50 protein-coding genes and 1 tRNA gene are annotated in these 49008 nt (G+C 70.0%); 26 read left to right on the top strand and 25 right to left on the bottom strand.

Annotated features, from left to right (window positions below; translation table 11 throughout):
- The 3 genes from ABTZ43_RS06780 to ABTZ43_RS06770 form a co-directional block, all read left to right on the top strand.
- The coding region (locus ABTZ43_RS06780) for an ADP-dependent NAD(P)H-hydrate dehydratase (protein WP_350538273.1) at nt 1-515 on the top strand (515 nt) is incomplete at its 5' end.
- On the top strand, nt 512-1750 hold the full coding sequence (locus ABTZ43_RS06775; RefSeq protein ID WP_350538272.1) for a glycosyltransferase 87 family protein: 1239 nt from the start codon (nt 512-514) through the stop codon (nt 1748-1750). The genes ABTZ43_RS06780 and ABTZ43_RS06775, both read left to right, overlap by 4 nt.
- 6 nt (nt 1751-1756) lie before the next feature.
- Nucleotides 1757-2083: a thiamine-binding protein gene (locus tag ABTZ43_RS06770; RefSeq protein WP_350538271.1), complete on the top strand. Its 327-nt coding sequence runs from the start codon at nt 1757-1759 to the stop codon at nt 2081-2083.
- Between the two features lie 17 nt (nt 2084-2100).
- Here ABTZ43_RS06770 and ABTZ43_RS06765 read toward each other — a convergent pair whose 3' ends face one another.
- Complete coding sequence (locus ABTZ43_RS06765) at nt 2101-2559, bottom strand: DUF2000 family protein (protein ID WP_350538270.1); 459 nt, start codon at nt 2557-2559, stop codon at nt 2101-2103.
- A gap of 48 nt (nt 2560-2607) precedes the next feature.
- Here ABTZ43_RS06765 and ABTZ43_RS06760 point away from each other — a divergent pair, with 48 nt between their 5' ends.
- Genes ABTZ43_RS06760 through ABTZ43_RS06750 form a run of 3 tightly spaced genes read left to right on the top strand, consistent with a single transcriptional unit; the run spans nt 2608 to nt 5262 of the window.
- On the top strand, nt 2608-3384 hold the full coding sequence (locus ABTZ43_RS06760) for an AraC family transcriptional regulator (protein ID WP_350538269.1): 777 nt from the start codon (nt 2608-2610) through the stop codon (nt 3382-3384).
- Nucleotides 3385-3393: 9 nt separating this feature from the next.
- Complete coding sequence (locus tag ABTZ43_RS06755) at nt 3394-4614, top strand: MFS transporter (protein WP_350538268.1); 1221 nt, start codon at nt 3394-3396, stop codon at nt 4612-4614.
- A 39-nt stretch (nt 4615-4653) separates the two neighbouring features.
- A complete protein-coding gene (locus ABTZ43_RS06750) occupies nt 4654-5262 on the top strand; it encodes an NUDIX hydrolase (protein WP_350538267.1) in 609 nt (202 codons plus the stop codon).
- On the opposite strand, the gene metX is transcribed toward ABTZ43_RS06750, so the two are convergent.
- From metX to ABTZ43_RS06730, 4 genes are all read right to left on the bottom strand, one after another.
- Nucleotides 5259-6467, bottom strand: a complete 1209-nt coding sequence (gene metX, locus ABTZ43_RS06745) for a homoserine O-acetyltransferase MetX (RefSeq protein WP_350538266.1) — start codon at nt 6465-6467, stop codon at nt 5259-5261. The genes ABTZ43_RS06750 and metX overlap by 4 nt on opposite strands.
- A gap of 120 nt (nt 6468-6587) precedes the next feature.
- On the bottom strand, nt 6588-7481 hold the full coding sequence (locus tag ABTZ43_RS06740) for an endonuclease/exonuclease/phosphatase family protein (protein ID WP_350538265.1): 894 nt from the start codon (nt 7479-7481) through the stop codon (nt 6588-6590).
- 200 nt (nt 7482-7681) lie between these two features.
- The gene (locus ABTZ43_RS06735; protein ID WP_056416531.1) at nt 7682-9004 is read right to left on the bottom strand and encodes a bifunctional o-acetylhomoserine/o-acetylserine sulfhydrylase; all 1323 of its coding nucleotides are present in this window, start codon (nt 9002-9004) and stop codon (nt 7682-7684) included.
- Nucleotides 9005-9106: 102 nt separating this feature from the next.
- On the bottom strand, nt 9107-9706 hold the full coding sequence (locus ABTZ43_RS06730; protein ID WP_253385874.1) for a TetR/AcrR family transcriptional regulator: 600 nt from the start codon (nt 9704-9706) through the stop codon (nt 9107-9109).
- Between the two features lie 33 nt (nt 9707-9739).
- On the opposite strand from ABTZ43_RS06730, the gene ABTZ43_RS06725 reads away from it, so the two are divergent.
- The gene (locus ABTZ43_RS06725) at nt 9740-10660 is read left to right on the top strand and encodes a DMT family transporter (protein ID WP_350538264.1); all 921 of its coding nucleotides are present in this window, start codon (nt 9740-9742) and stop codon (nt 10658-10660) included.
- 117 nt (nt 10661-10777) lie between these two features.
- Here ABTZ43_RS06725 and ABTZ43_RS06720 read toward each other — a convergent pair whose 3' ends face one another.
- Complete coding sequence (locus tag ABTZ43_RS06720) at nt 10778-12832, bottom strand: acyltransferase family protein (RefSeq protein WP_350538263.1); 2055 nt, start codon at nt 12830-12832, stop codon at nt 10778-10780.
- Between the two features lie 236 nt (nt 12833-13068).
- On the opposite strand from ABTZ43_RS06720, the gene ABTZ43_RS06715 reads away from it, so the two are divergent.
- Genes ABTZ43_RS06715 through ABTZ43_RS06705 form a run of 3 tightly spaced genes read left to right on the top strand, consistent with a single transcriptional unit; the run spans nt 13069 to nt 15187 of the window.
- Nucleotides 13069-13851 carry an SDR family oxidoreductase gene (locus ABTZ43_RS06715; protein WP_056416544.1) on the top strand — a complete coding sequence of 261 codons (783 nt, stop codon included), beginning with the start codon at nt 13069-13071 and terminating at the stop codon, nt 13849-13851.
- Between the two features lie 3 nt (nt 13852-13854).
- A complete protein-coding gene (locus tag ABTZ43_RS06710; protein WP_350538262.1) occupies nt 13855-14565 on the top strand; it encodes a uracil-DNA glycosylase in 711 nt (236 codons plus the stop codon).
- Nucleotides 14566-14569: 4 nt separating this feature from the next.
- Nucleotides 14570-15187 carry a GNAT family N-acetyltransferase gene (locus ABTZ43_RS06705; protein ID WP_350538261.1) on the top strand — a complete coding sequence of 206 codons (618 nt, stop codon included), beginning with the start codon at nt 14570-14572 and terminating at the stop codon, nt 15185-15187.
- 8 nt (nt 15188-15195) lie between these two features.
- On the opposite strand, the gene ABTZ43_RS06700 is transcribed toward ABTZ43_RS06705, so the two are convergent.
- From ABTZ43_RS06700 to ABTZ43_RS06675, 6 genes are all read right to left on the bottom strand, one after another.
- The gene (locus tag ABTZ43_RS06700; protein WP_350538260.1) at nt 15196-15990 is read right to left on the bottom strand and encodes an ABC transporter ATP-binding protein; all 795 of its coding nucleotides are present in this window, start codon (nt 15988-15990) and stop codon (nt 15196-15198) included.
- Nucleotides 15987-16778 carry an ATP-binding cassette domain-containing protein gene (locus ABTZ43_RS06695; RefSeq protein ID WP_350538259.1) on the bottom strand — a complete coding sequence of 264 codons (792 nt, stop codon included), beginning with the start codon at nt 16776-16778 and terminating at the stop codon, nt 15987-15989. The genes ABTZ43_RS06700 and ABTZ43_RS06695 overlap by 4 nt, the downstream gene beginning before the upstream one ends.
- Nucleotides 16775-17641, bottom strand: coding sequence for an ABC transporter permease (locus tag ABTZ43_RS06690; RefSeq protein WP_350538258.1), 867 nt, complete (start codon nt 17639-17641; stop codon nt 16775-16777). The genes ABTZ43_RS06695 and ABTZ43_RS06690 overlap by 4 nt, the downstream gene beginning before the upstream one ends.
- Entirely contained in the window at nt 17641-18588 is a 948-nt protein-coding gene (locus ABTZ43_RS06685) for an ABC transporter permease (protein WP_350538257.1), read from the bottom strand. Before ABTZ43_RS06685 ends, ABTZ43_RS06690 begins: the two co-directional genes overlap by 1 nt.
- A gap of 13 nt (nt 18589-18601) precedes the next feature.
- Nucleotides 18602-20122, bottom strand: a complete 1521-nt coding sequence (locus ABTZ43_RS06680) for an ABC transporter substrate-binding protein (RefSeq protein ID WP_056416564.1) — start codon at nt 20120-20122, stop codon at nt 18602-18604.
- 94 nt (nt 20123-20216) lie between these two features.
- Nucleotides 20217-21143 (bottom strand): alpha/beta fold hydrolase, encoded by a 927-nt coding sequence (locus ABTZ43_RS06675; protein WP_350538256.1) that lies wholly within the window; start codon nt 21141-21143, stop codon nt 20217-20219.
- Between the two features lie 171 nt (nt 21144-21314).
- On the opposite strand from ABTZ43_RS06675, the gene ABTZ43_RS06670 reads away from it, so the two are divergent.
- From ABTZ43_RS06670 to ABTZ43_RS06660, 3 genes are read left to right on the top strand one after another with little or no spacing between them, the layout of a single operon-like run.
- Nucleotides 21315-21845, top strand: a complete 531-nt coding sequence (locus tag ABTZ43_RS06670; RefSeq protein ID WP_314096094.1) for a carboxymuconolactone decarboxylase family protein — start codon at nt 21315-21317, stop codon at nt 21843-21845.
- Nucleotides 21842-22564, top strand: a complete 723-nt coding sequence (locus tag ABTZ43_RS06665; RefSeq protein ID WP_350538255.1) for a tyrosine-protein phosphatase — start codon at nt 21842-21844, stop codon at nt 22562-22564. Before ABTZ43_RS06670 ends, ABTZ43_RS06665 begins: the two co-directional genes overlap by 4 nt.
- Before the next feature lie 33 nt (nt 22565-22597).
- Nucleotides 22598-23068: an SIP domain-containing protein gene (locus tag ABTZ43_RS06660; RefSeq protein ID WP_350538254.1), complete on the top strand. Its 471-nt coding sequence runs from the start codon at nt 22598-22600 to the stop codon at nt 23066-23068.
- Here the strand turns inward: ABTZ43_RS06660 and ABTZ43_RS06655 are convergent.
- The 4 genes from ABTZ43_RS06655 to ABTZ43_RS06640 all read right to left on the bottom strand — a co-directional run bounded on the left by ABTZ43_RS06655 (nt 23026) and on the right by ABTZ43_RS06640 (nt 27207).
- A complete protein-coding gene (locus tag ABTZ43_RS06655; RefSeq protein WP_056416583.1) occupies nt 23026-23505 on the bottom strand; it encodes a hypothetical protein in 480 nt (159 codons plus the stop codon). The two genes, ABTZ43_RS06660 and ABTZ43_RS06655, sit on opposite strands and share 43 nt — an antisense overlap.
- Nucleotides 23502-24305, bottom strand: coding sequence for an arginase family protein (locus tag ABTZ43_RS06650; protein ID WP_350538274.1), 804 nt, complete (start codon nt 24303-24305; stop codon nt 23502-23504). The genes ABTZ43_RS06655 and ABTZ43_RS06650 overlap by 4 nt, the downstream gene beginning before the upstream one ends.
- Before the next feature lie 61 nt (nt 24306-24366).
- The gene (locus ABTZ43_RS06645) at nt 24367-25110 is read right to left on the bottom strand and encodes a PspA/IM30 family protein (RefSeq protein ID WP_045255408.1); all 744 of its coding nucleotides are present in this window, start codon (nt 25108-25110) and stop codon (nt 24367-24369) included.
- Nucleotides 25111-25164: 54 nt separating this feature from the next.
- A complete protein-coding gene (locus ABTZ43_RS06640) occupies nt 25165-27207 on the bottom strand; it encodes a TPM domain-containing protein (protein ID WP_350538253.1) in 2043 nt (680 codons plus the stop codon).
- A gap of 123 nt (nt 27208-27330) precedes the next feature.
- Between ABTZ43_RS06640 and ABTZ43_RS06635 the strand changes: the two genes are divergently transcribed.
- Genes ABTZ43_RS06635 through ABTZ43_RS06615 form a run of 5 tightly spaced genes read left to right on the top strand, consistent with a single transcriptional unit; the run spans nt 27331 to nt 31385 of the window.
- Nucleotides 27331-28170 (top strand): DUF3097 domain-containing protein, encoded by an 840-nt coding sequence (locus tag ABTZ43_RS06635; RefSeq protein WP_056416591.1) that lies wholly within the window; start codon nt 27331-27333, stop codon nt 28168-28170.
- Nucleotides 28171-28213: 43 nt separating this feature from the next.
- Nucleotides 28214-28939 (top strand): tRNA (guanosine(46)-N7)-methyltransferase TrmB, encoded by a 726-nt coding sequence (gene trmB, locus ABTZ43_RS06630; protein WP_314098025.1) that lies wholly within the window; start codon nt 28214-28216, stop codon nt 28937-28939.
- Nucleotides 28936-29829: a CPBP family intramembrane glutamic endopeptidase gene (locus tag ABTZ43_RS06625; protein WP_350538252.1), complete on the top strand. Its 894-nt coding sequence runs from the start codon at nt 28936-28938 to the stop codon at nt 29827-29829. Before trmB ends, ABTZ43_RS06625 begins: the two co-directional genes overlap by 4 nt.
- A gap of 27 nt (nt 29830-29856) precedes the next feature.
- Nucleotides 29857-30249, top strand: a complete 393-nt coding sequence (locus tag ABTZ43_RS06620; RefSeq protein WP_350538251.1) for a DUF1304 domain-containing protein — start codon at nt 29857-29859, stop codon at nt 30247-30249.
- 59 nt (nt 30250-30308) lie between these two features.
- Nucleotides 30309-31385, top strand: a complete 1077-nt coding sequence (locus ABTZ43_RS06615) for a DNA polymerase IV (RefSeq protein WP_350538250.1) — start codon at nt 30309-30311, stop codon at nt 31383-31385.
- 18 nt (nt 31386-31403) lie between these two features.
- Here the strand turns inward: ABTZ43_RS06615 and ABTZ43_RS06610 are convergent, their stop codons facing one another.
- The 4 genes from ABTZ43_RS06610 to ABTZ43_RS06595 form a co-directional block, all read right to left on the bottom strand.
- Nucleotides 31404-31805 carry a RidA family protein gene (locus tag ABTZ43_RS06610; protein ID WP_350538249.1) on the bottom strand — a complete coding sequence of 134 codons (402 nt, stop codon included), beginning with the start codon at nt 31803-31805 and terminating at the stop codon, nt 31404-31406.
- A gap of 176 nt (nt 31806-31981) precedes the next feature.
- Nucleotides 31982-32959, bottom strand: a complete 978-nt coding sequence (locus ABTZ43_RS06605; RefSeq protein ID WP_149423265.1) for a zinc-binding dehydrogenase — start codon at nt 32957-32959, stop codon at nt 31982-31984.
- 45 nt (nt 32960-33004) lie between these two features.
- Entirely contained in the window at nt 33005-33427 is a 423-nt protein-coding gene (locus tag ABTZ43_RS06600) for an organic hydroperoxide resistance protein (RefSeq protein ID WP_149423264.1), read from the bottom strand.
- A gap of 58 nt (nt 33428-33485) precedes the next feature.
- A complete protein-coding gene (locus ABTZ43_RS06595) occupies nt 33486-33914 on the bottom strand; it encodes a MarR family winged helix-turn-helix transcriptional regulator (RefSeq protein WP_350538248.1) in 429 nt (142 codons plus the stop codon).
- Between the two features lie 104 nt (nt 33915-34018).
- On the opposite strand from ABTZ43_RS06595, the gene ABTZ43_RS06590 reads away from it, so the two are divergent.
- Nucleotides 34019-35662, top strand: coding sequence for a DHA2 family efflux MFS transporter permease subunit (locus tag ABTZ43_RS06590; RefSeq protein WP_350538247.1), 1644 nt, complete (start codon nt 34019-34021; stop codon nt 35660-35662).
- Nucleotides 35663-35751: 89 nt separating this feature from the next.
- Here the strand turns inward: ABTZ43_RS06590 and ABTZ43_RS06585 are convergent.
- Both ABTZ43_RS06585 and ABTZ43_RS06580 read right to left on the bottom strand, forming a co-directional pair.
- Nucleotides 35752-35824: transfer RNA gene (locus ABTZ43_RS06585), tRNA-Arg, on the bottom strand.
- A gap of 16 nt (nt 35825-35840) precedes the next feature.
- Nucleotides 35841-36647 carry an SGNH/GDSL hydrolase family protein gene (locus ABTZ43_RS06580; RefSeq protein ID WP_350538246.1) on the bottom strand — a complete coding sequence of 269 codons (807 nt, stop codon included), beginning with the start codon at nt 36645-36647 and terminating at the stop codon, nt 35841-35843.
- Between the two features lie 70 nt (nt 36648-36717).
- On the opposite strand from ABTZ43_RS06580, the gene argS reads away from it, so the two are divergent.
- Both argS and ABTZ43_RS06570 read left to right on the top strand, forming a co-directional pair.
- Nucleotides 36718-38382 (top strand): arginine--tRNA ligase, encoded by a 1665-nt coding sequence (gene argS, locus ABTZ43_RS06575; RefSeq protein WP_350538245.1) that lies wholly within the window; start codon nt 36718-36720, stop codon nt 38380-38382.
- Between the two features lie 34 nt (nt 38383-38416).
- The gene (locus ABTZ43_RS06570) at nt 38417-39277 is read left to right on the top strand and encodes a DUF2993 domain-containing protein (RefSeq protein WP_350538244.1); all 861 of its coding nucleotides are present in this window, start codon (nt 38417-38419) and stop codon (nt 39275-39277) included.
- 28 nt (nt 39278-39305) lie between these two features.
- Here the strand turns inward: ABTZ43_RS06570 and ABTZ43_RS06565 are convergent, their stop codons facing one another.
- Complete coding sequence (locus ABTZ43_RS06565; RefSeq protein ID WP_350538243.1) at nt 39306-40373, bottom strand: YihY/virulence factor BrkB family protein; 1068 nt, start codon at nt 40371-40373, stop codon at nt 39306-39308.
- A 150-nt stretch (nt 40374-40523) separates the two neighbouring features.
- Here ABTZ43_RS06565 and lysA point away from each other — a divergent pair, with 150 nt between their 5' ends.
- The 5 genes from lysA (at nt 40524) to prfA (ending at nt 47478) form a co-directional block, all read left to right on the top strand.
- Nucleotides 40524-41933, top strand: a complete 1410-nt coding sequence (gene lysA / locus ABTZ43_RS06560) for a diaminopimelate decarboxylase (protein WP_350538242.1) — start codon at nt 40524-40526, stop codon at nt 41931-41933.
- A gap of 64 nt (nt 41934-41997) precedes the next feature.
- Nucleotides 41998-43305, top strand: a complete 1308-nt coding sequence (locus ABTZ43_RS06555) for a homoserine dehydrogenase (RefSeq protein ID WP_056416636.1) — start codon at nt 41998-42000, stop codon at nt 43303-43305.
- On the top strand, nt 43302-44246 hold the full coding sequence (gene thrB / locus ABTZ43_RS06550; protein WP_056416638.1) for a homoserine kinase: 945 nt from the start codon (nt 43302-43304) through the stop codon (nt 44244-44246). The genes ABTZ43_RS06555 and thrB overlap by 4 nt, the downstream gene beginning before the upstream one ends.
- Nucleotides 44247-44434: 188 nt before the next feature.
- A complete protein-coding gene (rho, locus tag ABTZ43_RS06545) occupies nt 44435-46387 on the top strand; it encodes a transcription termination factor Rho (RefSeq protein ID WP_350538241.1) in 1953 nt (650 codons plus the stop codon).
- A gap of 11 nt (nt 46388-46398) precedes the next feature.
- Nucleotides 46399-47478, top strand: a complete 1080-nt coding sequence (gene prfA, locus ABTZ43_RS06540) for a peptide chain release factor 1 (protein WP_056416644.1) — start codon at nt 46399-46401, stop codon at nt 47476-47478.
- Between the two features lie 54 nt (nt 47479-47532).
- On the opposite strand, the gene ABTZ43_RS06535 is transcribed toward prfA, so the two are convergent.
- The gene (locus tag ABTZ43_RS06535) at nt 47533-48186 is read right to left on the bottom strand and encodes a response regulator (protein ID WP_056416647.1); all 654 of its coding nucleotides are present in this window, start codon (nt 48184-48186) and stop codon (nt 47533-47535) included.
- Nucleotides 48183-49008: sensor histidine kinase (locus ABTZ43_RS06530; protein ID WP_350538240.1), on the bottom strand; the 826-nt coding region annotated here is incomplete at its 5' end. The genes ABTZ43_RS06530 and ABTZ43_RS06535, both read right to left, overlap by 4 nt.

Here is a 49008-nt window from a genome sequence, read left to right as displayed (position 1 = left end):
AGCTGCGTGCGCTGCTCGACGGGTCGGTGCCCGTGGTCGTCGACGCCGGCGCTCTGGACCTCGCACCCGGACGGCGCGCACCGCTGCTCCTGACCCCCCACGGCGGGGAATTCGCCCGTCTCGCACGCCAGCTCGGCGCGGAACCGGGCGACGACCGTGCCGTCGGCGCCCGCCGGGTCGCGCAGGAACTCGGCGCGACCGTTCTGCTCAAGGGGGCGCGTACGATCATCGCCGACCCCGACGGAACGTTGATCACCGTCGAGGCCGGCACGGGGTGGTTGGCGACGGCCGGTACCGGTGACGTGCTCGGTGGGGTGCTCGGCACGCTCCTCGCCGCGAACTCGGGCACGGATGCGTCCATCGCCGAGATCGCGGCGGCGGGCGCGTGGCTGCACGGTCACGCCGGCCGGCTCGCAGCCGGGGTCGGGGCGGACGGCGAGGCGCACGGGCATCCGATCGTCGCGCTGGATGTGGCGGAGGCGCTGCCGCGCGCGATCGTGGACGTCCTCGCGTGAGTCGTCGCTCGGCCATGGGCATCGTCGCGTCCTGGTGCGCGTTCCTGCTCGTGCATGTGATCGTCGCGGTGTCGGGCTGGGTGCTCCCGAGCCAGCCGATGGGCGATGTGGTGCTCGTCTACGAGCCGTGGTCGACAGCCGCGCTCTCCGGCGGACCGATCGTCGGCGTCACCGAGACCTGGGTGTACCCGCAGCTCGCTCTGGTGCCGATGCTCGTCGCCAAGATCCTCTCCGTCCCCCTGATCGCCGCGACGGGGGTCTCCGGCGCCTATCTGATCGCCTGGGCCGTGATGGTCACGGTGCTCGACGCGATCGCGTTCGCCGTGCTGCTCGGTCGTTCGCCCTCGCGTCCGCGCCGCATCGCCGCCTGGTTCTGGGTGGCCGCGGTGCTGTTGCTCGGCCCCATAGCGATGTATCGGATCGACGCCGTCACGGTGCCGCTCGCCGTGATCGGCGGACTCTGGCTCACGCGTCGCCCCGCCCTCGCGGCCGCGCTGCTGACGATCGGGGCCTGGATCAAGATCTGGCCGGGCGCGCTGCTGCTCGCCGCCCTCGTCGCGGCGCGCAGCAGGATGCGGATGCTGCTCACCGCGGCCGCGGTGACCGCCGGCGTGGTCGTGCTCCTGCTCGCACTCGGCGCCGATTCCGAGATACTCGGGTTCCTCACCGAGCAGACCGGCCGCGGCCTGCAGATCGAGGCGGTCGCCGCGACGCCCTTCCTCTGGCTCGCGGTCGCCGGCTCGGCGCGCATCGAGTACAGCTACGACATCCTCACTTTCCAGATCGCGGCGCCGGGAGCGGATGCCGTCAGCGCGGCTCTGACGCCTGTGATGGCGGTGCTGGTCGTCGTCATCACGATCCTCGGCGCCGTCAAGGCGACGCGGGGAGCGTCCTTCGCCCGTCTCTTCCCTCCGCTCGCGCTGTCGCTCGGCGCCGCCCTGATCGTGCTGAACAAGGTCGGCTCGCCGCAGTTCCAGACGTGGCTGATCGCACCCGTCGTGCTCTGGCTGGTGCTCGACCGCACGCGCGCCGCCGTGCCTGCGGCGCTGGTGCTCGTGCTGTGCGCTCTCACCTGCCTCATCTACCCGCTGACCTACGACGCACTGCTGCGCGCCGAGCTGCTTCCCGTGCTGACGCTGACGCTGCGCAACGCGCTGCTCGTCGTGATCCTGATCGTCGGCATCCGCGCCCTCGTACGGGTCCCCGCCCACCTCCACACCACGAACCGGGAGTGAAGAACCATGCTGATCGCCTTCTCCGTCGCCCCGAGCGGCACACCCTCCGATGGGTCGGAGCGCTCCGGCGCCTCCGTGCACGACGCGGTGGCCGCTGCGGTCCGCGTCGTGCGCGAGTCCGGTCTGCCGCATCGCACGACGAGCATGTTCACCGAGATCGAAGGCCCGGACTGGGACACGGTGATGGACGTCGTCAAGCGCGCCACCGAGGCCGTGATGCCGTTCGGCTCGCGGGTGTCGCTCGTGCTCAAGGCCGACATCAGGCCCGGATACTCGGGAGAGCTCGACGCGAAGATCGAGCGTCTCGAGGCGGCCATCGACGAGTACGAATAGGGGTTCGCCGCGTCGCGTCAGTCGTGAAGCCGTGCTCCCTTGATCATGCGGTCGATCGCATTGCGTGGCCCGCGGAGTGCGACCCCGACGAGATCGAGGTCGCGAGCCGCGACCGCTGCGACAGCCGCGCGATTGGCATCGTCATGCCCGGTCGCGAACAGCTCCCGCGTGTATACGGCGATCGCCACGTCGGCGCGGGTCGTGGCCTTGCCGCGCGCGGCGCCGAGCAGCGCGGCATCCGCCGTCATCACCAGCACAGGCTGGCGGAGCATCGGGAGGTAGACGTTGCCGTCGCCGTCGCGGTACGGCTCACCGGTGAGCCCCGGGGTGCTCACGGCGATGCCCGACATCAGGAAGGACGTGACGTTCAGCTCCTGCCATGCGGTGAGTCCTTCGCTCAGGAGGACGACGACCTTCGTGTCGCAACGGGGAGATGCGGCGGGCGGCGGATCGGTCGGCAGTGAGGCAGAGGTCATGGTTCCATGGTCGCCCGGCCGCACAGGATCGTCTTGTACGTTTCTTGCATGCCGGAACTCCTGCGAGCGTGGCACCCTGCGGTGCCGTCGGTGCGCGAGGTCTATCACGCGTCGTTCGACCACGCCTATCCACCGCACGCCCATGACGGGTGGACGGTGATGCTCGTGGACGAGGGCGCCGTCTCCTACGAGCTGGGGCGATCGGCGCACATCGCGGCACCGGGCGCCGTGACCGTCCTGCCGCCGGGGATCTCGCACGACGGGCGGTCTGCGGTCGACGGCAGGATCTATCGCAAGCGCGTGGTGTATCTGGACAGCGCGTGGCTGCCCGGGCATGCCTCGGATCGGTCGGTCTCGAGGCCGACCCTCATGAGCACCGCGGCGCTGAGGGCGGCGCGACGGGTTCATGCCGCGCTCGACGAGCCCGGCGACCTGCTCGCGGCCGAGCACTGGACGCTTGCACTGCAGCGGCTGATCCTCACCCATCTCGGATCCGCGTCGAGCAGTCGCGACGACGCCCCGCTCGCCCGCCGCGTGCACGCGCTGCTCGACGAGCGGTTCGCGGAGTCGTTCACCATCTCCGATGTGGCATCGGAGCTCGGGGTGCACCCCAGCCACCTCACGAGGTCGTTCACTCAGAGGTACGGGCTGGCTCCGCATCAGTACGTCCTCAGCAGGCGGATCGACCTGGCGCGCCGGATGCTCGTCGCCGGCGCTTCGCCCGCATCGGCCGCGGCGCACGCGGGGTTCTTCGACCAGGCTCACCTCACCCGTCACTTCCGACGGGTGCTGGGCGCGACGCCGGGCACCTTCGCCAGCCGGTAGCATTGACGGGTGAATCCCTCGACTGAATCGAGGGGTGCGGCGAAGTGGGCGCTCCTCTCCCTCGCCATAGGCAGCTTCGGCATCGGCATGACCGAGTTCGTCGTCATGGGCCTGCTGCCCAACATCGCCGACGAGCTGCTGCCCACGCTGTGGGCGCGCAGCCCTGAGGACGCGCTGAGCCAGGCCGGCTGGCTGATCTCGCTGTACGCGCTGGGCGTCGTCGTCGGAGCGCCGACGATCGCGGGTTTCGTCGCGCGCTTCCCGCGGCATCGTGTCATGATCGGCCTCGCGCTCGCCCTGACCGTGTTCAACGCCCTGACGGTGTTCCTGCCCACGTTCGAGCTCGTCGGCGCCTCCCGCTTCCTCGCAGGGCTCCCGCACGGGGCGTACTTCGGCATCGGCGCGCTCGTGGCCGCCGACGTCATGGGGCCGGGCAATCGCGCGAAGGGCGTCGCATTCATCCTCACCGGACTCACGGTCGCGAACGTGGTCGGCGTGCCGCTGGGCACGTTCCTGGGTCAGCTGTGGGGGTGGCGGGTCGCGTTCGCGGTGGTCGCGCTGGTCTTCGCGCTCGCGACGGCCTGCATCGTCCTCTTCGTGCCGAAGCACCCCGGATCTCCCGGACGCACCATGCGCGAGGAGCTCGGCGTCTTCCGCATCCCGCAGGTCTGGTTCACGCTCGGGGTCGGAGCCATCGGCTTCGGTGGGTTCTTCGCCGTCTACAGCTACATCGCCCCGCTGGTGACGGAGGTCGCCGGGTCCCCCGAGTGGGTCGTGCCGATCGTGCTCGTGCTGATGGGCCTCGGGATGACCGCGGGGAACCTCGTCGGCGGTCATCTCGCCGACATCGACCTGCGGCGCACGCTGCTGTTCGGACTCGTGGCGATGGCGGTGGTGTTCGCGCTGCTGGCGGTGCTCGCATTCTGGATCGTCACACTCGCGCTGCTCGTGCTCGTCGTGGGCTTCGTGTCGTCGGTGCTCAGCCCGACGATCCAGACGCGGCTGATGGATGTCGCGGGGGACAACCAGTCGATCGCCGCCGCCATGAACCACTCCGCGCTCAACATCGGCAACAGTCTCGGTGCGTTCCTCGGCGGTGCGGTGATCGCTGCGGGGTGGGGCTTCACCGCCCCGTCCTGGACCGGGGCGGCGCTCGCCGTCGCCGGTCTGGTGATCGCGCTCCTGTCGTATCGCGTCGAGGCCAGGAAGCCGGTGCCCGCCGCCGCGTGAGCCCGCCGTCCGGGTCATGGCCGCGGGTAGAGTGAGCGCGTGAGCGAGCCCGACGATCTCCCCGTCGCCGGCACGGCCGTGCTGCTGCGTCCCGCGACCGGCGGCATCGAGGTGCTGCTGATGCGGCGACCCGATCGCGGATCGTTCGCCGGCGCGTGGGTCTTCCCCGGAGGCAAGGTGGAGACAGGCGATCGCCTGGACGGGGACGGCGAACAGGACGGTGCGCGACACGCGGCGGTGCGCGAGACGCGGGAGGAGGTCGGACTGGTCATCGCCGAACCGGTCGCCCTGTCGCTGTGGCAGCCGCCGGCGCAGGCTCCCGTGCGCATCCGCACCTGGTTCTTCCTGGCCAGGGCGCCCGAGGCTGCGCTCGACCTCTCGGCCGACGAGGTCGTGGACGCGGCGTGGACCAGCCCGGAAGAGGCGCTGTCACGGCACGCGGCGGGGGAGTGGACGCTCTTCCCGCCCACCTGGATGACGCTGCACGGTCTGTGCGGCATGCAGACCGTCGACGAGGCGCTCGCGGCTGCCGGCACCGCGCGGGCCTTCACGACGCGGGTGATCGAAACGCCGGCGGGCACCGTGTTCGAGTGGGACGGGATGCGGCTCGAGACCGGATCGCTGCCCTGGAATTTCGTGGCCGGCTAGGCGCTGAGCAGTCGGCGCAGGTGGGCGCCGACGGCCTCCGTCTCGATGAGGAAGCCGTCGTGTCCGAAGTCGCTGGTCAGCACCACCGCCTCGTCCCCGTCGAGGGTGCGGGGGATGCTGCGTGCGATGCGATGCTGTCCGTCGACCGGGAAGAGACGGTCGCTGTCGATCCCGAGCACGAGCGTGGTGGCGGTGACGCCTCGCAGCGCCTCCTCGACGCCCCCGCGGTCGCGTCCGACGTCATGGGAGTTCATCGCCTCGACGAGCGTGATGTAGCTGTTCGCGTCGAAGCGGCGCGTGAACTTGTTGCCGTGGAAGTCGAGGTACGACTCCACGGCGAAGCGCCCGCCGTGGCCGAGCGGCGACACCCCCGACTGCCAGGAGCGCTGGAACCGCTGGTTGAGCTCGATCGGGCTGCGGTAGTTCAGCAGCGCCATGCGACGTGCCAGAGCGAGGCCGCGATGCGGGCCGTCGCCGTCGGCCAGGTCGTAGTACTCGCCTCCCTGGAACCGCGGATCCATCCTGATCGTCTCGAGCTGCACGGTGTTCAGCGCGATCTGGTCGGCGGTGGTCGCCGGCGGTGACGAGAGCACTCCGAGCCGCTCGACCCGCTCGGGGTGCGTGACCGCCCATTCCAGAGCGTGCATTCCGCCCATCGATCCGCCGATCACCGCCGCCCACGCGTCGATCCCCAGGGCGTCGGCGAGTCGCACCTGGGCGGCGACCTGATCACGGATGGTCAGATACGGGAAGCGGGACGCCCACTCGTACCCCGACGGCGCGATGCTCGCGGGACCTGTCGACCCCTGGCATCCGCCGAGCATGTTCGGGGCGATCACGAACCAGCGATCCGTGTCGAGAGCGGCACCGGGTCCGGTGATGCTCTCCCACCAGCCGGCGGTCGGATGCCCCGCGCCCGCGTCGCCGCGGATGTGGCTGTCGCCGGTGAGGGCGTGCAGCACGAGGATCGCATTGTCGCGGGCCGCGTTCAGCTCCCCCCAGCTCTCGTAGGCGAGTCGGATGGCAGGGAGCTCTGCTCCGCTCTCGGTCGGGAAGGAGCCGAACGATGCGAAGTGACGACCGCCGACGGGGTCGCCGTCGCGCCAGGCACCGGTCGCCGGGGGGCGCGCGCGCAGCAGGCGCACGTCGGCCTCGCTCACGGGCGCCGAGGGCACCGTGTCTTCAGAGGTCGTCTGCCAGTCCATTCCTCCATTCTCGCCTGGCGGGCCGACGAAGGAACGAACGTTACGGTGCCGGGTGCGTCGCGGTGGTCGTGAGCGTCGCGGTGCTCATGAGGGTCGTGGGGCGGTGGGGGCGGTGCGCGCTCAGCGGGTCGTCGTCGCCAGCGTGGTCACGGTCGCGAGGTGGTCGCTGGTCCCTGCCCGCATCGTGGTGGACGCGAGTACCTCCAGTCCCCGCACGAACACGTGGTCGATCCGGGTCAACGGCACAGTCGAGGGCCAGGTGAATCCGAGCGAGCCGTCGGTCGGTCTGACCCAGTCGAGCTGCGACCGGATGGCGCCGAGCGCCGGATCCGCGGATGCGGCGTTGAAGTCGCCCACCACGACGATCGCGTCACCCTGGTCGGCGGCCACGGCATCCGCGATGCCGGTGAGCATGGTGTCGCGCTCCTCCTGCACACCGGGACGCACGGAGGCGGCATGCATCACGTAGACCGCGACGTCGGCGTGGGGGGCGGCCACGACCACCCGCAGCGCGCGTTTCCAGTCGAGCCCGAGTGAGAGGGCCTCCGCCTCGAGGATGGGGAAGCGACTCCACACGGCGACGGTCCCGATCGCGTAGGTGTGCGGGTAGTCGGCGGCCAGCGTGTCGCGTGCGGCCGCCAGGCTGGCTTCGTCCAGTTCGGTCAGGGCGATGACGTCGGCGCCGGATGCGGCGATCTCCGCAGCGGAGGCCGCAGCTCCTCCGGAGTGCGCGCGCACGTTCTGGCTGACGATCTCGAAGGATGCGGTCGGGTCGGCGCCGACCGCGGCGAGACCGGGCGCGGCGAGACCGGGCGCGGCGAGACCGGGCGCGGAGGGGGCGATGGCGAGCATCCAGACGAGAGCGGGTGCGATCAGCACGAGGAGTACCCGCCGGGCCCGGACGAGGGCGCACACCGCGAGGGCGAGCAGGGCGAGGCCGCACCACGGCAGCAGAGCCGCGGCCACGGTGCCGATGACGCCGGGTATCCAGATGCCCACGGCGAGTGCCAGCATCACGAGTCCGGCGACGGCGATGACCCGTCCGGCGCGGACGGTCGAGCGACGGCCAGGCGGCGGGGGTGTGGTGACGGCGATGGGATGCTCCTCGGTGCGGGCTTCCCATTCTCGACGCCGCCGACTGTGCAGCCGCCGCACACGGGAGACGACGGATGCCCCGGACCGAGGCCCGGGGCATCCGTCGTGCGATCGTCGGATCAGGCGCGTGCGGCCTCCGACACGCGGCGCGCCGCGGCGAGGGCCTCGTCGAGGTCCGCCTTGAGGTCGTCGATGTTCTCGATGCCGACAGACAGACGCACGAGTCCGGGCGTGACGCCGGCCGTGAGCTGCTGCTCGGGGGTGAGCTGCGCGTGCGTGGTCGACGCCGGGTGGATCACCAGCGAGCGCACGTCGCCGATGTTGGCGAGGTGGCTGAAGAGCGACAGGCTGTTCACGAACTCGCGGCCGGCCTCGACGCCGCCCTTGAGCTCGAACGACAGGACCGCTCCGACACCCTTGGGGGCGTACTCGTTGGCCTTGGCGTACCAGGGCGAGGAGGGCAGGCCCGAGTAGTTCACCGAGGCGACGTCGTCGCGGCCGTCGAGCCACTCGGCGATCTCCTGGGCGTTCTGCACGTGACGCTCGATGCGCAGCGAGAGCGTCTCGATGCCCTGGATGAGGTTCCAGGCGCTCTGCGGGGCGATGGCCGAGCCCAGGTCGCGGAGAAGCTGCACGCGGGCCTTGATGATGTACGCGAGCGGGTCGCCGACCGCAGCGGTGTAGCTGGCGCCGTGGTACGAGGGGTCGGGCTCGGTGAGACCGGGGAATCGTTCGACGTTCTTGGACCACTCGAACGTGCCGCCGTCGATGATGGCGCCGCCGATGGTCGTCCCGTGGCCGCCGAGGAACTTGGTCACGGAGTGCACCACGATGTCGGCGCCGTGCTCGAACGGGCGGATGAGGTACGGGGTGGCGATCGTGTTGTCGACGATCAGCGGCACGCCGCCCTCGTGCGCGACGTCGGCGACGGTGCGGATGTCGAGGATGTTGATCTGCGGGTTGCCGATGGTCTCCGCGAAGAACAGCTTGGTGTTCGGGCGGACGGCGCGGCGCCATTCCTCGGGGTCGTCCTGGTTCTCGACGAACGTGACCTCGATGCCGAGCTTCGCGAGCGTGTACTTGAAGAGGTTGTACGTGCCGCCGTAGATCGAGCTGGACGACACGATGTGGTCGCCCGCCTGCGCGATGTTGAGCACAGCGAACGTCGACGCCGCCTGCCCGCTGGCGAGGACGAGGGCGCCGGTGCCCCCCTCCAGCGCGGCGAGGCGCTGTTCGAGCACGTCCTGCGTGGGGTTCTGGATGCGGGTGTAGATGTTCCCGAACTCCGCCAGGGCGAACAGGTTCGCCGCGTGGTCCGCGCTGTCGAACACGTACGACGTGGTCTGGTAGATCGGCGTGGCCCTGGCCTTGGTCACGGGGTCGGGAGCAGCGCCGGAGTGGATCTGCTTGGTCTCGAAACGCCAGGTCTCGGGTGCGGACATGTGTTCCCCCTGGAACTGTTGGAAATCGGTTCGGCTGATGCCGTTGCTGCGAGCGTACGGAAAATCGTCAGTCGCCGACAGCCGTCGGGACATGCGACGTAATCAACTCGATAGATCCTGCGTGAGCAGCGCATCCGCCCAGGTCCGGGCGATCCGGAACGGCTCGGCGAAGGTCGCCATCCCCACCGTGACGATCGCCCCCTCGTAGAGCAGCATCATCGCCTGCGCCATCGCCCGGGGGTCGCGGACCCCGCCGGACGTGCACAGCTCCTCGAACAGATCGAGCAGCCATACCTTCTGGCGCGACACCTCGGGGAACACGGGATGGCCGTCGGCGCCGTCGCCGAGCTCGGCACGGGCGTTGATCGCACTGCATCCCTTCGGGCTGTTCTCATCGGACCACGAGATCGCGGCGTCGAAGATCGAGAGGATCCGCGCGGGTCCGGGCTCGGGAACTCGCTCGAGCTGCGCGGCGACATGCGCGCGCCATCGGGCATCGCGGTGCTGCAGGTACGAGACCACGAGGGCCTCCTTCGACCCGAACCGGTCGTAGAGGGTCTTCTTGGTGACGCCAGCCGCCTCCGCGATCGTGTCGACGCCGACGGCGTGGATGCCGCGCTCGTAGAAGAGCCGCGATGCCGCGTCGAGCACCCGGCGTCCGCCGGGGGTCAGGGGGGCGAGGTCCGGGACCGGCTGTGTCATGGCTCGAATATACCAGTCTGTATAGTTCATGTCATGAGTAGACAGATCGGTATACTTGGCCCGGTGGTCACCGTCACCGCATCCGCGGTCTTCGTGGTCACCTGGAGTTCGGGGTTCATCATCCCGGCGTTCGCCACCGTCGACGTCTCGCCGTTGACGCTCCTCGTCTGGCGTTTCGTCCCGCTGGCGTGCATGCTCCTCGTGCTCGTGCATCTGACGGGGGCGGCGAGGGGCATTCCCGCCCGTGATCTGCGCATGCAGTCCGCGATCGGCGTGTTCGCGCAGTTCGGGTACTGTCTCGCCGTCTACGCGGCGGTCGCCGCCGGGGTCGCCACCGGAACGGTCGCGTTGATCGACGCGATCCAGCCGCTCGTCGTGGCGGTGCTCGTGGGGCCGGTGCTGGGCCTGCGGGTCCGGGGAGCGCAGTGGCTCGGTCTGGGGATCGGCGCGGTCGGGGTCCTCCTGGTGGTGCGCTCGCAGCTCGGCGACACGGGAGCGCCACCCTGGGCCTACGCGTTTCCGGCACTGGCGATGGTCGCCCTCATCGTCGGCACACTGTTGCAGCGCAGAACGCCCGTACGCACCGGAGTGCTCGTCACCCTCACTGTGCACGTGTCGGTGACCGCGGCGCTGCTGCTCGTGCTCGCGACGATGACGGGATCGCTCGTCCCCCCGGCATCCTGGCCCTTCTGGATCGCCGTCGCCCTGACCGCCGTGTTCCCGACGCTCGCCGCGTACGGGCTCTACTGGTGGCTGCTGCGACGAATCGGGATCACCGCGCTGCAGGCGCTGCTCTTCCTGATCGCCCCGACGACCTCGCTCGCGGGGAGCGTGCTGCTGGGTGAGCCGATGACCCCGGTCACCGTCGGCGGTTTCGCACTGTGCGCGGCCGGAGTCGCGATCGTCCTGGTCGGGGATGCCCGCTCGAGACGAGAGGATGCACGAGCGGAGTGACACGGCGTGCTGGTGCCCGGTACGACCATCTTCCGCGGCACGTGCTCCTCATCGTGGTCTCCTGGGAACACCTCAGGACCACCCGTACCCCGCGACGGGATGCCGCGGAGTGGGCGGTCACTGCTGCACGAACGGCTGTGTCAGCTCGTCCTCGAGCCAGTCCTCGCCGAACGAACGCGTGAGCGCTTCGGTGAGGTGGTTGCTGTCGAAGTACGCGGGGATTCCGCCGACGACCGGGTAGCAGACGTCGTCGCAGAACACGTCGGAGAAGTCGACGACACTGAAATTCACATTGTCGATCATCGCCGCGGCGCGCGTCAGCGCCGACTCGGCGTCGACGCTCTCGACGGGTACGGTGCACGAGTCGAGGATGCAGTCCACGATGTCGACGGGCAGCACCGGGGGCTCGGCCATCAGGATGACGCGCTTGCCAGAGTCGAGCCACTGGTTCCACGCGTCGGCGTAGCCGGTGCCGGGGTCGGGCTGGCCGTTGACGGTGTACTTGCCCGACCAGGCCGTCGTGATGATGACGTCGATGTCGGGGTCCTCGACCAGCATGCCGATCGTGCCCGTGCGCCAGGCCTGGCAGTCTGCGACGTAGGCGGGGTCCGTGCTGATCGTTCCCACCGCGGGGTCGGCGGTCGCCGCGCAGCCTCCCTTGAGGAAGGTGTGGATGCGCGCGTTGTGCACGGGCGCCACGGTGTCGAGCGAGCCGGACCACATCTCGGCGTGTGAGTCTCCGACGATCGCGATGTCGAGGTCCTGCGTCCCCTCCGGCACTCCGAACGAGCAGGTCTTGACGACCCCGTCGGCCGTGGTCACCTCTTCGCAGACGGTGCCGCCGGTCGTGCTGGTGATGAGGTTGAAGTGGCTCTCGGAGAGCAGGTACCCCTGGTCGCCGAGCTCGCGAGAGTCGGAGCAGTCAGCGGTGCCGAGTTCTGCCTGGGCGCCGAAGCACTCCCCGGGGTCCTTCGACGCGGCGACGAGTGCGGCGGTCGCCGCGACACCGCGGTCCCGAAGGGCGATCACGCCGACGGCGGACGGGATGACGACCACGGCCATTGCGACCAAGGTCATGACGAGGATCCAGCGTGGGCGGGTGCGGGCGAGCGGGCCGAGGCGCACCGGGTCTTCGACGAAGCGCTTGGTGAGCAGTGCGAGAACCAGGGTGATGGCGAGGAGGACGAACTTCTCCGGTGTGCCGATCGGCCGCGACAGGATGACGGGGGCGGCGACGATGAGCGGCCAGTGCCAGAGGTATGCCGAGTAGCTCACGTCGCCGATGATCTGCACGGGGCGGAACGAGGTGATCGCCCGCGTCGACCAGGTGTGCTCGGCCTCGCCGATCGCGATGACGAGAACGACACCGAGGACGGGGATGAGGGCGGCGGGGCCGGGAACGCCGGACTGCGAGTCGAAGAGCACGGCACTGCCGAGGATGAGCGCCCAGCCGAGCCAGACGAACGCGCTGAGGCGGCGGCGGATCGTCTCACTGAAGACGGGGAGCAGGGCGACGAGGCCACCCGCGGCGAACTCCCACGCACGGCCCGTGGTCTGGAAGTACGCGGCCGACGGGGTCTGGGCACTGGAGTACACGGCCCAGGCGAGCGAGACGAGCGCGATGCCCGCGAAGACGACAGCGGTGACGACGACCTGCGTGCGCTTGGCGCGACGGAAGGTGAGCCAGGCGACGACCAAGAGGATGATCGGCCAGACGATGTAGAACTGCTCCTCGACCGAGAGCGACCAGTAGTGGGTGACCAGGGTCTGGGCCTCGCCCTGGGCGAAGTAGTCGAGCGAGTTCGAGGCGAGCAGCCAGTTGAGCACGTAGACCGCGGCGGCGCCGATCTGGTAGAGCTCGTCCTGCCACTGGGGAAGGGGCATCTTCACGACGGTGAAGATGGCGCACACCGCGAGCACGAGCAGTGCGGCGGGCAGCAGACGGCGGGCACGTCGGGCCCAGAACGCGCCCAGTCGGATCTTGCCGGTGCTCCGCGACTCGCGGAGCAGATGGGACGTGATGAGGAATCCGCTGATCACGAAGAAGACGTCGACGCCGATGTAGCCGCCGGGAAGGACCTCGGGCCACATGTGGTTGACGATCACGGCGAGCACGGCCACCGCGCGGAGCGCCTGCAGATCAGTGCGGAAGTCCCGCTTCGGTCCAGTCATCGTTCCCTTATCTCGGCCATGACTTGGTCAACCAAGTAGGACGCACGCGTTCTGACATTCGTTCCGCTGACACGAGTCGAGCCGACACAGGTTCCCGCGAAGACGCCTGTGGCACGACGATCCTCTTCGGGTACGTGCACATCCTAATTGCTCGGAGTGACACGGCTTTGCTCGGAGTGACACGGCGTGCTGGTGCGCACCCGGGAAACCGGTCGGAACATCGTACGGTGGAGAGCATGGTGAACAGGCGTGCAGTGGTGACCGGTGCGAGCTCGGGTATCGGACAGGCGACGGTGCGCGCACTGCGCGCCCGCGGGTGGGGAGTGGTCGGCGTCGCGCGCCGTGAGGACCGGCTGGCGGCGCTCGCCGCCGAGACCGGGGCATCGGCGATCGCGTGCGATCTGACGAACCCCGACGCCGTCGCGGCTCTGGTCGAAGAGCTCGAGGCCTCGGGGCCGGTGCACGCCCTCGTGCAGGTGGCCGGAGGGGCCAGAGGCACCGATCGCGTCGAGAACGCGTCGACAGACGACTGGCAGTGGATGTACGACGCGAACGTGCTCTCGAGTCAGCGTCTGGTGGCCGGGCTGCTGCCGCTGCTGCGTCGGGCCGCCGCGGCGGACGGTCACGCCGACACGCTGTTCGTCACCTCCACCGCGGCGCAGGTGGCGTACGCCGGAGGCGGCGGATACAACGCGGCGAAGGCCGCGCAGTCCATGCTCGTGCATGCCCTGCGACTCGAGCTCAACGGCGAACCGATCCGGGTCGCCGAGGTCGCGCCCGGCATGGTGCACACCGAGGAGTTCACGCTCAATCGTCTCGGCGGGGATGCGGTCGCCGCCGAGTCCGTGTACGCGGATGTCGAGGCGCCGCTGCGCGCCGAGGACGTCGCGGACGTCATAGCCTACGCGCTCGACGCACCGGGGCACGTGAACCTCGATCTCATCACCATGCGCCCCGTGGCCCAGTCCGCGAACCATCTGCTCGCGCGCGGACCGCTGCGTGTGCGTCCCGTCGGCTGAGCGATGTCGAGCCGCACTCTCGCCGAACTGGCCGCCGACGGTCTGATCGATCCGGGGTGGGCCGACGCGCTCGCGCCCGCCCAGGAGACCATCACGGCCATCGGGCACCGGCTGCGCGAGGAGCAGGCCGCGGGTCGCGGCTATCTCCCGGCAGGCGACCACGTGCTGCAGGCGTTCCGACGACCCCTGGCAGACGTGCGGGTCCTCATCACCGGACAGGACCCCTATCCGACCCCCGGGCATCCGATCGGCCTGTCGTTCGCCGTCGATCGCGACGTGCGTCCGCTGCCGCGCAGCCTCGGCAACATCTATCGCGAACTCGAGAGCGATCTGGGCATCCCGCCCGCGCCGCACGGCGACCTCGCGGCGTGGAGCGACCAGGGCGTGCTGCTGCTGAACAGGGTGCTCACCGTGAGACCGGGTGAGGCCGGGTCCCATCGTCGGTGGGGATGGGAGCAGGTGACCGAGCTCGCGATCCGCGCTCTCGTCGCTCGAGACCGCCCTCTCGTCGCGATCCTCTGGGGAAAGGACGCCGCTCAGTTGCAGCCGATCCTGGGCGACACCCCGGTCATCGCATCCGCCCACCCGTCGCCGCTCTCCGCCCGTCGGGGGTTCTTCGGCTCACGTCCGTTCTCGCGGGCCAACGACCTGCTCGAGTCCCTCGGAGCGGCACCCGTGGACTGGCGCATCGACGGAGCGCCGCGCCTAAGCTGAACCCATGCAGTTCGAGCCCGGTGACCGTCGGCGCGTGCTGCCGCGCCATCTGCGTCCCCAGCCCGCTCCCGACGTCTTCTCGTTCTCGATCCGTCCCGCCAGGGCCGGCGACCTCCCCTATGTGCGCGAGATCTACAACCACTTCGTGAGCAATTCGGTGGTCACCCTCGACGAGCGGCGCAGCAGCATCCCGTACTGGCGCGAGAAGTTCGCCCTGCTGAGCAAGCTCGGACTGCCCTTCCTCGTGGCGGTGTCGCCGGCGGGCGTCGTGATCGGCTACGCGCTCGCCCAGCCGTGGGCGGGCAAGAACGCCTACCGCTACACCGTCGAGGACTCGATCTACCTGGGGCCGGGTGCCGGAGGCAAGGGTCTCGGCGTCGCCCTGCTGCAGGCCCTCATCGACGCCTGCGAGCATTTCGGCATCCGCGAGATGGTCGCCGTGATCAGTGACACGAAGGCCGAGGCGTCGATCAGACTTCATGCGAAGCTCGGCTTCGTCGAGGCGGGCCGGATGGGCCGCGTCGGTCACAAGTTCGGCCGCGACCTCGGCACGGTCTACATGCGTCGTGCGCTGCGGCCGAGCCGGCGTCGTCGCCTCTTCGGAGCGATCTCGGCGCGGTGACCCCTCGATCATTCCCCGGGGGCGGGGATGACCGGGATCGCTGCGAGCAGAGTCCTCGTGTAGTCGTGTCGCGGGTGCAGCAGGACGTCGGTCGTGGCACCGCGCTCGACGATGCTCCCGTCCTTCATCACCACGACGGTGTCGCAGAGGTTCTGCACCACGCCGATGTCGTGTGAGACGAGGACGAGGGTCAGATCGGTGGTGCGTCGCAGCTCGATCAGGAGCTCGAGGATCTGCGCCCGCACGGTGACGTCGAGAGCCGAGAGCGGCTCGTCTCCGACGAGGATGCGGGGTCGGTGGACGATCGCCCTGGCCAGGGCGATGCGTTGCCGCTGTCCGCCGGAGAACTCGTGCGGGTAGCGGTCGGCCATCTCGGGCTCGAGACCGACCTGCTCCAGCACCTCGCGGACGCGGGCGCGGTGGTCGCCGTCGATCGCGAGAGCCCACAGAGGTTCGCGGATGATCTGCGCGGCCGTCATCCGCGGGTCCAGGGAGGCGTAGGGATCCTGGAACACGAGCCCCGTCTGTCGGCGCAGCCAGTGCAGCGATCGGGCGGATGCCGCGGCATCCACCGTCCTGCCGTCGACCCGCACCGTGCCCGCCGTCGGGCGGTCGAGCCCGAGGAGCAGACGCACCAGGGTGGACTTGCCCGATCCGGATTCTCCGATGATGCCGAGGGAGGACCCCTCGACGATGTCGAGATCCGTGGCGGCCAGAGCAGTCTGCGTGCGAGGTCGTGCGAGCGTCGAACGCCGTGGGACCGCATAGTCGCGCTGCAGTCCTCGCGCCTCGATCAGGCTCATCGGATGCCTCCGTCCGGCCGCCACAGCGTCGCGGTGGCATCGCGCAGCAGCCCCTTCGTCACGCTCGACGCGGGCGCGCTCAGCAGGGTGCTGACCGGTGCGGTCTCGACGACGCGGCCGTCTTCGAGCACGACTCCGTGCGTGGCGACCTGTGCGAGCACCGCGAGGTCGTGGGTGATGAACACCAGGGACATGCCCTGCTCCTCGGCGAGACCCAGCAGCAGGGCGAGGATCTCCGCCTGGATGGTGACGTCGAGAGCCGTGGTCGGCTCGTCGGCGATGAGCAGGCGCGGGCGGCAGGCGAGCGCCATCGCGATCGCCACACGCTGTCGCTGACCGCCCGAGAGTTGATGCGGGTAACGGTCGACGATCGCCTCGGGATCGGGAAGGCGCACCCGCGCCGCCTCCTGGATCGCGCGATCACGTGCATCGCGGCGGCCGATGCCCTCGTGGATGCGTATCGACTCGGCGATCTGCCTGCCCACGGTGCGGATCGGGTTCAGCGCCGTGCGGGGCTCCTGGAACACGATGCCGATCTCGTCGCCGCGCAGCCGCGCCAGCTCCCTGTCGGGCATGCCGATCAGCTCGGTGCCGTTCCAGCGGATGCTGCCGCTCGCCGACGCGCCGTCGGGGAGCAGGCCGAGCACGGCGAGCGCGGTGAGCGACTTGCCCGACCCTGACTCTCCGATGAGACCGAGGCGGGTGCCGTCCGGCACCTCGAACGAGACGCCGTCGACGACGGGGCGACCGTCGATGCGGACGACCAGGTCCTCCACGATGAGACTCATGCGACCACCGCCGGGGTGTGGATCTCCGCCGCGCGGTGACGCAGCGTCGGGTCGGTGGCCTCGCGCAGAGCGTCTCCGAGCAGGTTGAGAGCGAGCACGGTGATCGTGATCGCGAGGCCCGGCCAGATGACCGAGAGCGGGTGCACGCCGATGTAGCGCTGCAGATCGGACAGGAGCAGACCCCAGCTCGGGTCGGTGACCGCGGCGCCGAACCCCAGGTACGACAACCCGGCCTCGGCGAGCACCGCGACCGCCATCGACCACGAGAGCTGCACGATGAACACCGGCGCGACGTTCGGCAGCAGATGGCGGAGCAGGCTCTGGGCGGCGGTGAGGCCGGAGGCCCGGGCGGCGAGCACGAAGTCGCTCTGCTGCACACGGCGAAGCTCGGGTCGGGTGACGCGGGCGATGTTCACGCCGAAGCCGATCCCGACCGCCCAGATCACGACCCACAGCGACCCGCCCCACACCGACGAGATCATCATCGCGATCAGCAGGACTGGGAAGGCGATGAGGATGTCGACGAGCACCGCGACCGTCTCGCGGAGCCACCGGGCGGTCAGTGCGCCGAGAGCGGCGAGCGCGATGCCGACGAGGGTAGCGACGATCCCGGCCCCGACGCTCACGAAGACCGTCGTACGGGCTCCCGCCATGAGCAGGCTCAGGATGTCACGGCCGGTGTCGTCGGTGCCGAGCAGATGCGGCCAGCTCGGCACCGCCCAGCGCGCGCCGATGTCGGACGTCTGCGGGTCGAACGGCGTCCACAGCAGTGAGACCAGCGCCGTGAGGGCGACGAGCGCGATGACGAGCAGACCGAACCGCCCTGTGGCGGTGCGCAGCAGCCGTGGGAGCCAGCCGGGCATCAGGCCTCCCTCTGTCGCGGGTCGATCGCCCGGTGGACCAGATCGACGACGAATCCGACGACCAGCACGAAGCCGGTGAGGACGAGAAGCTCGCTCTGGACCTTGACGAGGTCGCGGGTGCCGACGTCGGCCACGAGCATCCGTCCGATCCCCGGCAGCGTGAACAGCTGCTCGATCACCACCGAGCCGACGATGATCCCGGCGATCTGCAGGCCGAGGACGGTGATGATCGACAGGCCGACCGCGGGAATGCCGTGCGAGATCAGGGCGCGGGTGCGCGTGAGGCCCTTGGCGGCGGCGGTGCGGACGAAGTCCTGCCCGGCGGCCTGCAGGGTGGCGCTGCGGACGAAGCGCATCAGCATGGCCCCTTCGACGATGCCGATGGTGAGGGCCGGGAGCAGCAGTGACTCGATCGCCTTGCCCGGTGTGCTCCATCCGGTGCGCGGGAACCCCTGCGGGGGGAGCCAGCCCAGCCACACCGAGAAGACCACGATCAGCATCATCCCGGCCCACACGACCGGCACGGCGGCGAGGGCCTGAGCACCGACGCTGAGTGCGGTGCCACCCCGCGCGTTCCGACGCAGCGCTGCGAGGATGCCGAACGGCACGGCGATGAGCACGGCGATGAGGAGGGCCATGATGCCGAGCGGCACCGTGACCTGCGATTTCAGCAGCAGCTCCTCGCCGACCGATGCGCCGGAGAGCAGAGAGGTGCCCAGATCTCCTCGGAACAGTCCGCCGATCCACTCGGCGTACTGCGCGGGGAGCGGACGGTCGAGGCCGAGCGATTCGCGCAGGGCCTGGACCTCCGCGGGCGATGCCTGGGTCCCGGCGATGAGCTGTGCGACGTCTCCGGGCAGCACGCGCAGCGTCAGGAAGATCACGGCGCTCGACACGAGGAGCCCTGCGACGAGCAGGGCTCCTCGGACGAGCGCGTAGCGGATCACGGGGTGCGCGTCATCACTGGGGGGCGGCCACGGTCACGCCGGACAGGTTGATGCGGGAGTTGATCGAGTCCTCCGGGAAGCCGGTGACGAGCGGGCTCACCGCCGTGATGGTCGCGCCGTTGTAGAGCCAGTCCGCCGCGTGGTCCTCGGAGACGATGCGGGCCGCCTTCGCAAGCAGCTCTGCGGACGCGTCGGGATCGACCTCGGCGAGCGCCTGGGCGTACAGGCTCTGCACCTCGGCGTTGTCGTAGCCGAAGTAGTAGTCGGGGTTCGCGAAGTTGCCGAAGTCGCGCGGCTCGACGTGCAGCACGAAGCTGAGGTCGAAGTCGCGGTTGGTGTACACGTCCTCGAGCCACGTCGGGAACTCCACGGAGTCGACGTCGAGGGTCACACCGACCTTCTGGAAGTCGGAGATCAGCACCTTCGGCACAGTGGTGCCGTAGAAGCTCGGGATCGTGAGGGTGAGCTCCAGATCCTCCTGGCCGGCCTCTGCCAGCAGTTCCTTGGCCTTCTCCGGGTCGTAGGACACGACGTCGGAGAGGTCTTCGTAGCCGGGGTCGAGCTCGGGGATCGGACCGTAGAGCGTGGATCCCGCGCCGACGGCCGCGACGAGGGCGTCATGGTCGATCGCGAGGCGGAGCGCCTCGCGAACCCTGACGTCATCGAGCGGCGCCTTCGCATTGTTGAACGCCAGCGTCGCCTTGTCGGTGGTGCGGCCGGTGGTCAGCGTGAAGTCGCCGGAGTCCTCCAGCTGCGGGGCCAGGTTCGGGTCCACGGCGGTGAGCACCTGCACGCCGCCGTCGAGAGCGGTGTTCACTCCGGCCGTGAAGTCGGGGATGTACTGGAACTCGACCTCGGCGACACCGGCCGGCTCACCCCAGTAGGCCTCGTTGCGGGCGAAGGTGATCGCGCTGCCCTTGTTCCAGCGCGTCAGCGTGAAAGGTCCGGTGCCGTTCTCTGCGGTCTTGAGGTCGGTGGTGTCACCGGTCTGGAAGACGAGCCCGGCGGGCCCGGTGAGCGAGAAGAGGAAGTTCTGGTTCGGCGCGCTGAGCACGATCTGCACCGTGGTCGGGTCGGGCGCGGTGATCGAGGCGATCGACGCGAACTCGGCGTTGCCCTGCAGCGTGGCGTCGGTGCGGACCGCTTCGTACGAGGCCACCACGTCGGCCGAGGTCAGTGCGGCGCCGCTGTGGAAGGCGATGCCGTCGTTGAGCGTGAACGTGTAGGTGAGGCCGTCGGTCGAGACCTCGTAGTCCGACGCGAGGCGCGGTTCGATCTCGTTGTCCTGCGACCGGGTGACGAGGCCCTCGTAGATGTTGTCGATCAGGATCTGCTCGAGTGCCGCACCGCTGGTATGACGGATGTCGAGGTTCGTCGGCTCGAGCACGAGACCCACCTGCAGGGTCGCGTCAGGATCGGGTTCGCCGACCGGAGCGGAGGGCTCGGGGTCGGCTGCGCCTGCGCAGGCGGTGAGGACGATGGCGCTCGCCGCGATCGCGGAGATCAGCGCGAGTCGTCGCGTACGTCGGAACATGGGGTGTTTCCTCTCGGTGCGGCATGTGCTGTGTGCCGGTGGGTCGAGCCTAGGGATGTGTCGGGTGGGTGCGGGCCGGATGTGGAACGGGAGGTCACAAATCGGCGGAGGGAAGGGTCGAGGTGATCAGCGCCGCGAGCTCCGACGGTGCGGTCTCCTGCGCGTTGTGGGTCGCCGTCACGGTCACGACGCGCGCGTGCGGGAGCCGGCGCGCGAAGTCGTCCGCATCGGAGGCGCTCACGAACCCGTCGGTGGCCCTGACGAGCGTGATCGGGGCGGTGGTCCGTGCGAGGTCCTCCCAACCCGCATCGCTGAGCAGGGAGGGAGCGGACTCGTCTCCCGGGGCGTGGGCTTCGAGCGCCTGCGCGGCCAGATGGGCGAAGTGATGCTTCCATTCGACCCTGCCGTCATCCCGCATGCGGGTGTTGAGCAGGACGCCGCGTTCCGTGTCGGGGCGGGAGCCGCCGAATCCGAACGCGATGGCCCGGTCGACGAGTTCGTCCCGGCTGGCGAAGTCGGTGGGGCCGGCGTAGAACTCGCGCAGGGCGGCAGGGCCCGCCGAGGTGTCGATGCCGGGTGTGATGTCGACGACGATCAGCGCGGAGACGAGGTCGGGGCGTGCGGACGCGAGGGCGGCACCGGTGAGTCCGCCGAGCGACTGCCCGACGACCAGCTGCGGGCGGTCGGTCCACGCATCGAGCGCTGCGGCGACGTCGACGGCGAGGGTGCGCGGCGTGTAGTCGAGGTCATCCCGCCACGAGGAGTCGCCGTGACCTGCGAGGTCGAGCACCAGCACCGGTCGCTGCAGCGAGAGCACCGTCGTGTCCCAGGTGTGCGCGTTGAGGCCGGCCCCGTGCAGCAGTGTGATCTCGGGAGCGCCCGCTCCGTATCGCAGAGCGCTGACCTGTCGACCGCCGGCGAGCGGCAGGGTCAGTCGCTCGACCGGGGGAGCGGCGACGCCGAGAGCCTGGGCCTGTGCGGGAAGATAGCTGAACTCGCTGATGTCGATCGCCACCTGCATATTCTGCTCCGTCCTGCAGGGTCGCGAGAAATGCGGGAGCAATATGTCCGGGCGTAACCGGTTATTACTTCTCATTACATGCTCGATCAGCTCCTCATGCTTGGCGATATGCCCGGGTGGGCGGAACACGCGCCGCGGCGTGACGTCGCGCCGCGGGAATATCATGGACTCATGAGCGAGAAGCGAGTGCACCTCTCCAAGACCGAGCCCGCCGCCTACCAGGCGCTCGATGCGTTCGCCCGCACCGTCGGTGAGATCTGCGCGGCGAACGGCATCGACGATCGTCTCAAAGAGATCGTGATGATCCACAGCTCGCAGCTGAACGGGTGCAGCTTCTGCACACGTCTGCATGTCGACAGGGCGCTCAAGGCCGGCCTCGACACCGACACCCTCATGCAGATAGCCACCTGGCGCGAGAGCGATGTCTTCAGCGACCGCGAGGAGGCCGCGCTCGAACTCGCCGAGGCGTTCACCTTCATCGCGGAGGACGGCATCTCCGACGAGGTCTACGACCGGGTGGGCGGCGTCTTCACCGAGAAGGAGTACGCCGCGCTCAGCTGGGCGTGCGTCTCGATCAACGCCTTCAACCGCGTCGTGATCGCGGGACGGTACCCGGTGCCGCCCCGACAGGCACAGGAGCAGGCCCAGCCGCAGCCGCCGGCACAGACCGAGGCGCAAACCCAGCCGCAGGCACAGGCATGACGGTCCTCGACGTCGACGGCGTCACCAACGTCCGGGACGTCGGAGGGATGCCCGCTGCCGGTGGCCGGATCCGCTCTGGCGTCCTGCTGCGCTCGGGACAGCTCTCGGGCGCGACCACGGCCGGAGCTAACGAGGTGCGACGCCGCGTCGCTCACATCGTCGACCTGCGCGACGGCGAGGAGGTCGCGGCCGAGCCGACCGAGATCGACGGACCCGACACCACGCACCTGCCGCTGTTCCTCGGCTCCGTGCGTTCGTTCTTCGAGACCGACACGAGCCTGGACGACCTCTATCTGCATCTCCTCCAGGAGAGCGGCTCGAGACTGGTGGACGCGATCCGCATCATCGCGGCGGGCGAGCCCACACTGGTGCACTGCACGGTGGGCAAGGGCCGCACGGGCGTGACGGTGGCTCTCGCTCTGGCCGCAGTGGGTGCCGACCGCGACGCGATCATCGCGGACTACGCGCTCACGGAGTCGCAGCTCCCCGCGGAGCGGTCGCGGCGCATCGTTGCCTATCTGCGGTCGCAGCACCCCGAGGCGGTGCACGCCGCGGCTCTGGCCACGCAGTCGCCCGCGCCGGTCATGCGCGCACTGCTGCAGAAGGTCGACGAGCGGTGGGGCTCCGCGGCCGAGTACCTGCGCGCCAACGGCATGACGGAGGCCGAACTCGAGCGACTCCGCGCGGCCCTCGTGGAATCGGATGCCGAGCAAGGTTAGGCAACCCTTCACCTGGTGTACGATTGATGCATCATGGAGACCTTCCTCGAGACCCGCAGCACGCGCGCCGCACGCCGTGAAGAGCGGCGCCGTGCGCATCACCTCGTGACGGCCGACGAGCATTCGCTCGGCGAGCTCGAGGTGTTCCTGGCGACGCTGCCGCTGTGCGCGTCCGGACGGATCTTCATCGAGGTGGCCGACGCTTCCGACATCGGAGTGATCGATGCACCGGGACGCATGACGGTCACGTGGCTCGCTCGGGCTCAGCGCTCCGGCACCCCCGGCACAGGTCGGGCCTGCGCGCCCGGGCAGGCGCTCGCGCGCGCGACCTGCGCGTGGGCCGACGAGATGCTCTGCGACGACGAGTTCGAGACGCGCGTCACGCTGCTGGGCGGCTACCTGGGCTCAGCGGACATCGTCGAGCACCTGACCGGAGCGCTCGAGATCCAGCCCGGTCAGATCTACGCGCCGGAGCGGTTCGGGCTTCTTCCCGTCGATCGCTGAGCAGCGCTGCGACGCACGTAGTTGCCGTCTTCGAGCCCCGCCTCGATCTCGAACCGATTGCGCAGCGGATCCCGCCCCGCGAACAGGTAGAGCACCGGCAGCAGCATGCCGTAGCGCAGCCACTGCGCCTTGTGCACGGCCTCGTGGCGCAGTACCGCGTCGCTCGGACGCGTGTCTCCGGTGAGGAAGCAGCCGCCGACGCAGACGCCTCCGCGGTTGAAGGTCCATTGCGGCATGCCTCGGAACACCCAGAGTCCTGCACGGCGCTCCACGGGGCCGGTGCTCCAGAGTGATCCCCAGACCCAGCCGACGGCGGTGCCCCACCAGTAGCCGATACGGCTGAGGGGGGAGCGCAGGAGGAACGAGGGGATCCGCCGATCGAGGCGTCGTCCTCGAGCGAGAGCGTGCTCTGCGGCGGGGCGCCAGTCCTCGGTCATGCGACAGCGCCCACCAGGCGCAACAGGGCACCGAGATCCTCGACGGCGTCGGCGGGAGAGCGTGGAGCGAATCCCGCGATCGTCGCGCCGGCGAGCGGCACGCGGGTCCTCAGCGCGCGGATGGCCGCGCTCAGCACGGCCGGTGCCAGACCGAACGGCGCGGGGGAGGACACTCCGGCGATTTCGGCCGGGTCGAGAACGTCGACGTCGATGTGCACCCACACCCGCTGCGCACCGGTGGCGGCGACGGCATCCGCGAGGGCGTCGACGTCGTCGAGGTCCGAGACGGAGAGCTGACGCAGGCCGTCAAGGGGCGCGATCTCCGTGTCGTCGAGGTTGCGCATGCCCACCGTGACGACGCGGTCGCGCCGGACCGCGGGGTCGAGGACGAGCTGGGCCTCGCCCTCGCCGAGCACGGCCCGCAGCGCCATGCCGGAGAAGGCCCCCGAGGGCGAGGACTCCGGGGTGTGCAGGTCGGCGTGCGCGTCGCACCAGACGACGGCGAGGTCGTCGGTGCCGCCGGGGAGGGCGGCGAGAGCGGCGACGGTCACGCTGCAATCGCCGCCGATCACCACCGTCTCTGCGGTCATCGCGTCGCTGACCAGCTCGCGCGTCCGCAACAGAGCGCTGAGTCGGCGCACGCCGGTGCCGAGTGACTCGCCGGCCTCGACGGGGACATCGAGCACCGTGGTCGCCGCGCGGGGAAGATCGCCTGCTATCGCCGACGCGCCGTCGACGAGCAGCATCGCGCGCGGGGCGGGGGAACCCTGCCACTGCGGGACGACGAGGAATCGCACCATGAATGCCTCCGTGGAAAGAGCGGATGCCCCGGACACGGTGGTCCAGGGCATCCGAGGGGTGTCAGGAGCCTTCGATCGCCTGACGAGGTGCGCTTCCGCCGGCCTTCAGCTCGGCGAGACGGGCTTCGACCTCGGTGAGCTCGCCGATGTCGTCGAGGCTCTCGAACTGGGCGTCGAGGCTCGACGCGGCGAGCTCGATCTTGCCCTGCGCGAGCGCCTCCTGGCGGCGGACCTTGTCTTCGAAGCGGCCGAGCTCGCTGGTCGGGTCGAGCACGCTGATCGAGCCGACCGCATCCTGCACCTTGGTCTGCGCCTCGGCGACCTTGGCGCGGGCGAGCAGCTCGCTGCGCTTGTTCTTCAGCTCGCCGAGCTTGTCCTTCATGCCGTTGAGGCCGGACTTGAGCTTGTCGACGATCTCGGTCTGCGTGGCGATGGTCGGCTCGGCGCTGGTGGCCTCGCGCTCGGCGCTGATCTGGCGCTGGAGCGCGATCTTGGCGAGGTTGTCGAACTTGTCGGCATCCGCCGCGTCGCCCTTGGTGCGCATCTCGTCGGCCTTGCGGCTCGCGGCCAGAGCTTTGTTGCCCCACTCGGTCGCTGCCTGCACGTCTTCCTCGTGGTCGCGCTCGAGGAGGCGCAGGTTGCCGATGGTCTCGGCGATCGCCGACTCGGCGTCAGCGATGCTGTTGGTGTAGTCGCGGACGAGCTGGTCGATCATCTTCTGCGGGTCTTCCGCAGAGTCCAGGAGCGAGTTGATGTTCGCGCGGACGAGGGTGGAGATACGTCCGAAGATGGACTGCTTGGTCATGCGTGTTTCCTTTCAGAGGGTCGTGCTCGATGTCCGAAGTGGTTGTGGGGATGATCAGAAGCGTCGTCCTCCCGAGCGGCCGCTGCGGCCGGAGGATCGGCCTCCGCCGCCTCCGAATCCGGAGCTGCGGAAGCCGCCGCCTCCGCCGCCGGAGCGCCAGCTGCTGCGGCGCGAGGAACCGCCGCTGCTCCCGCCGCCCGAGATCAGGCCGCCGATGATGCCGCCGAGGATGTCGCCGCCGAGTCCGCTGCCGCCCGAGTTGCCGCCGCCTCCGAAGAGGCCGCCCCCGCCCCACCCGCTGTCGTAGCGATCGGAGGAGTAGGCCTGCAGATCGGACTGCGCGGAGGCCGCGGCCTGACGAGCGAGATCGAGAGCGTGTGTCGCCTCGGTGAGGGCGGCCTCAGTGTTCGTGGCGCGCAGATCGAGGGCTCGCGTCAGCCCGACCTCGGCTTGCGACAGTCGCGTGCGCGCGGTCGATCCGACGGTGCCACGGCGGGTCTCGATGAACTCGCGCGTCGAGCGGATCTCGGAGCCGGCCTGCGCGAGCGTCTGCTCGAGCATCTGCACCGCCCGCTGTGCGCGGGCGACGCTCTCGCGCCCCTGGGCGATCGCGGCATCGATCTGCGTGTTCGCGGCCGTCAACGCGGCGAGCGCCGCCTGGGGGCTCCGCGCCGAGCCGGTGAGGTGGTTCTGCGCACGCTGCAGCTCGGCCTGCGTCGCGGACGCCGCAGCGGCGATCGCGCCGGACGGGTCGGGAAGCTGCTGCGCGGTGGCGATGTCGCCCTGCAGCTCGGTGACCAGAGCCTGCGCCGTCGCCTCGATCTCGCCCAGCTCGGTGCCGAGCGTGGTGACCGCCTGTGCCAGCTGCCCGGCCTGCGCCGTCGACTGCTCGGCGGTGCGGATCGCGAACGCCGCGGTACCCGTCTGGCCCGCGGAGATGGCTTCGGCGGCGGCGGCGATCGAACGATCTGCGAGCTCGATGCGCTCCTGCGCCTGCGCGGGGTTGTCGGCGACGGTCGCGATCGAGGCCGCGTCGTAGGTCGCCGTCAGCGTCGCGAGCGCGGGTGCGGCGCTCGCGAGGAGCGACTGCACGGACGCTCTCTGGGCACGGACGCGTTCGAGTTCCTGCGGCGCGTTCTGCTCGAGCTTGCGCAGCGCATCGAAGGCCTCGGCGTTCGCATCGAGCATGTCGTCGATCTCGTCGCAGATCCCGATGATGCGGATGTGCCACGCGCGTCGGTCCTGGACGGTGTCCTCGATCTCGTCGTCGAGCTTCTGCTTCAGGTCGAACGCCTCGGACATCTTGGCTTTGGCGGTCTCGATCGCTCCGCTGAACGTCGCGGTCGCCGCCTCGCCGAACTGCGCCACCGCGAAGCCGAGCTCCTCACGGCTCGAGGTGATCGCGTCGTCGGCCTGCACCAGCGCCGCTCCGGCCTGGGTCTGCACCTGCTCGTCGGTGAGGGTGGAGAACGGATCGCTCGGGTCGGGCCGCTCGGGCATGGCGCCCCGCCTGCGCACGGCGGCCGCGCGACGTGAGCGCCGCACGAGCGCGACGACCAGCCAGATGACCAGGGCCAGTGCGATGACGCCGACCACGATCAGCGTCGTGCGCAGCGCGCCGGCGCCCCCGTCGCCCTGGATCTCGTCGGCGGCCAGGGTGATCGCTCCCTCCCAGTCGTTCTGGGAGGCGAGCGGGAGGATCTTGTCCTCCACACCGTCGAGCGTGCTGTCGCTGAGCGGGCCGTCCGGCGCGGCTGAGATGTAGTAGCTCCGGCCCTCGACGGCGATCGCGAGCAGATACTGCTCCGAGCCGAGGTTGTTGCTCTGGGCCACCGCATCCGCCCACTGGGCGTCGTCCGAGGGGGAGGTGAAGTCGTCGACGAGGACGACGAAGAGATCTGCCGAGGAGTTCTCGCTGAGAGTCTGCAGCCGGGCCTCGACCGACGCCTCCTCGCTCGGGGTGAGCACCCCCGCCTCGTCCGTGACGTAGCCGGAGTCCAAGGTGAGCGGATCGGTCGCCGATGCGGCGGATGCGGAGAACACCCCGGCCGCCGCCGCCACGGTCAGTGCGGCCAGCGTCAGCCACCGTGTCTTCATCGTGTTCCCTCCGACCGGCAGCCGAGCCCCATGCGAAAGAGTCTATGCACAGAGGTCGACACGCGACACCTTCCGACGGGGGATGACCGTTCGCCCTCAGCGGAGACACATACGCTGGAGGGCATGGACGACAGGTACGGATCGGATGTGCTCGCGTCGGGATGGCGGGAGCGCGCGGCGAAGCCGGTGCCGCAGGTTCCCGCCGAGCTCGATCTCGTCGTGGAGGTGGCCGACGACGGCTACTGCGGCGCGGTCACGCGGGTGCAGGGCGGCAACGTCGAGCTCGAGGACCGACTCGGGCGCAGACGGCTGTTCCCTCTCGGCGGCGGATTCCTGATCGACGGCTCGCCGGTGCGCCTGGGTCCGCCCGCGCCGAAGGAGCAGGGCGCGCGACGAACGGCATCCGGCTCGTTCGTGGTCTCCGACCAGCGCGCCAGGATCGCGCTCCCCAGCCGGATCCTCGTCGAGGGCAAGCACGATGCCGAGCTCGTGGAGAAGGTGTGGGGCGCGGATCTGCGGGTCGAGGGCGTCGTCGTGGAGTTCCTGCAGGGTGTCGACCTGCTCGACGAGCTGCTCGCCGCCGAACCGCCCAGTGCGTCCCGTCGGTACGGCGTGCTCGTCGATCACCTCGTCCCCGGATCGAAGGAGTCGCGCATCGCGGATGCCGTCGCCCGAGGCCCGCACGGCAGGCACGTTCGCATCGTCGGCCACCCCTTCGTCGACGTGTGGCAGTGCGTGACCCCGCGGGCGCTGGGGATCGCCAAGTGGCCGGAGATCCCGCGCGGCACCGATTGGAAGACCGGGATCTGCCGAGCGTTCGGCTGGCCGCACGAGACGCAGGGCGACACCGGGCGGGCCTGGCAGCACATCCTGTCGAAAGTGCACACCTACCGCGACCTCGAGCCCGCGCTGCTCGGCCGGGTCGAGGAGCTCATCGACTTCGTGACCGCTCCCGCGCACTGAGCGCCGGTCGGCGGGGTCGGATGCCGCCGACTACCCTGGGAACATGGTCGAACCCCGCACATTCCGTGACGAACCGGTGTCCTTCGTGCGCCGCAGCGGCCGGATGTCCGACGCCCAGGAACGCGCATTCGAGGAGCTCGGGCCGCACTACCTCCTCGACGTGCCGCGCGACGTCGCGTGGACATCGGTGCACCCCGAGGCTCGGCTGGACCTCGCAGACGAATACGGGCGTGACGCCGACCTGTACGTGGAGATCGGTTCGGGTCAGGGACACGCGATCGTCGCGGCCGCGTCATCGCGGCCCGGCGACGACTTCCTCGCGGTCGAGGTCTTCCGTGCCGGCCTCGCCCGCACGATGCTCGACGCGGACCGGGAGGGCGCCCGCAACATCCGGGTCGTCGAGGCCAACGCGCCGGAGGTGCTCTCGTCGTACCTGCCCGAGTCCGCGGCGGCCGAGGTATGGATCTTCTTCCCCGATCCGTGGCACAAGAAGAAGCACACCAAGCGCCGCCTCGTGCGTCAGGGATTCGGCGACACCGCCGCACGCGCGCTCCGGGACGGCGGCCTGTTGCGCCTCGCCACGGACTGGGAGGACTACGCGCTGCAGATGCGCGAGGTGCTCGACGCGGACCCGCTGTTCGAGCGGGCGTTCGACGGCGAGTGGGCCGACCGTTTCGACGGTCGGGTGATGACCGCGTTCGAGCGCAAGGGCATCGCCAAGGGTCGGGACATCCGCGATCTCGTGTACCGCCGCCGGTCCCGCACGTGACCTCCGTGCAGCGCACGCAGACGGACTGGATCGGCGCGGTCCCCGCGCTTGTCGTCTGCGCGGCGGCTCCCGCCTTCTTCGTCGCACAGATCGTCTGGCTCGGCTGGTCGCTGCTCGCGCTCGGCGTCTTCGGCGCCTGGCTCGTCGAGCGCCGCAGGCCCGGGACCCCGCACCGGACCGTGAGCGTCGGCGCGCGGCGGGAGACCGCCCGCACGATCGGCGTCGCCCGCACTCCCTCCCTCACCCGGGACCTCTCACTGATCGCGCTGGGCATGCTGATCGTGAGCGTGATCCCGCTCGCCGCCGAGCTCGACAACCTCGCCATGCTGCGCTTCACGCTCGCACTCGGCGGTGCGGTGGCGGTTCCCTACGCGGTGTCGCGCTTCGTCTACCGCGACAGGGCGATCAGCTTCCCCTGGCGCGCGCGTCGCCGGTGGGGTCGGCTGCAGTGGGGGTGGCTGGTCGCCGTGCTGGTGCTGGGGTGGCTGATCCTGCCGTTCTACTTCATCAGCAGCGGCGTGTACCAGAACTGGCCGGTCGTCGACACGCCCGACCTCATCGCGCGCCTGTTCGTCGGTGTCGGTGCCGTGGGGATCTGGGATGAGCTCTTCTTCATCTGCACGGTGTTCGCACTGCTGCGGCGGCATTTCCCCGATGCTCTCGCGAACGTGCTGCAGATGATCGTCTTCGTGTCGTTCCTGTGGGAGCTCGGGTACCGCGAGTGGGGGCCGCTGCTGACGATCCCGTTCGCCCTGCTGCAGGGCTTCATCTTCGTGCGCACGCACTCGCTCGCCTACGTGGTGACGGTGCATCTGCTCTTCGACGCGGTCGTCTTCGCCGTGCTGGTTCACGCCCACAATCCCGGTCTGCTGCCGATCTTCCTGCTCTAGGAGGTCGCGGGCGGATACGATCTAGTCATGCTCATCGTCGGACTCGTCTTCGCCGCGGCCGCTGCCGCGTTCCACGTCTTCATCTTCGCGCTCGAGTCGCTGCGGTGGACGGAGCCCGAGACGAGGAAGATCTTCGGCGTCGCCAGCGAGGCGGACGCGCAGACGACGAAGTCGCTGGCCTTCAACCAGGGTTTCTACAACCTGTTCCTGGCACTCGCCGCGCTGCTCGGTGTGGGCTTCGTGATCCTCGGCCTCACCACGGTCGGTCTCACGCTCGTGTTCGCCGGCACCGGGATGATGCTGGCCGCGGCTCTCGTGCTCATCCTCTCGGACCGCACGAAGGCGCGCGCGGCGATCATGCAGGGAACCCTCCCGCTGCTCGCCGTGATCGTCACCGCGATCGCCGTGTCGATCGGCTGATCCGCTGCTCACCGCTCGCGAGGGGTGACAACCCGATCGCGTCGGGCCACACTCGGTGCATGGCCGATTGGGTGCTGCACGTCGACATGGATCAGTTCATCGCCGCGGTCGAGGTGCTGCGCCGGCCCGAGCTCGCGGGGCTGCCGCTGATCGTCGGCGGACGGGGGGACCCGACAGAACGAGCCGTCGTGTCGACGGCGTCGTACGAGGCCAGGGCGTTCGGGATCGGCTCGGGCATGCCGCTCAAGATCGCGGCGCGCAAGGCGCCGGAGGACGCGGTCTTCCTCCCCGTCGACCATGACGCCTACGAAGCGGCGTCCGTCGAGGTGATGTCGGCGTTGCGCACCCTGCCCGGCGTGGTGCTCGAGGTCATCGGCTGGGACGAGTGCTTCCTCGGTGTGCACACCGACGACCCGGAGAAGACCGCCCGCGGGGCGCAGGCGGCGGTGCTCGACGCTACGGGGTTGCACTGTTCGGTCGGCATCGGGGACAACAGGGTGCGAGCCAAGATCGCCACGGAGTTCGGCAAGCCCCGCGGTGTCTTCCGCCTCACCGGCGAGAACTGGTTCGCGGTGATGGGGGACAGGCCGACGCGTGATCTCTGGGGCGTCGGTCCGAAGGTGCAGAAGCGTCTGGGCGCCCACGGCATCAAGACGGTACGAGAACTCGCGGATGCCGACGAGGAGCTTCTCGTCTCGGAGTTCGGGCCGCGGATGGGAGTCTGGTACCACGGACTCGGCTCGGGACTCGGGCCGCGCGTGGTCGACCCGACGCCCTGGGTGGCTCGGAGCCACAGCCGCGAGACGACGTATCAGCAGAACCTGACCACCTCCGAACAGATCCGCGAGGCGCTGACGGAGCTGGCCGGACATGCTTTCGACGACTGTGCTGCCGAAGGTCGGCCGGTGGTGCGCGTGCACATCAAGGTGCGCTACGCCCCGTTCGAGACCAGGACGTTCGGGCACAAGCTCGACGCGCCGACGACACGGCGAGACGACGTGATCGCGGCAGCCCTCGCCCTCGCAGCCACGATGGATCCGCAGCGGGAGGTGAGACTTCTCGGCGTGCGCGCCGAGATGACGATGCCCGAGGTCGATGGGGCGACAGAGCGCACGCCGGTGCGCGGCAGGATCTGAGCGGTCTGGCGGTGTTCGTCACTCGCGGATGACGGCGGCGACGGCGCTCACCTCGATCAGCGCCCCCGGCACGCCGAGTCCCGCGACGAGCGCGGCGGAGACCAGGGGAGGGACGCCGTCGCGTGCGAGCATCGAGGCGACGGCGCCGTAGGCGGCACGGAGGTCGGCATCCTGATGGATGTAGATCGTCCAGCTGACGACATCGTCGAGTCCGGCGCCCGCGGACTCCAGAGCGGTGCGAGCGTTCTGGACGGCGCGGAGTGACTGCTCGGCGGCATCCGTCGAGACGAGCGTTCCCGTCTCGTCGACGCCGTTCTGGCCGCCGATGAGGATCGTCGTGGCTTGGGGAGGAATGACGGCGACATGACTGAAGGCAGGACTCACGACGAGTCCTGCCGGCTGTGCGAGTGTGATCTCCATCTGCCGATTCTGCACCGGGGTGCGGACATCCGCACGGTGTCGTTCGGTCCCTGGCGGGCTGACAGGCTGACGGGGCGGGCGGGAGATCCGCCCGCCCCGTCGGCGAGATCAGCCGACCTGCGGAGCGGTCGATGAGCACATCGACCGCTCCGTGGTCCGCAGTGCGCCCACGCGGTTCAGAACTTGAAGAGCACCTTGCCGACGCGTCCGGCCGTGTTGCTCGCGCGCACGGCGTCTGCGGCATCCGCAGCGTCGAAGACGCCGGCCACAGGGAGCGTGAGCGTGCCTTCGGTGACGCGCTGGATCAGCTCGCCGAAGAGGGCGCCGCGGGTGGCGGCGTCCATGGTCTGGATGACCTTGCTGCCCCAGAAGCCCTTGACCGTGGCCTGCTTGAAGATCACATCGCCGGAGCGGATCTCCATGACGGGCGAGTTCATCGCACCGAACGCCACCAGGGTGCCGCCCTCTCCGAGCAGGGAGAGCACATCGCCTGCGGAGGATCCGCCGACGGAGTCGACGCCGAACGCGACGTGCGCGCCGTCGGTGAGGCGCGCGACCTGCTCGCGCCAGTCGTCCTGGTCGGTGGCGACGACGTTCTCGATGCCCTGCTCGCGAAGCTCGTCGACGCCGGCGGTGCGTCGCACCAGGCCGATGACGTTGATGCCGCGTGCGGCCCCGAGCTGGGCGAGCATGCGTCCGACGGCGCCGTTCGCCGCGTTCTGAACGATCCAGTCGCCCTTCTCGGCGCCGAGGAACTGCAGCAGGCTGATCGTGCTGAACGGCATCGAGACCAGCTGTGCGGCGCTCTCGTCCTCGAGGGACTCAGGAACCGGAATGAGGCCAGCCGCGTCGGCGACGATGAACTCCGACCAGGCGCCGAACGTGCCGCCGGTGGCGACGCGCTGTCCGACGGTCAGGTTCTCCACTCCCTCACCGAGTGCATCGACGACGCCGAGCGCCTCGGTGCCGGATGCGGCGGGGAGCTCGGGCTTGAATCCGTAGGTGCCGCGGATCGTCCACAGGTCGTGGTTGTGGATCGGTGAGAGGACGACGCGAAGGCGGACCTGGCCGGGGCCGGGCTCCGGCGTCGGGCGCTCGGTGACCTCGAGGACGTCTTCGGGCTCGCCGAATGTGCGGTGCGTGAGTGTGCGCATGATGTTCTCCTTGTGGGATCTGTCGTGGGGGTGGCCGGCGGGTGATCAGTCGTCGGAGACGGTGATCGCCACGTCGATGTTGCCGCGGGTCGCGTTGGAGTACGGGCACACCTGGTGCGCGGCGTCGGCGAGGGCCTGAGCCTGGTCGTGGGGGAGGTCGGGGATGACGACCTCGAGCTGCACGGCGAGGCCGAATCCGCCCTCGCCGTTCGAGCCGATCTGCACGCGCGCTCCGACGGACGAGTCGGTGATCTTGATCTTCTGCGCGCGGGCGACGCTCTGCAGCGCGGAGTGGAAGCATGCGGCGTAGCCGGCGGCGAAGAGCTGCTCGGGGTTCGCGCCGTCGCCGCTGCCGCCCATCTCCTTGGGGATGGCGAGGTTCAGCTCGAGGCGTCCGTCGCCCGTGGCGACACGTCCGTCGCGTCCTGCTCCGGTGGCGAGTGCCTCGGCGGTGTAGAGAGCGTCCATCGTGTGGATTTCCTTCCGGTTGGGGTCTGTCGGCGCGTGACGCGCGGGGAGTGAGGGTCTACGGGGTCTTCTGCAGTCGGGCCGTGAGCTCCTGGAGCTCGGCGATGAGGTGGTGGCGCTGATCGTCGTCCTGCATGCCGGCGAGTGCGGCGACGGCGGAGTGCACGGGCGCGACCTCGGATCGCAGAGCGGTGCCCGCCTCGGTGAGGCCTACGGTGACGACGCGCTCGTCGGTGGCGCTGCGCGACTTGGAGACGTAGCCTGCCTGCTCCAGGCGGCGCACGAGGGGGGAGAGCGTGCCGGAGTCGAGCTGCATGGCGTCGCCGAGCGACCCGATCGTCTGCTCGCCCTCCATCCAGAGGATCGCGAGCACGAGGTACTGCGGGTACGTCAGGCCCCAGGGAGCGAGCAGGGTGCGGTACGCCTGCGTCGTCGCGCGGGCGGCGGAGTAGAGCGAGAAGCACACCATCTCATCGGTCACGGCCATGCGACGAGTATTGCACACGATTAAGTTGTGCACAACCGAATGATCGTCATTTAGTTCCGATATGTGACTTCCACCCTGTGTGACTACTAGCTAAACTAGCGATCATGGAACGGTACTCACGGCTGCGCTGGGCGGGCCTGGTCTTCATCAGCATCGCGGTCTCGCTGATCATCGTCGACTCGACGATCGTCAATGTCGCGATCCCTGCGATCGTCGACGACCTCGGCATCACGTCCACCGAGGTGCAGTGGGTGCAGGAGGCCTACACCCTGGTGTTCGCCGCGCTGCTGCTCGTGTTCGGCAGCCTCGCGGATCGATTCGGCCGGCGCCGGGTGATGCTCATCGGCGTGGTCGTCTTCGCCGCGTCGTCGGTGCTGGCGGCCCTCGCGCCGGATGGGGGAATGCTGATCCTCGCTCGCCTGGCGCAGGGAGTGGGAGGCTCGATGATCCTGCCGACGACGCTGTCGATCATCAACGCCACCTTCCGCGGCCGTGAGCGGGGCATCGCGTTCGCCGTGTGGGGATCGACGATCGGCGGAATGGCCGCCGTCGGCCCGCTCCTCGGCGGATGGCTCACGACCGCGTTCTCGTGGCGCTGGGCCTTCGGCATCAACATCCCGCTCGGCGTCATCATCGTCATCGGCGTGCTGCTGACCGTCGCCGAGTCTCGCAGTGATCGCACCTCCCGCATCGATGTCATCGGAGCGCTCCTGTCGGTGCTCACGATGGGAAGCCTCGTGTTCGGGCTCATCGAGGGGCGCACCTACGGCTGGTGGCTCGTCGACCAGCGTCCGCAGATCGGCGACTGGACCTGGCCGCTCGATCTGTCGCCGATCCCGTTCGCGTTCGCGCTCGCTCTGATCGCCCTCGTCGCCTTCATCCTGTGGGGGGTGCACCGCGAGCGTCGCGGCACCTCGACCCTCTTGGCACTGCGTCTGTTCGCGATCCCGTCGTTCCGCAACGGCAACATCGCGGCCACGGTGGTCTCGCTGGGGGAGTTCGGCATCATCCTCGCGCTGCCGCTCTGGCTGCAGTTCGTGCTGGGCTTCGACGCGCTGCAGACGGGGCTGCTGCTGCTGGCTCTCGCCGGCGGATCATTCGTCGCCAGCGGTGCAGCCGGTGCGGCGAGCGGCAAGGTGCCGCCCGTCTGGGTCGTCCGCGCGGGGCTGCTCGCCGAGATCGTCGGTGTGGCGGGCGTCGGCTTCGTGATCGCACCGGATGCGTCGTGGGTGCCGCTCATCCCGTTCCTGTTCGTCTACGGACTCGGCGTGGGACTCGCGACGGCCCAGCTGACCGGTGTCGTTCTCGCCGATGTCCCCGTGGCGGACAGCGGTGCCGCATCGGGCACGCAGTCGACATCGCGGCAGCTTGGTGCCGCTCTCGGCGTCGCGGTTCTGGGCACCGTGCTCTTCACCAGCACGGCCGGGATCCTCGATTCCTCGCTGGAGGCCAGCGGAGTGCCCGCCGATCAGCGCGATCAGGTCGTGTCGTCGGTCGTCGACAGCGCCGGTGCCGCGATCAGCGGACTCGAGGCGCAGCCCGACACCGCGGCCATCGCCGACGACGCCAAGGCCGCCTTCTCGGACGGAACGCGTTTCGCGGCGTGGACCGCGGCCGGGTTCCTCGCCCTCGGCCTGCTGTCGACGATCTCCCTCGGCTCCGGAGCACGGAGTCGCCCGGAAGACGGAGAGGCGGACTCTGAATCCCGACCGGCGGGCGGCGCTGCGGAGGGCGGGCCCTCGAACTGACCGAGGTGCGGTCGTGGTGAGCGGTCGACTCCAGACGCGGAGAACCCCCGCCCGTGATGGGCGGGGGTTCTCTGGCTCCAGCGTGTGTGTGCCCCCGACAGGAGTCGAACCTGCGACCTACGGTACCGGAAACCGGCGCTCTATCCACTGAGCTACGGAGGCGTACCGAACGACGATATCACTGCTCGGGAGTGGTCTCCGACCCACCGGCCTCCGTCACCGGCGCGTCGCCCAGTTCGGCGAGAGCCGCGGCGAGCTTCTCGGCCAGGTAGCGGTGGCCGTCGGTGGAGGGATGCTTGCGCCCGACCTCCACGTCGATGACCGACAGGTAGTTCTGCGCGGTGATCCAGTTCTGCGCGATGGGGGAGATGTACCACCAGCCGCGGGCCGCGGCGAGATCGCCGAGGTCGGTGTCGATCCGCGCCGTCTCGGTGCCGACGGGCAGCTCGTGCGGCGCGGGGCCGAGGACGACGATCGTCGCCTCCGGGTACTTCGCCGCCATCGCGTCCCACGCGGCGGTCACGGCTTCGCGATACCCCGCCGCGCCCTGAGCGCGGTCGTTGATGGATCCCTGCAGGATGACGAGGTCGGGAGTGAGGGTCGGATCGAGAGCGGCGATCCGCTCGCCGAAGGCGGGGCCGTCGATCCCCGGCTTGAGGTACCCGCTGCCGCGGACGCCGTCGACGATCGTCTCGCCGTCGAGCAGCTCGGCGAGCACGTAGGCGTAGCCGAGGGTGGGCTCGGTCGCGGCCGAGCCGTAGGTCCACGAGTCGCCGAAGACGAGCACGGTCGGGTGCTCGGGCAGCAACAGGGGGACGGGAGCGACGGTCACCGCCTCACCGCCGGCCGCAGCTCCCGCGGGAGGTGTCGAGGGCACCGAGACCCAGGGGCGCCAGACCCCGAGGGCCACAGCGGCCAGGGCCAGGATCACCGCGATGACGAGGCCCGCGAGGGGCAGACGATGACGGGTGGAGGCGGCCTTCATGGCATGACTGTAGATCACGTTCCCCCTCCCGCAAATTCGGGGGCTCACCGCGCCGTAAACTGGGACGGCTATGAACCCTGACACACTCGCCGAAGCCCTCCTCGCCGTCCTCGCACCGATCGCCGAGGAACGACGTCCCGGCGAGCCGTTCGAGCTCGCCGCATCCGACATCGTGCTCGACCGTCCGCGCAACCGCGAGCACGGCGACTGGGCCTCGAACATCGCGATGCGTCTGGCGAAGCCGTTCGGCACCAACCCGCGGGAACTCGCTCAGCAGATCGCCGACGGTCTGGTGCAGGTCGACGGCATCGAGAGCGCCGAGGTCGCGGGTCCTGGTTTCATCAACATCCGCCTGGATGCCGCCGCCGCCGGCGCTCTGGCGAAGGTCATCGTCGACGCCGGCGTCGCATACGGACGCAACGACACCCAGGCCGGCAAGTCGATCAACATCGAGTTCGTGAGCGCGAACCCGACCGGCCCGCTGCACATCGGCCACACCCGCTGGGCCGCTCTCGGCGACGCGATCGCCCGCGTGCTCGCGGCATCCGGTGCCACCGTCGCGCGGGAGTACTACATCAACGACGCCGGCGTGCAGATGGAGCGGTTCGCGAAGTCCGTGCTCGCCGCCGTGAAGGGCGAGCCGACGCCGGAGGGCGGATACGCCGGAAGCTACATCGCCGACCTCGCTGCCCGAGTGATCGAGGCCCGCCCCGATCTGCTCGATCTCGAGGCGGAGGAGCAGGTCGTCGTCGCGCGCGAACTCGCCTACGGGTTCCAGCTCGACGAGCAGAAGCAGTCGCTGTCGAAGTTCAACGTCGACTTCGACGTGTGGTTCTCCGAGCGCACGCTGCACGCCAAGGGCGCCGACGGCACGAGCTTCGTCGACCAGGCCGTCGACCGCCTGCGCGAGCAGGGGCACGTCTTCGACGACGAGGGCGCGGTCTGGGTGCGCACGACCGATTTCGGCGACGACAAGGATCGTGTGATCCGCCGCTCGAACGGCGAGTACACCTACTTCGCCGCCGACGCCGCGTACTACCTGAACAAGGGCGATCGCGGGTTCGAGTACAAGCTGTACCTGCTGGGAGCCGACCACCACGGCTACGTGCATCGTCTCAAGGCCATCGCGGGAGCGGCGGGGGAGGACCCCGAGAAGAACGTCGAGGTGCTGATCGGCCAGCTCGTCTCGGTCGGTGGAGCGCGCCTCAGCAAGCGCGCCGGCAACATCATCGAGATGGATGACCTGCGCGAATGGCTCGGCACCGATGCGCTGCGGTACTCGCTGGAGCGCTCTCCTGCGGACTCGCCGCTCGCCCTCGACCCCGAACTGCTGCAGAAGCGGACGAACGACAACCCCGTCTTCTATGTGCAGTACGCCCACGCCCGGACACACAACGTGGCGCGCAACGCCGCGGACTCGGGCGTCGACCGTTCGGAGTTCGCCCCCGAGACGCTCACGCACGAGACCGAGAGTGCGCTGCTCGGAGCGCTGCAGGAGTTCCCGCGCATGGTGGCCTTCGCCGCCGAGGTGCGCGAGCCGCACCGGGTCGCCCGCTACCTCGAGGAGCTCGCCGGCCTGTACCACCGCTGGTACGACAACTGCCGCGTGATCCCGCAGGGCGACGATCCCATCGAGACCGTGCACCGCACGCGTCTGTGGCTCAACGACGCGGCGGGTCAGGTCTTCCGCAACGGGCTCGACCTGCTCGGCGTCTCCGCGCCCGAGCGCATGTGACCGGCGTCCGCGACGCCGACAGGGGGATGACAGCATGAGCGACGACAACCACACGCTTCCCTACCCGGCGCGAGACCCCGAGCATCCGACGCTCGTGATCCCCGGCGGTGCAGACGAGGCGGATGCCGCCGAGGCCGCACCGAAGCCCCGCCGTCGCAAGCGCTGGCCATGGGTGCTGGCCATCGTCCTCGTCGTGCTGGCACTGCTCGTCGTGGCGGCGGAGCTCATCGTGCGCGCCGTTCTGCCCGGGATCGTCCGGGGAATGGTGATCGAGCAGCTCGACCTGCCCGCCGACCAGCAGCTCGAGGTGGAGGCCGACGGCATCCTGCTGCCGCAGCTGATCGGCGGCTCGCTCGACACGCTGCACCTGTCGACTGATTCCGTCACGCTGCAGGGCATCACCGGAGCCGTCGACGCGACCGTCACCGGAGTGCCGCTGCGCGGGGGCGATCTCCGCGGCGCGTCCGGCACGATCCGCATCGACGAGTCGCAGTTCGGCAGCCTCCTCGCCGACACCGATCTTCCCGTGGAGTCCGTGACGCTCGAGGAGCCCAACGCGACGGTCTCCGGATCCGTGACGGTGCTCGGACTCTCGATCCCGCTGTCGCTCACCGTGCTGCCGGGCGTCGCCGACGGCGACCTCGAACTCACTCCGGTGGGTGCCGCCATCGGCGGACTCGAGGTCGACGCCGATCAGGTCGGCTCGTCGCTGGGGGCGCTGGGAACTCGGCTGACCGAGACGCAGCGGGTATGCATCGCCGACCAGCTGCCCGCGGGCATCACCCTCGTCGGGCTGAAGGTCGTGGGCAGCGAGGCCGTGATCGACGTGGACGTCGACGGGGCCATCGCGACCGATGAGAGCCTGCTCGAGAAGGGCACCTGCCCGCGGGGCTAGGCGAAACACCTGCCCACGGCACCTGGTGTCAATCTGCGGGCGTCTCGATCGTTGACCCCGAACGCGCGTCGCGCTCGGCCTTCTGCGCGGCGCGCAGCTCGGCGGTCGCGAGCGTGACCTCGGCTTCGGCGCGCTGCACCCGTCGCTGCGGGAACGTCGACGCGCCGAACCGGGCGTGCACGCGGTCGTGGCGCTCCTCCTCGGAGGTGACGATGAAGGCGGACGAGATCAGGATCACCTGGGTCGACAGGTTGAGCCAGATCAGCAGCGCGAGCAGCGAGGCGAACGAGGCGAGCAGCGGGTTGCTCGTCGCCCCGCCGATGAACAACCCTGACAGCTCCTGCAGCACCAGGAGCCCGACGCCGCCGAGCAGCGCACCGCTCCACAGGGAGCGCGCCGAGGGAGTGGTGCCCGAGAGCACGCGGAACACGCCCGCGATCAGCGCGGTGTCCAGGGCGAGCACGACGAGCAGCGATGCGATCCGGATGCTCCAGATCGCGACCGCGGAGTCGTCGGCGATGCCCAGCAGCCCCGCGATCCAGGTGATGCCGATCCGGCCGATGAAGGTGATCGCCGCGGCTGCGACGAACGAGAGGCCGATGCCGATGGCCAGGAGCAGGTTGCGCAGCATCACCCAGATGAAGAGGACGTCGCCCTGCGCGGTGCCCGCGAGGATCCGCACGGCCGAGCGCAACGATCCGACGGCGGCGAGGGCGGAACCGGTGAGAGTGATCACCGAGACGACGCCGGCGACGGACAGGGAGATCGGCGCCTGCAGGTCGGACGGGTCGATGATCGCGCCCTCGCCGATGAGTCCCGGCACCACGGACTGCACCGCGTCGATGATCGCGTCCCACGCAGCCGGGTTGCCGGCCAGCCAGAGCGCCGCGATCGAGAAGCCGAGGAGCACGGCGGAGAACACGCTGAAGAGAGCGCGATAGGTCACGCTGTCGGCCAGCATCGGTCCGCGTCGCTCCGAGTAGAGCAGGAACGCCCTGACCACACGCTGTCTGAGTGCCCATCGGATCGCCGCGGCGCTGACACGCGGGATCAGGCCGGGACGATCGGCTTCTGGGGCTGCGGATTCGGTGCTCATCGCGAACAGTCTAGGAGCCGCTGCGGACCGCGCTCAGGGGGTTGACGCGGAGGGTCACCATGGCGGATGCGGCATGACGGGTGCCCTAGAATCGGGGGCGACCTCGCAGTGCGCGTGTTCGCCCGAGACCCGTCCCACGATTGGTGTTCCTTGCTTTCCCCTGCCGACTCGCTCGCCCCGGAATGGCTCGTCGTCCCCGACGACGTGAACGATCTCGCCGCCGCCGTCTGGCCCGCATCTGCGCATCGCGACGCTGACGGGGTCGTGCAGCTGGCCGGTGTCTCCGCCACCGCGCTCGCCCAGACCCACGGGACGCCGCTGCTGGTGATCGACGAGGACGAAGTGCGTGCCCGTGCCCGCAGCTTCCGCGTCGCGTTCGACCGCGCGGCCGCCGACCACGGCACCACCGCGCAGGTGTACTACGCGGGCAAGGCGCTGCTGACCACCGTGATCGCCCGCTGGGTGGTCGATGAGGGGCTCAGGGTAGATGTCTGCACCGGCGGAGAGCTCGCGGTCGCGCTCGCGGCGGGGGTCGCCCCGGCATCCCTCGGCTTCCACGGCAACAACAAGTCCGTCGCCGAGCTCGAGCGCGCCGTCGAGGTGGGCGTCGGCACGATCATCGTCGACAGCGCGATCGAGGTGGAGCGGCTCGCGGCCATCACTGCGCGGACCGGCGCCACGCAGCGGGTGCTGGTGCGGGTCATCAGCGGTGTGCACGCTGAGACCCACGACTTCCTCGCCACGGCGCATGAGGACCAGAAGTTCGGATTCCCGCTGCCCGAGGCTGAGCAGGCGGTGGCCCGCATCCGCGAGATCCCCGGTCTCGAGTTCGCCGGGCTGCACTGCCACATCGGATCGCAGATCTTCGGGGTCGCCGGCTTCCGCGAGTCGGCGTCGCGGGTGCTCGAGCTGCATGCCGCGCTGCTCGAGGGGGGCCCGGTGCCGCAGCTCAACCTCGGCGGCGGCTTCGGCATCGCGTACACACGCCTCGACGACCCCACTCCGATCGAGACGCTTGCGGGCGAGATCGTCGCCGCCGTGGCCGAGGGCTGCGCAGCGCGCGGGATCGCGGTTCCTGCCCTGTCGTTCGAACCGGGACGCGCGATCGTCGGCACCGCGGGGGTGACCCTGTACGAGGTGGGCACGACGAAGGATGTCGCCCTCGACTCCGGTGCGACCCGTCGCTACGTCAGTGTCGACGGGGGCATGAGCGACAACGCCCGCCCCGCCCTCTACGGCGCGCAGTTCTCGGCTCGCCTGGCGTCGCGCGCGGGCACCGGCGAAGCGCAGCTCAGCCGCGTGGTCGGCAAGCACTGCGAATCCGGCGACATCGTCGTCGACCACGAGTTCCTGCCGGCCGATGTCGCGCCGGGCGACCTGCTCGCGGTGCCGGCGACCGGCGCGTACTGCGCCCCGCTCGCGAGCAACTACAACCACGTGCCCCGTCCGCCGATCGTCGCGGTGCGCGACGGGCGGTCGACCGTCATCGTCCGCGGCGAGACCATCGACGACGTCCTGTCACGGGACGCCGGTATCGAGGCATCCGAGAATCCTCGGTGACCCGCGCTCCCCGTGACGCGGCATCCGACGACGTACGACAGATCCACCCTCCGAAGGAGAAGCAATGACGACTGAGTACCGACGACTTCGGGTGGCGCTGCTGGGCGCCGGCGCGGTCGGCTCCCAGGTGGCCGACCTGCTGCTGCGCCACGGTGACGAGCTCGCCGATCGTGCGGGCGCCGCTCTCGAGCTGTCCGGCATCGCCGTGCGCAACCTCGACGCCCCGCGCGACGCCGACCTGCCTGCGGAGCTGTTCACGACCGACGCGGAGTCCCTGATCCTCGGGGCCGACATCGTCATCGAGCTGATCGGCGGGATCGAGCCGGCTCGCACGAACATCCTCCAGGCCATCGGCTCCGGAGCCGATGTCGTGACCGCGAACAAGGCGCTGCTCGCCACCCACGGTCCCGAGCTCTTCGAGGCCGCCGATCGCGTGGGCGCCTCGGTGTACTACGAGGCCGCCGCGGCAGGGGCGATCCCCATCATCCGCCCGCTGCGCGACTCGCTCGCGGGCGACCGGGTCGTGCGCATCATGGGCATCGTGAACGGCACGACCAACTACATCCTCGACCGGATGGAGACGGAGGGCGCCGACTTCGCCGATGTGCTCGCCGACGCCCAGCGCCTCGGATACGCCGAGGCCGATCCGACGGCCGACGTCGAGGGCTACGACGCCGCGCAGAAGGCCGCGATCCTCGCGAGCCTCGCCTTCCACACCGCGGTCCCGCTGGATGCGGTGCATCGCGAGGGGATCTCCTCGATCACCGCCTCGATGATCGACGAGGCCCGCGCCGCCGGATTCGTCATCAAGCTGCTCGCGGTCTGCGAGCGCCTCGAGGCGAACGGCGCCGAGTCGATCTCGGTCCGCGTGTACCCCGCACTGGTGCCCCAGTCGCACCCGCTCGCCTCGGTGCACGGCGCGAACAACGCCGTCTTCGTCGAGGCCGAGGCCGCCGGCTCGCTGATGTTCTACGGGGCGGGAGCGGGCGGTGTGCAGACAGCATCCGCCGTTCTCGGCGACGTCGTCTCGGCGGCACGGCGGCACATCGCGGGCGGAGTCGGTGTCGGCGAATCGACCAGGGCGAACCTGCCCGTCGTCGCGATCGGCCACGTCACCACGCGATACCAGATCACGCTCGAGGTCTCGGATGCTCCGGGCGTGCTCGCCACGGTCGCCGGGATCCTCAGCGACGGCGACGTCTCGGTCGCCACCGTGGTCCAGACCGTCGAGGGGGAGGCGGAACCCACCGCTCGCCTCGTGATCGGCACCCATCGTGCGACGGACTCGGCGCTCAGCGCCACCGTGACCGCGCTGTCGGAGAGCTCCGTCGTCGAGCGCGTGGTCTCGGTGCTGCGCGTGGAAGGCGAGTGACCGTGGCGGCAGGACGCACGGTCGAGGTCACGGTTCCGGCGACCAGCGCCAACCTCGGCCCCGGCTTCGACACGCTCGGGCTCGCGCTCAGCGTCTACGACACGCTCCTCGTCACCGAGCTCGCGGCCGGGGAGCTGGAGATCGAGGTCACAGGATCCGGCGCCCAGGAGATCCCGCGCGACGCGTCGAACCTGATCGTCCGCACCGTCGCGCACGTGTACGCCGATGTGGATCGTCCCTTTCCGGGTCTGCGCATCCAGGCCGAGAACGGTGTGCCGCACGGACGCGGCCTCGGCTCGTCGGGAGCCGCGGTCGCCGCGGGCATCCTCGCGGCCAAGGGGCTGCTCGAGGGCGACGTCGACATCGACGACGCCGACATGCTCCGCCTCGCCACGGAGATCGAGGGGCATCCCGACAACGTCGCTCCGGCGCTCTTCGGCGGACTCACGATCGCCTGGATGGGGGAGCACGGCGCCCGGCACAAGAAGCTGCTCGTGCATCGCGGAGTCTCTCCTCTCGTGCTGGTGCCCTCGTACACGATGTCCACGTCGGCCGCGCGCTCGCTGCAGCCGCCCCACGTCTCGACCGCGGATGCGGTGTTCAACCTGTCGCGCTCGGCCCTGCTGATCGCGGCACTCACCCAGAGCCCCGAACTGCTGCTCGATGCCACGGCCGACCGTCTGCACCAGGACTACCGTGCCGAGGCGATGCCCGAGACGCAGCGACTCGTGCAGGCGCTGCGCAGTGCCGGCTTCGCGGCCGTCGTCTCGGGCGCCGGACCCAGCGTGCTGGTGCTCGCGGACGGCCCCGGGCGCCGCCAGGATGCCGTGGAACTCGCCGAATCCACCACCGACACCCCGTGGGATGCGCTGCTGCTCGCCGTCGACGTGCGTGGTGGTACAGTGGGGGAATCGAGCGGAGGGCTCCACGCAACTGCGTGAATCTGGCCCCATTGCAACTCTGCAAGTCCCGCACGCAAATCCCTGTATCACTGCTCTCAGCGAGAACCCGGTTCTCTTCGAGAACCCAGTGACGAGGCGGCTGACGCCGAGCGTCAGCCCGTGCGACCGCGCTCAGCACCCGTTGTGCGCGTACCGCTCGTGTTCCCCAGACTGAAGAGGGAGTACTCGTGGAGAATTTCTCCGAGACCCAGAACGACAAGGCGGCACCTGCCGCCGAGGCTCCGGCGAGGGCGTCCGACGCCGCGACCGCATCCGCGACCGAAGTGGCCCCTGCACGCAAGCGCGCACCGCGACGTGCGAGCACCGCGACCGCTGCAGCGAAGGCCGAGAAGGCCGCGGCGGCCGCCGCTGAGGCGCCCGCCGCCGATGCCGCACCCGCCGCTGCATCCGCTGCCGCACCCGCCGCCGAGGCTCCGGCCGAGGCTGCACCGAAGGCGAAGGCCCCGCGCCGCAGCCGGGCGAAGAAGGCCGATGCCGAGACCGAGGCGTCCGCGCCGTCCGCGCAGGCTCCCGCCGCCGAGGCCCCCGCCGCGGACGCGGCACCGGCCGAGTCCGCACCGTCCGCCGACGCCGGATCCTCCGACGCGACCGACGAGCCGAAGAAGACCACCGGTCGCGGTCGCCGCACCACCAAGAAGCCGGCGGCCGATGCCGAGGCTCCCGCCGCCGAGAAGCCCGCCGAGGCTCCTGCGACGGAGACCCCCTCCTCGAACGATTCCGGCTCCGACTCCGCCGACGGCGGCGACGAGCAGGGCGGTCGTGGACGCAACCGCAACCGCAGCCGCAACCGCGGTCGCGGCCAGAACGGCAACGGCCAGGGCGACTCGCAGCAGACGCAGCAGCAGAGCGCGCCGACCGACGACGACGGCGGAAACGCCCGCAACCGTCAGCGCAACAAGCGTCGCGGCGGCGCCCCGACCGACGAGTTCGACACGGAGATCGGCGAGGACGACGTCCTGATCCCGATCGCCGGCATCCTCGACGTGCTCGACAACTACGCGTTCGTCCGCACCACCGGCTACCTCGCCGGCCCCAGCGACGTCTACGTCTCGCTCGGCCAGGTCAAGAAGTACAACCTGCGCAAGGGCGACGCGATCGTCGGATCGATCAAGCAGCCCCGTGAGGGCGAGCAGCAGGGACGTCAGAAGTACAACGCCCTGGTCAAGGTCGACTCGATCAACGGCCTGTCCGTCGATGACGCGGCGACGCGCGTCGAGTTCGGCAAGCTCACCCCGCTGTACCCGCAGGAGCGTCTCCGTCTCGAGACCGCTCCCGAGAAGCTGACCCAGCGGATCATCGACCTCGTCGCCCCGATCGGAAAGGGACAGCGCGGGCTCATCGTCGCGCCGCCCAAGGCGGGCAAGACGATCGTGCTGCAGCAGATCGCCAACGCGATCGCGCAGAACAACCCCGAGGTCCACCTCATGGTCGTGCTCGTCGACGAGCGCCCCGAAGAGGTCACCGACATGCAGCGCACGGTGAAGGGCGAGGTCATCGCCTCCACCTTCGACCGCCCCGCCGAGGATCACACCACGGTCGCCGAGCTCGCCATCGAGCGCGCCAAGCGCCTCGTCGAGCTGGGCCGCGACGTCGTCGTGCTGCTCGACTCGATCACGCGTCTCGGTCGTGCTTACAACCTCGCGGCCCCGGCCTCGGGACGGGTGCTCTCGGGTGGTGTCGACGCCTCGGCGCTGTACCCGCCCAAGCGCTTCTTCGGCGCCGCGCGCAACATCGAGAACGGCGGATCCCTCACGATCCTCGCCACGGCTCTCGTCGAGACCGGCTCCAAGATGGACGAGGTCATCTTCGAGGAGTTCAAGGGCACCGGTAACAGCGAGCTGCGCCTCTCGCGTCAGCTCGCCGACAAGCGGATCTTCCCCGCCGTCGACGTCAACGCGTCGAGTACCCGTCGCGAGGAGATGCTGCTCTCGGCCGACGAGGTCAAGATCACCTGGAAGCTGCGCCGTGCCCTCGCGGGCCTCGACCAGCAGCAGGCGCTCGAGGTCGTCCTCGGCAAGCTCAAGGAGACCCACTCGAACGTCGAGTTCCTCGTGCAGATGCAGAAGTCGATCCCGACGCTGCCTTCGGGCGCGCACGGGCACGACAACAACATCCGCTGAGCGGAGCCGGAGTGTTCGAGTCCGTCCAGACTCTGATCGACGAGCATCGCCGGGTGCAGGAGGAGCTCTCCGACCCGGCGGTGCACGCCGACGCCGCGCGGGCGAAGCGGGTCAATCGCCGCTACGCCGAGCTGTCGCGGATCGTCACCGCCCATGAGGCATGGGTGGCGGCATCCGACGATCTCGACGCCGCCCGTGAGCTGGCACGCGAAGACGACGCGTTCGCCGCCGAGATCCCGGCTCTCGAAGAGGGACTGCAGGCGGCGCAGGAGAGGCTTCGGCGGCTGCTGATCCCTCGCGATCCCGACGATGCGCGTGACGTGATCATGGAGATCAAGGCGGGGGAGGGCGGTGCCGAGTCGGCGCTGTTCGCCGCGGACCTGCTGCGGATGTACATCCAGTACGCGGCCTCCAAGGGGTGGAAGACCGAACTGCTGGAGCGCAACGAGTCCGATCTCGGGGGCTACAAGGACGTCCAGGTCGCCATCAAGGGATCCTCCACCGACCCCGCGCAGGGCGTCTGGGCGCACCTCAAATACGAGGGCGGGGTGCACCGGGTGCAGCGCGTGCCCGCGACCGAGTCGCAGGGTCGTATCCACACCTCGACCACCGGTGTGCTGGTGTTCCCCGAGGTCGACGAACCCGACGAGATCGCGATCAACCAGAACGACCTCAAGATCGATGTCTTCCGCTCGTCCGGGCCCGGCGGTCAGTCCGTCAACACGACCGACTCCGCGGTGCGCATCACGCACCTGCCCAGCGGGATCGTCGTCTCGATGCAGAACGAGAAGTCCCAGCTGCAGAACCGCGAGGCCGCCATGCGCGTGCTCCGTGCCCGACTGCTCGCGAAGCAGCAGGAGGAGCTGGACGCCGCGGCCTCCGATGCACGCAAGTCGCAGATCCGCGGAATGGACCGCTCGGAGCGCATCAGGACGTACAACTTCCCGGAGAACCGCATCGCGGACCATCGCACGGGCTTCAAGGCGTACAACCTGGACCAGGTGATGGACGGGGCTCTCGAGCCCATCATCGAGAGCGCGATCCAGGCCGACGAAGAGGCGCGGCTCGCCGCTGTCGGCTCCGACTCCTGACGGCTCTGCGTCCGTGCGGTTCCGTGCGCTGAGCGCCGCGATCGCGACGGCGCCTCAGGTACGCGCCGCGTAGCGGTGCTCCGGTCGCCCCGTTGCTCCGTAGCGCAGGCGCACCTCCACGACGGTGCGTGCCGCGAGCGCCGCCAGATGACGTTGTGCGGTGGCGCGCGAGATGCCGACCCGCTCGCCCACCTCGGCCGCCGATGCCTCGCCGTCGCCGAGCGCCGCGAGCACCAGCTGTTCGGTCGCGGAGCGCGAGACGGTCACGGGTTCGCCGGAGCCGTGCAGGATCGCCAGCGCCCGGTCCACGTCCTCCTGCGGCAGGGGACGGTCGCCGGCGAGGAGGTTCCGATAGCGTGCGTACCGGTCGAGCAGTCCCGTGAGGGCTCGTCGCTCGAAGGGCTTGCGCAGGTAGCCGACGGCGCCCGAGCGCAGCGCCCTGCGCACCGTGGGGCCGTCGTCTGCGGCGGAGATCAGGATGGCGTCGACCCCCGTCTCCCGCACCAGGGCGATGCCGTCGCCGTCGGGAAGATAGACGTCGGCGAGGAGCAGATCGGGACGTGACGCGCGGAGGCCGTCCTGTGCTTCGGCGATCGAGCGCACCGGATCGAGGGCCGTGTAGCCGGGCTGCTCGTCGACGATGCCCCGATGCAGCTCGCCGACGCGGAAGTCGTCGTCGAGGATCAGGACGCGGAGGGGATCGGTCATGGGGTCTCCCTGTGAACTGTCGGAGCGGCGGACACGGCACCGCCGAGGCGTGCGGCGAACACCGCGCCGTGCGCGGCGCCGCCCGGATCGATGATCCAGAGGTCCCCACCGCTGCGGCGGGCGATCTCCCGGGCGAGCGGGAGGCCGAGTCCGTGACCGTGCACGCGGTCGGCGCCGTCGTCGCCGGGGGAGCGGGGTGACATCGGTTCGGTGCTGCCCAGCCCCGGTCCGGAGTCGGCGACCGTGAGCACGAGTGCGTCGCCGTCGCCGAGCACCGCGACCTCGACCCACCGGGGTTCGCGGTCGCCGGCCACCGCCGCTGTCACGGCGTTGTCGACCAGGTTGCCCAGGACGGCGGCGACGTCTTCGGGCTCGACGATGTCGCCGATCAGCTGCGTGTCGTCCGCGATGCGCAGCGCCACACCGCGTTCGCCCGCCTCGAGGCCCTTGGCGCCGAGGAAGGAGTGCAGGAAGGCGTCGCCGAGCAGATCGAGTCCGACGACGGGGAACGCCACGGAGCCGCGCTCCACGAGCTCGCCGAGGAAGGCCCGCGCGTCGGGGATGCGGTCGGCGTCGAGGAGGCCGGCCGCCACGTGCATGCGATTGGCGAACTCGTGTCGCTGCACTCGCAGGGCCGCGGTCACCGCGCGCACGCTCTCCAGCCTCTCCGTCAGCGCGATCAGGTCGGTGCGATCACGGATGATCAGCACGTCGCCGAGTATGCGTCCGGCGCGCTCGACAGGCCGTGAATCCAGATAGAGCACGCGCTCGTCGATCACGGCGCTGGAGCGCGCCACGGTGCCCGAGGCCGTCTCGAGGAGC

Source organism: Microbacterium sp. NPDC097977 (assembly GCF_040302605.1).
In the GTDB taxonomy this organism is placed as follows: Bacteria; Actinomycetota; Actinomycetes; order Actinomycetales; family Microbacteriaceae; genus Microbacterium.
The sequence above is the reverse complement of the archived record's forward strand: the minus strand, read 5'-3'. Positions and strand labels throughout refer to the sequence as shown.

What these genes read in the sequence shown, in the direction of transcription:
- ABTZ43_RS06770 (WP_350538271.1), top strand. Translation starts at nt 1,757, where the DNA reads ATGCTGATCGCCTTCTCCGTCGCCCCGAGCGGCACACCCTCCGATGGG.
- ABTZ43_RS06765 (WP_350538270.1), bottom strand. Translation starts at nt 2,559, where the DNA reads ATGACCTCTGCCTCACTGCCGACCGATCCGCCGCCCGCCGCATCTCCC.
- ABTZ43_RS06760 (WP_350538269.1), top strand. Translation starts at nt 2,608, where the DNA reads ATGCCGGAACTCCTGCGAGCGTGGCACCCTGCGGTGCCGTCGGTGCGC.
- metX (WP_350538266.1), bottom strand. Translation starts at nt 6,467, where the DNA reads ATGGACTGGCAGACGACCTCTGAAGACACGGTGCCCTCGGCGCCCGTG.
- ABTZ43_RS06740 (WP_350538265.1), bottom strand. Translation starts at nt 7,481, where the DNA reads ATGCTGGCACTCGCCGTGGGCATCTGGATACCCGGCGTCATCGGCACC.
- ABTZ43_RS06735 (WP_056416531.1), bottom strand. Translation starts at nt 9,004, where the DNA reads ATGTCCGCACCCGAGACCTGGCGTTTCGAGACCAAGCAGATCCACTCC.
- ABTZ43_RS06730 (WP_253385874.1), bottom strand. Translation starts at nt 9,706, where the DNA reads ATGACACAGCCGGTCCCGGACCTCGCCCCCCTGACCCCCGGCGGACGC.
- ABTZ43_RS06725 (WP_350538264.1), top strand. Translation starts at nt 9,740, where the DNA reads ATGAGTAGACAGATCGGTATACTTGGCCCGGTGGTCACCGTCACCGCA.
- ABTZ43_RS06720 (WP_350538263.1), bottom strand. Translation starts at nt 12,832, where the DNA reads ATGACTGGACCGAAGCGGGACTTCCGCACTGATCTGCAGGCGCTCCGC.
- ABTZ43_RS06715 (WP_056416544.1), top strand. Translation starts at nt 13,069, where the DNA reads ATGGTGAACAGGCGTGCAGTGGTGACCGGTGCGAGCTCGGGTATCGGA.
- ABTZ43_RS06710 (WP_350538262.1), top strand. Translation starts at nt 13,855, where the DNA reads ATGTCGAGCCGCACTCTCGCCGAACTGGCCGCCGACGGTCTGATCGAT.
- ABTZ43_RS06705 (WP_350538261.1), top strand. Translation starts at nt 14,570, where the DNA reads ATGCAGTTCGAGCCCGGTGACCGTCGGCGCGTGCTGCCGCGCCATCTG.
- ABTZ43_RS06700 (WP_350538260.1), bottom strand. Translation starts at nt 15,990, where the DNA reads ATGAGCCTGATCGAGGCGCGAGGACTGCAGCGCGACTATGCGGTCCCA.
- ABTZ43_RS06695 (WP_350538259.1), bottom strand. Translation starts at nt 16,778, where the DNA reads ATGAGTCTCATCGTGGAGGACCTGGTCGTCCGCATCGACGGTCGCCCC.
- ABTZ43_RS06690 (WP_350538258.1), bottom strand. Translation starts at nt 17,641, where the DNA reads ATGCCCGGCTGGCTCCCACGGCTGCTGCGCACCGCCACAGGGCGGTTC.
- ABTZ43_RS06680 (WP_056416564.1), bottom strand. Translation starts at nt 20,122, where the DNA reads ATGTTCCGACGTACGCGACGACTCGCGCTGATCTCCGCGATCGCGGCG.
- ABTZ43_RS06675 (WP_350538256.1), bottom strand. Translation starts at nt 21,143, where the DNA reads ATGCAGGTGGCGATCGACATCAGCGAGTTCAGCTATCTTCCCGCACAG.
- ABTZ43_RS06670 (WP_314096094.1), top strand. Translation starts at nt 21,315, where the DNA reads ATGAGCGAGAAGCGAGTGCACCTCTCCAAGACCGAGCCCGCCGCCTAC.
- ABTZ43_RS06665 (WP_350538255.1), top strand. Translation starts at nt 21,842, where the DNA reads ATGACGGTCCTCGACGTCGACGGCGTCACCAACGTCCGGGACGTCGGA.
- ABTZ43_RS06660 (WP_350538254.1), top strand. Translation starts at nt 22,598, where the DNA reads ATGGAGACCTTCCTCGAGACCCGCAGCACGCGCGCCGCACGCCGTGAA.
- ABTZ43_RS06655 (WP_056416583.1), bottom strand. Translation starts at nt 23,505, where the DNA reads ATGACCGAGGACTGGCGCCCCGCCGCAGAGCACGCTCTCGCTCGAGGA.
- ABTZ43_RS06650 (WP_350538274.1), bottom strand. Translation starts at nt 24,305, where the DNA reads ATGGTGCGATTCCTCGTCGTCCCGCAGTGGCAGGGTTCCCCCGCCCCG.
- ABTZ43_RS06645 (WP_045255408.1), bottom strand. Translation starts at nt 25,110, where the DNA reads ATGACCAAGCAGTCCATCTTCGGACGTATCTCCACCCTCGTCCGCGCG.
- ABTZ43_RS06640 (WP_350538253.1), bottom strand. Translation starts at nt 27,207, where the DNA reads ATGAAGACACGGTGGCTGACGCTGGCCGCACTGACCGTGGCGGCGGCG.
- ABTZ43_RS06635 (WP_056416591.1), top strand. Translation starts at nt 27,331, where the DNA reads ATGGACGACAGGTACGGATCGGATGTGCTCGCGTCGGGATGGCGGGAG.
- trmB (WP_314098025.1), top strand. Translation starts at nt 28,214, where the DNA reads ATGGTCGAACCCCGCACATTCCGTGACGAACCGGTGTCCTTCGTGCGC.
- ABTZ43_RS06620 (WP_350538251.1), top strand. Translation starts at nt 29,857, where the DNA reads ATGCTCATCGTCGGACTCGTCTTCGCCGCGGCCGCTGCCGCGTTCCAC.
- ABTZ43_RS06615 (WP_350538250.1), top strand. Translation starts at nt 30,309, where the DNA reads ATGGCCGATTGGGTGCTGCACGTCGACATGGATCAGTTCATCGCCGCG.
- ABTZ43_RS06610 (WP_350538249.1), bottom strand. Translation starts at nt 31,805, where the DNA reads ATGGAGATCACACTCGCACAGCCGGCAGGACTCGTCGTGAGTCCTGCC.
- ABTZ43_RS06605 (WP_149423265.1), bottom strand. Translation starts at nt 32,959, where the DNA reads ATGCGCACACTCACGCACCGCACATTCGGCGAGCCCGAAGACGTCCTC.
- ABTZ43_RS06600 (WP_149423264.1), bottom strand. Translation starts at nt 33,427, where the DNA reads ATGGACGCTCTCTACACCGCCGAGGCACTCGCCACCGGAGCAGGACGC.
- ABTZ43_RS06595 (WP_350538248.1), bottom strand. Translation starts at nt 33,914, where the DNA reads ATGGCCGTGACCGATGAGATGGTGTGCTTCTCGCTCTACTCCGCCGCC.
- ABTZ43_RS06590 (WP_350538247.1), top strand. Translation starts at nt 34,019, where the DNA reads ATGGAACGGTACTCACGGCTGCGCTGGGCGGGCCTGGTCTTCATCAGC.
- ABTZ43_RS06580 (WP_350538246.1), bottom strand. Translation starts at nt 36,647, where the DNA reads ATGAAGGCCGCCTCCACCCGTCATCGTCTGCCCCTCGCGGGCCTCGTC.
- argS (WP_350538245.1), top strand. Translation starts at nt 36,718, where the DNA reads ATGAACCCTGACACACTCGCCGAAGCCCTCCTCGCCGTCCTCGCACCG.
- ABTZ43_RS06570 (WP_350538244.1), top strand. Translation starts at nt 38,417, where the DNA reads ATGAGCGACGACAACCACACGCTTCCCTACCCGGCGCGAGACCCCGAG.
- ABTZ43_RS06565 (WP_350538243.1), bottom strand. Translation starts at nt 40,373, where the DNA reads ATGAGCACCGAATCCGCAGCCCCAGAAGCCGATCGTCCCGGCCTGATC.
- ABTZ43_RS06555 (WP_056416636.1), top strand. Translation starts at nt 41,998, where the DNA reads ATGACGACTGAGTACCGACGACTTCGGGTGGCGCTGCTGGGCGCCGGC.
- ABTZ43_RS06535 (WP_056416647.1), bottom strand. Translation starts at nt 48,186, where the DNA reads ATGACCGATCCCCTCCGCGTCCTGATCCTCGACGACGACTTCCGCGTC.